The following is a 53,348-nucleotide window of genomic DNA, read 5'->3' on the forward strand; positions in this document are numbered from 1 at the left end:
CCCCGGGGGGCCGGGCCCGCCCCCCCCCGGGGGGGGCGCGGGCCTCGCCCCTCGGCCGGCGGTCAGAGCCGCCCGTGCAGCGCCCCTTCGGCACGCTGCGCGCTGTCCGGCCGCGGCGCGGCCGGGTGGCCGAACCGGAAGAGCGGGTCGGCGGTGTCGAACGGCATGTCCTCGCGCGACTCCTCGACCGCGCGCATGGAGGAGGGCAGGTCGAACGGCAGTCGGCCGCCTGGTTCGGCGCGTCCGAAGACTGCGTCGAGGACGATGTCGTCGGCGGCGCCGAAGTCGCCGAGCAGCAGGCGGGCCGCTTCGGGCAGTCCGGTGAGTACCGCCGGCCGGTCGAGGAAGACGCACAGCGCGAGCGGCACGGTCGCGGCGAGGGCGCGCAGCCGGGCGGTCTCGGCCTCGGGGAACTCCAGTGATCCGGCGTGGAAGGCCTGTTCGAGGAGGCCCTCGCGCTTTTCGTAGGGGGCGGCCAGCCGGACGACGGCCAGGTCGGCGTCCTCGGGGCGGGCGACGACAGTGCCGTACCGGGCCGCGACCTGGGGGTCGATGTTCTCGACGTACAGCGTGCGGACCGCCTGCGGCTCGGCCAGGGTGCCGGACAGGCCGACGAGCGAGCGGCGCTGCACGGTCCGGCCGAGGGCGACGGTGCCGGCCGCGCCGACGGTCTCCGCGGCGGCGTCCGGGTCGACGTACGGGTCGTCGAAGAGCCCGAGGCGGAACTTGTCGAGCAGGATGCGGCGTACCGAGGCGTCGACGCGGGCCTCGGTGGCGCGGCCCGAGCGCACCGCGTCGATGATCAGTTCGGGGCGGGTCTCGCCGCCGAACTGGTCGACGTCGGCGTCGAGCAGCATGCCGACCTGCTCCGCCAAGGGCAGGTGCTCGACGCCCCAGTTGCGGGCCGGGAGCTGCCCGCGGCCGGGGATGTCCATGCCGGCCAGCAGGTTGAAGTCGGTGCAGACCACGCCGTCGAAGCGGTAGCGGCCGCGCAGCAGGCCGACGATGACGTCCCGGTTGAAGCAGGCGCCGACCTCGGCCATGCCGGTGCCGACGGGGATGCCGTAGCCGGGCATGACCTGGGCGGCGCCCGCGTCGAGGGCCGCCTCGAAGGGGCGCAGGTGGTATTCGAGGTTGCTGCCCGGGTAGGCGCCGAAGCGGCCGTACGAGAAGTGCGGGTCCTCGCCCTTGGCGGTGGCGCCGCCGCCGGGGAAGTGCTTGACCATGGCGGCCACGCTGTCCGGGCCCAGCACGCCGTCCGGGCCGCCGGCCTGGCCCTGCAGGCCGCGGATGTAGGCGGCGAGCATGGCCGAGGCCAGGTCCGCGTCCTCGCCGAAGGTGCCGTGGATGCGGCCCCAGCGCGGCTCGGTGGCCAGGTCGGCCATCGGGTGGACGGCGACGCGGACCCCGACCGCGCGCAGTTCGCGGGCCATCGCCGCGGCGAATTCGGCGACCAGGCCGGGGTCGGCGGTGGCGGCCAGGCCGATCGGTTCGGGTCCGCGGCTGAATCCGCCGGACAGGTGCGCGGTCATCGGGTTCGAGGTGAAGCCGTGCCGCGGGTCGGACGACAGCGTGACCGGAATTCCCAGGCGGGTGGCGGCGGCGAGGTCCTGGAGGTGGTTGTTCCAGCGGGCCATGACGGCCGGGGCCGGCATCGACATCAGGAGGAAATGGGACACCCCGGCGTCGGTCAGCGCCGGGCATTGCTCTGGGAACGTGTCCGGCTGCGCGGTATACAAGCGGCCATGGCACATCAAAGCGGCCTTCTCGGCCAGGGTGAGGCGCGCCAGCAGGTCGGCGGCGCGGTCCTCGGCGGAAAGCCGCGGGTCCTCGTACGGCGCCATCGTGCCGTCGTGGTCGAGATCGCGGAACAGCGTCCCGTCGTGGTGGCGGAGCAGGTTCACCGGTCGTCCTTGTCAGGGTCGTGAGCAGGCCACGGAGGTGCCATCGGCCTCCGCCAGGTTTGCGGGTGGCAGCGCGTTTGTGACCGTGGATGCCGGAAGGCATCCGGAAAGGACCGGCACGTGCACGATTCGAAAGCGGGACGCGGCCCCGACGCGTTGGATGAACTCGACCTGGCGCTCGCGCATGCGCTGCAGATGGTCCCGCGGGCGTCGTGGGCCGAACTCGCGCCGATCCTGGGGGCCGACCCGGCCACGCTGGCGCGCCGCTGGCGCCGCCTGGAGTCGACCGGCTCGGCCTGGGTGACCTGCTTCCCGGGAATGGGGACCGGCAAGCACACGGTCACCACGTCGAACTGCGTCGCGCTGGTCGAGCTGACCGTGGCGCCGGGGCGGATCCCGGAGGCGATCGCCGCGGTGCGGCGGCACCGCATCGCGATCAACATCGAGTACATGACGGGCAACCGCGACCTGCTGATGTGCGCGGCGGCCCGGGACGCGGAATCGCTCGCCCACTACTTGCAGGTCACGCTGCCGTCGGTCCCGGGCATCACCGGCATCCGGGTGCAGTTGCCGCTGCGGCTGTACAAGGACTCGGGGGCGTGGCGGCTGCGCGCGCTCGACCACGGGCAGCGGCAGGCGCTGGCCGCGCTCCCCCGCCCGGCCGCCACCGGGTCGGTCCGGCCGCCGGACGCGGACGACCTCGCGCTGCTGGCGCACCTGGGGCCGAACGGGCGCCTGGGCACCGCGGAGCTGGCCCGGCGGCTGGGCGTCAGCGGGGTCACCGCGGCCCGGCGGCTGGCCCGGCTGACCGCGGCGGGCTTCGCGCGCTACCGCTGCGAGGTGGCGCGTTCGCTGACCGGGTGGCCGATCTGCGCGACGTGGTGGCTGCGCGTCCCGGCGGCCGACCTGGAAGATGTCGCGGCGAAGCTGACGACCTTGGGCGACGTGCATATGTGCGCGTCGATCACGGGGAGCGCGAATCTGCTGGTCGTGCTGTGGCTGCGGCACGCCTCGGACGCGCCGGTGGTCGAAGCCGACTGGTCGCGGCGGTTCCCGCGGATGGAGGTGGTCGATTCGTCGGTCACCATCCAGGTGGTGAAGCGCATGGGACGCCTGGTCGGTCCGGACGGCCGGAGCATCGGGTACGTCCCGCTGGGCTTTGCCGAAGACCTCCCGGCGGACCTCGTCCCCGAGGCCGCCCTGGTCCCCGCCCCGTCCTCGACCGAGCGCAACCTCGTCGCCGTCCCCTGACCGTCCCTTTCGAGGACACGCGGTAAATCCCGACAGAAGGTGTCGGGTATTCGATCGATCATCGTGCCCATGCGCGAATCCTCGGAAGAACTAGACCGTCTGCAGGGCCTTCTCGGCACATCCCTGTCCGGCGCGACAGCGCATCTGCGCTCGATCGTCGGCACCGCACCGCGGGCGTCCGCCGCGCAGGTGGCCGCAATGCTGCACGGCATGTGCACGCTCGCCGTGTCCACGGTGACCGCCCAGGGCGAGCCGCGCATCAGCGCGGTGGACGGGCATTTCCTGCACGGCATGTGGCATTTCGGCACGGCGCGCGGTGCCGCCAAGGCCCGGCATCTCGACGCCCGCCCGCAGGTCAGCGTCGCTCTGCTGCGCGGCGAGGAGCTCGGCGTCTTCGTGCACGGCACCGCCGAGACCCTCAATCCGGCGGGCCGCCCGGCGGACCCGGAGTGGCCGGAAGTTCTGGCGTACTTGCAGGAGTTCTACGGCGCGGACGCCTTCGACTGGGAGCACGACGTCGTGTACTTCCGGGTGCGTCCGCACTGGATGGCCGTCTACGCACCGGCCCTGGCCGAGCCCGCCCCGGAGAAGCAGTGACTGCCCGTCCGCGGGGCACCGCGGATGCGGGGTACGGGGTCATCGAGGTGGTCGGGGCCCGCACGAACAACCTGCGGGACGTGTCGGTCGCCATCCCGAAGGGGCGGCTGGTCGCGTTCACCGGGGTGAGCGGCAGCGGCAAGACGTCGCTGGCCGTCGACACGCTGCACAGCGAGGCCCAACTGCGTTATCTGGAGGGGCTGTCGCCGTTCGTGCGGCAGTACATCACGCAGCGGAACCGGCCGAAGGTCGACCGCATCACAGGCCTGGGGGCGACGCTTGCGGTCGACCAGCGGCGGCTGAACCGGAATCCGCGCTCCACGGTCGCGACGCTCACCGGGATCGACGGGCATCTCGGGCTGCTGTACTCGCGCCTGCCGGGTCTCCGCGAGGCGGACCCGGCGGGCGGCCCGCTGACCACGGCGCATTTCGACCGCAATACGCCGGAGGGCGGCTGCCCGGACTGCCACGGTGTCGGCGGGCGCTGGCAGGCGCAGCCGGATCTGATCGTCACGCGGCCCGGACTGCCGCTGTTCGAGGGTGCGTCGCCGTGGTTCGCGAAGTGGCGTTCGAACGAGCACATGTTCGTCCCGGCACTGGCCGCGAAGCAGGGCGTGGACCTGGGGCAGCCCTGGGAGTCGCTGCCCGAGGCGTTCCGGCAGGCGGTGCTGTACGGGACGGGCGACGAGGTGGTCGAGGCGAGCGTCGACGTCCCGAACAAGAACGAGAAGTCCCGTATGACGTTCAGTTCCAGCCAGCCGATGCGGGGCGCGCTCGCCGAGGTCGAGCGGGTGTTCGGCAACGCCAAGTCCGCGGAGGCCAGGCAGCGCTACCTCGCGTACATGCGCAAGGAGCCGTGCGGCACGTGCGGCGGCAGCGGGTACGACCGGGCCGCGCGGTCGGTGCGGCTCGGTGGGCTGGCCTACCCGGAGTTGCTGGCCGCGGATGTACGCGAGGTCCGCAGGTGGGCGCGGCGGGTCGCGGACGGCCTGGACGTCCGCGAGCGCGCGGTGGGCGATCCGCTGCTGCAGGATCTGGGCCGCCGCGTCGGCATCCTGGACCGGCTCGGGCTGGCGCATCTGCAGTTGTCCCGGAGTGCCGCGACGCTGTCCGGCGGCGAGTTGCAGCGGACCCGGCTGGCCGCGCAGTTGAGCACCGAGCTGAACGGCATCGTCTTCGTCCTGGACGAGCCGGGCACGGGGCTGCATCCGGCGGACAAGGCGCATCTGCTGGACATCGCGCTCGAACTGCGGGCGGCCGGCAACACCGTCCTGCTCGTCGAGCACGACCCGGAACTCGTGGCGCGGGCCGACTGGGTGGTCGACCTGGGGCCGGGTGCGGGGCGCCTGGGCGGGGAGGTCCTGGTGTCCGGTCCGCCTGCGGACGCGGTCGCGCATCCGGGGTCGCTGACCGGGCGTTACCTGGCCGGCGAGGGCCCGCGGCTGCGGCGCACCCGCCGCCCGGTCGGGGCCGGTACCGGCTGGGTCGAGCTGCACGGCCTGCGGGCCCACAACGTGGCGGCGGACCTGCTGCGCTTCCCCGCGGGGCGGCTCACCTGCCTGACGGGAGTGAGCGGCAGCGGCAAGAGCAGTGTGCTGGGTGCGCTCGGCGCGGAGGCCGAGGCGGCGCTGGCGGGCAGGCCGACCGACCGGGTACGGGCCGTTTCCGGCCTCGGGGAGTTCGGCTGGGTCGCGGTGGTGGACCAGGATCCGCTCGGCCGGACCCCGCGGTCGAACCCGGCCACGTACAGCAAGGCGTTCGACATCGTCCGCAGGCTGTTCGCCGGGACCGATGCGGCCCGGGAACGTGGCCGGGACGCCTCGTGGTTCAGCTTCAACACCGCGGGCGGCGGGCGCTGCGAGACGTGCGCGGGCCACGGCCGCAAGCTGGTGGACATGCACTTCCTGCCGGACGTGTGGGTGGTGTGCGATGCCTGCGACGGCCGCCGCTACAAGCCGGAGGCGCTGGCCGTCACCTACCGGGGCCTGGCGATCGACGAGGTGCTGGAACTGACCGTCGCGGACGCGGCGGAGCGCTTCGCCGGGCCGCCGCAGCTCGCGGACATCCTGGGGGCCCTGGTCCAGGTCGGGCTGGGGTACCTGCAGCTCGGCCAGAGCGCGACCGAGCTGTCCGGCGGCGAGGCGCAGCGGTTGAAGCTGGCCGCGGCGATCCGGCGCGGCGCGGGGAGCGGCAAGGCCGGGCTGGTGGTCCTGGACGAACCGGTCTCCGGGCTGCATCCGTCCGACGTCCAGCAGGTGGTGGACGCGCTGGAGGTGCTGCTCGACTCGGGGAACACGGTGGTGGTGGCCGAGCACGACATCCCGGTCGCGGCGTCGGCGGACTGGGTGATCGACCTCGGCCCGGGCGCCGGGCCGGACGGCGGCGCGGTGGTCGCGCAGGGCACGCCCGACACGGTCGCCGCGGCCGGCACGCCCACGGCCGGATACTTCCGCAGGTACGCGGCGGGCCTGCCGCTGCTCGGTCCCGCGCGGGCGGCGGCCGGGTGATCCGGGGCGTCGGCATCGGCCCTGCGCCGGTGCCGACGCCGGTCGCCACCGCGAGAATGGCCCTCCGAGGTGCGTGGTCGGGCGGTCCGGGAAGCGAACAGGAAGTGGGCACGGCATGCGAGCGAGTCGGGCGATTGCGCTGCTGCTGCTCCTCCAGTCCCGGCGCGAGATGACCGCGGCCGACCTCGCCGCCGAACTGGAGGTCTCCGAGCGCACGGTGCAGCGCGACATCGCGGCGCTCGCCGAGGCGGGGGTGCCGGTGTACGCGGAGCGCGGCCGGGCCGGGGGCTACCGGCTGGTCGACGGGTACCGCACCCGGCTCACCGGTCTGGAGCGCGCCGAGGCGGAGGTGCTGCTGCTGGCCGGACTGCCGGGGCCGCTGCGGGACATGGGCCTGGCCGGGCAGGCGCTCGCGGCGCGCCTGAAGGTGTCGGCGGCCCTGGGCGATGCGCCGGCCGCCGCGACGCAGCGCTTCCATCTGGACGCGCCCGCGTGGTTCCGGGAGGCCGAGACGCCTCCGCTGCTGGGCGAGGTGTCGCGGGCGGTCTGGGAGGACCGCGTCCTGCATGCCCGGTACGCGGCGCGCAGCGGCTCCCGGGACCGACGGCTGGAGCCCTACGGCCTGGTCCTGAAGGCCGGGCAGTGGTACGTCGCGGCCCGCGGGTCGTCCGGGCGGGTCGGCACGTACCGCGTGGACCGCTTCGAGACGGCCGAGGCCGGCGAGGAACGCTTCGACCGCGACCCGGAGTTCGACCTGGCCGCCTATTGGTCGGAGGCGTCCGGCGGGTTCGCCCGCTCGATGCTGCGCGAGCAGGTCCGGGTGCGGCTGAGCCCGCTCGCGGTCGAGCACCTCGCCGTCCTGTTCGAGCCGACCGCAGCGTCCGACGCGCTGGCCACTGCGGAGGCGCCGGACCGGGACGGATGGGTCGCGGTGACGCTCGGCATCGAGTCGTGGGACATCGGCTACTTCGAACTGCTGCGCCTGGGCCCTGAGGCGGAGGTGCTCGCCCCGCCGCACATGCGCGCCCGCATCGCCGAGGCCGCCCGCCGCGCCGCGGCGCTCTACGACTGACTGCGAGGATGTGCACGGCCGGCCGCCTCGCCCGGGTTCTTGATACTGCACATCCGCATATGGTTGATTGAGTCCACTAAATCGGCGGGCGAGAGGACGGTCGGCTCATGGGTGCCGAGCAGGAGCGCGGGACGCAGGAGGCGGCGGCGCGGCCGCGGACCTCGGACCGCGACGGAGTCCAGCTGCGCGCGGCGTTCCAGGACTGGCTGCGGAAGCGCGTCGGCGACCCGGAGGCGGCGGTCGTCGAGCTGCGCACCCCGTCCGCGAACGGCATGTCCAGCGAGACGCTGCTGGTCACCGCGCGCTGGGCGGCGGCGGGCGAGCGCCGGGTCGTGGTCCGGCTCGCGCCGCCGGAGTCCGTGGTGCCGGTATTCCCGGAGTACGACCTCGCCGCCCAGTTCGGGGTGATGCGGCAGGTGCGGGAGGCGACCGGCGTGCCGGTGCCCGAGGTGTTCTGGCACGAGCCGGACCCGGGCGCGCTCGGGGCGCCGTTCCTCGTGATGGCCCATGTGGACGGCCGGATACCGCCGGACGTCATGCCGTACGTCTACGGCTCCTGGGTCACCGAGCTGGATGCCGCGGCGCGCACCCGGATGCAGGAGGCGACCGTCGACGTGCTGGCCGAGCTGCACGGGATCCCGGACGCGGCCGAGCGGTTCGCGTTCCTGGAGCGCACTCCCGCCGACGGCCGCTCGGCGCTGCGGCGGCACGTGGACGCCACGCGCGCGTTCGCCGCGTGGGCCAAGGACGGCCTCGAAGTACCCCTGCTGGACGCCGGGTTCGCATGGCTGGAGGAGCACTGGCCGAGCACCGAGGGCCCGGCCGTGCTGTCCTGGGGCGACTCGCGGATCGGCAACATCATGTACAGCGGCACCGGGACCGAGGACGCACTGCCGGTCGCGGTGCTCGACTGGGAGATGGCCGGTGTCGGGGTCCCGGAGATCGACCTGGCGTGGCTGGTCTACCTGCACGGCTGGTTCCAGTCCGGTGCCGAGCGGCGCGGCGTCCCCGGGCTGCCGGACTTCCTGGGCTGGGACGACGTCGCGGCCCGCTACGAGGCACGGACCGGATACCGGGTCGCGGACCGGGAGTTCTACACGGTCTACACCGCGCTGCGCATGGCGGTCGTCTCGCTGCGCACCCAGTTGCGGGCCGTCGCGTTCGGCGAACTCGCCATGCCCGACGACCCGGACGACCTGATCCGGCCGCGCACCGACCTCGGGTCGCTGATCGGCGTCTAGAGATCCCACCACCAGGCTTCGAGCTCGGCGTGTTCGGCGTACTCGGGCGAGGCGGCGTACGGCGACTGCCGGGCGGCGTCCAGGGCGCCGGTGCGGCGGACGACGTCGCGCAGTTCCCGGAGCACCGGCATCTCGTCGAGTTCGCCGACGTCGTAGGGCACGACGCCGGAGGCGCCGCCGACGAGGACCTCGCAGCCGAATCCGTACCAGAGGCCGATGAGTTCCACGTCCCGCTCCTGCTCGGCGGCGGCCGCGACCCGGGCGACGGCGTCGATCAGCGGGGTGCGGCGCAGCGGTGCGGCGTCGGGTCCCTCGAGGTCGCCGGCCGCGACCATGCGCTGCCACAGGGCGGTGCCGGCGTCGCAGTAGAGGTGCGGCGGGTCGACGTAGCCGTCGTCGAGCCATGAGTCGTATCCGGCGAAGTCGGGCGCGTCCTCGTCGAAGGTGCGCAGTCCGGTGAACTCGGTCAGCCCGGCGAAGTAGGCGCTCCGGTCGGCATGGTCGGGGTGCCGGTCGAGCGGGAAGCGGTAGGCGTACCGGCGGCGCAGCAGGACGTCCATCACGCGGAAGTGGGTGAAGGAGCAGTCGAACTGCCCCTGGAACTCGTACAGGGCGGCGTACCAGTCCCGGACCCGGTCGTCGTCGGGCGCGCTGTGCGCGTCCAGCAGCCGCACCGAATCCGCGACCATGTCCTCGATCTCGTGCAGCGACATGGGTCCCCTCAGTCCGTGGTCGGGGGTCACCGTACAAGCGGGCTCTGCCACGAAGGCGGCCGGGCCGCCTACGAGGGCGCGGTCATCGTGCGGGTGACGGTGTCCGCCAAGCCCGCCGGGGTGACGCCTTGTTCGGCGAACATCACCGGGAGGGCGCCTTCGCCCGCGCGGACGACGCCGAGGAGCAGGTGGCCGGGCGCGATGATCCGGTGTTCGAGGGCGAGGGCGGCGCGCAGGGACTGGGCCAGGGCCTTCTTGGCGTCGCGGTCGAAGCGGATGATGCCGGTCCTGGAGCCGCCGCGGCGGCCGGCGCCGCTGAGGGCGCCGGAGCCGAACTCGGCCTCGACCTTGCGGCGCACCTCGGCGAAGTCGATGCCGATGCTCTCCAGCGCGGCGGCGTCGACACCGTCCGCGCGCTCGACCGCGCGGCGGGCGGTGGGCAGGTCGATCCCGGCGTCGGCGAGGGTGCGGACGACGGGGTCGCCGGTCACGCCGAGCACGCCGAGGACCAGGTGCTCGGGGGCAATGGTCGCCTGTTCGAGGCGCCGGGCCTCCTCGCGGGCGGCCACGACGGCCTGGCGGGCGTCGTCGGTGAAACGTTCGAACATGGTCAGTCCTCCTTGCTCCGGAACCGCCCCGTGGCGGCGTGCTTCTTGTGCACGGCTTGCCGGGTGACGCCGAGGCAGGCCGCGATCTCCTGCCAGGACCAGCCCTGTTCGCGGGCGCTGCGGACCTGCAGTGCCTCGAGCCGGTCGGCGAGGTCGCGCAGGGCCCGGACCGCGCGGAGTCCGACCGCGGGGTCGCGGCTGGCCGCGGCGTCGGCGAGCTGCTTGGTCTCACTCATGCTGTCAACATAAGTTGACGCCCGGGCTCGCGTCAATCAAAGTTGACACAAGCCCGGGCGTCCAGGTCCTGCGGTGCCGCCGGGAAGCGCTGCGGATCCCGCTACAGCTCGATGCGGTCGCCCGGCTTGGGCAGGTGCAGGCGCTCCGAGAGCCCGGCGGCCGCGAAGGCGGCGACGAGGGTGTCGGGGCCCTCGGTGAAGTGCCCCCAGTGCTCGAAGTGCAGCGGGACGACGTGTGCGGCGCCCAGGATCTCGGCTGCCTCGGCGGCGCGTTCGCTGGTCAGGGTGAGCGGTCCGTCGGCGACCGGGGTGCGGGCGGCGCCCGCGAACAGCAGGGCGACGTCGACCGGACCGACTCGCTCGGCGATGGCGCGGACGACGTCCAGCGAGGCGTTGTCGCCGCTCACGTACACCGTCGGCAGCCCGTCGCCGGCCAGCACGAAGCCGGTGACCTCGCCGGTGAGGTGCTCGGTGCCGTCCGGGCCGTGCTGCGCCGGGACGCCGGTGATCCGCAGGACTCCCCCGTCGGGGCGGGCGAGTTCGGCGGTCTCCCAGTTCGGCAGCACCCGGATGGCGGCACCGATCCGCTCGTGCGCCGAGCCGGTGCTGAAGGCGGCCGGCGCGGCGGCGAGGAAGTCGCGCCCGGCGTCGTCGAGGTTGTCGGGGTGCTGGTCGTGGGACAGCAGGACGGCGTCGACCGGCCCCACGTCGCCCGGAGTCAGGGCGGGTCCGGCGGTCTTGACCAGCACCCGGTTCCCGACCGGATGGTCGCCGGGCGGGTCGAACGTGGGGTCGGTCAGCAGCCGGAGGCCGCCGATCTCGACGAGTGCGGTGGGGCCTCCGACGTAGCGGACGGCGATGCTGCTCATGTTCTGCTCCTGGGGACGAGGACGGAACTCTCCAGCCGACAACCGCAGTCCGCGGACGATCATTCCGCCGCGGCCGCCCCGGCAAGTCGCCCGCTATGCCGGTTACCTCCACCCGGTTCCGGCCGCCGTCTCCGAAAGCGCACGTTTCGCCCCGGCCGAGTCGGCGCTAGTGTCTGCCCGGATAAGGCACCATGAATTGTCGGCAAACATACGAACGCACTGTGCAGATCGGGGTCCGCATGCTCGCCCACGTCACCGTCCTGGTCGTCGCGTCGGCGACCTTGCTGCCGATGGCCTGGGCTGTGGACACCGGCCGCGGACCGCGCTTCCTCGCCCCGCACGCACATCCGACGGCACGGCGGTTCCGGGCGCTGGGCTTCCTCGGTCTGTACGCAATGGCCCTGCTGATCACGCTGCCCCGGCTGCTGGACGCGTCGCCGCGCATCATCAGCGCTTGTTCGATCGCCAGCGGGTTCGCGGTGGTCGCGGCGTTCTCGTGCGCGGGCGCCGGCGGCCGCGCGGACCGCTCGTTCGGCCGCTACTGACCGGCCGCCGCGCCGGGCGCCACGCGCCGCGGCGCTCCGCGCACTCAGCCGAAGTGCCGTTCCAGCACCGCGGCGACGCCGTCCTCGTTGTTGGACGCGGTGTGCCGGGGCACGGCGGCGAGCACCTCCGGGTGCGCGTTCGCCATCGCCCAGCCGGAGCCCGCCCAGCCCAGGATGCCCAGGTCGTTGGGCATGTCGCCGAACGCCAGCACATCGGCCGCATCGATCCCGCGCGCCTGGCACAGCCCGGCGAGGACCGCGCCTTTGCTGACTTCCGACGCGCTGATCTCCAGGAGCCCCCGTCCGCCGGAGTGCGTGACCTGCAAAGCGGACCCGGAGCCGGCCGCGGTGGCCGCGGCGACCGCCGCGAGCATCGCGTCCGCGGTCCACGTACCCGACCAGGCCAGCAGTTTCACGATCGGCGTGGCGGCGGACCAGAGTTCCTCCAGCCCGCCGACCCCGAACTCGGCCGTGCCGCCGTCCGAGGAGAACCGCAGCTCGAAGCCGGGTGTGAACACCACGTGCAGGCCGGTCTCCACGGCGAATCCGACGCCGGGCACATGCCGGCCCAGCAGCGCCGCCGCCTCGCGCGCCGCGGTGACTTCGAGCGGGCTGGACGACAGGACGCGGCCGTCGGCCATGTCGTAGATCTGGGCGCCGTTGCTGCACACCGCGGTACCGGTGAGCCCGTACCGCCGGGCCAGTGCGTCGACATATCGCGGCGGCCGTGCGGTGACCAGCACGACGTCGGCTCCCGCCTCGGCGGCCAGGCGCAGCGCCCGCAGGGTCCGTGGGGACAGCCCGCCGTCGCTGCGCAGCAGGGTGCCGTCCAGGTCCGTGGCGACGAGTCGGATCACCCCGGAATCCTACGCAAGGGCACGGACACAGCGAGACGAGGAGAGGCCATGGGGATCGAGGTCGAGCGCAAGTTCGCGGTCGGGAAGCTGCCGGAGTTCGAGGTGCCGGGCGCCCGGCTGCGGCAGGGCTACGTGACGCGCGGTTCCGGCACCGAGGTACGGCTGCGGCAGGCCGACGCGGTGCACACCGTCACGGTGAAGACGGGCAGCGGCCTGGTCCGCGGCGAGACCGAGGTCGAGCTCACCGCGGCGCAGTTCGAGGCGCTGTGGCCCACCACCGAAGGAGCCCGGCTGGAGAAGACCCGGCACACGCTCGACCAGGACGGGCACACGTACTTCGTGGACGTCTACGACGGCGCACTGGCCGGCCTGCTGACCGTCGAGGTCGAATTCCCCGACGCCGGCGCCGCGGCCGCGTTCGTGCCGCCGGACTGGTTCGGTGCGGAGCTGACCGGCCGGTCCGAGTACGGCAACCGCAGCCTCGCGGTGGACGGCCTGCCCGCCGATGGGCCGAACGGCTGACCGGCAGCGGTCGGCTACTTGTGGCGGTGGAACCGCCAGTGCGTGCCGTGCTTGTGGTGCGGCATCTGGGCCAGGACCGCGGCCACCACCCCGGCCCGCAGGATCCGCGCCTTGCGCTCCCCGCAGTTGGGGCATTCCGCCATGAGCGGCGGCGGCACCCGCTTGCCGTCGGCGTAGTAGTAGCGGAACTCGCGGTTGTCGGCGTCGAGGTGGATCTCGACGTCGTACGTCTGCTCCCAGCCGTGGCCGCAGTGCAGGCAGGTGAACGCGAATGCCTCTTGGAGCCCGGCGTCCGCAGGGGTGTCGTCGGAGTCCGCGTCCCCAGGGGTGGTCGTCATGGCGGCGTCTCCTCGTCCGGCGTGCCGTCGGTCAAGCGGACCGGGCGTCCTCGCGGCGCGGCTCGGCCACTCCCCCGACCATGACACGCACCCCCCGCCCCGGCCACTCGGCAGCCGGCGCCGGATCGCGGGGGGCCGCCCGGGTGCCTCAAGGGCGCAGGGCGTCGCGTATGGCGGCCAGGGCGGGGTGGTTGATGGATGCTTCGCGGACCACGGTCAGGATGCGGCGGAACACGGGCGGGCCGTCGATGGCGGCCACGGCGACGCCGGGGTCGCGGTCGGCGCGGGCCAGTTCGGGCAGGAGGGTGACGGCCTGTCCGGCGCCGACCAGGAAGAGCAGCGACATCGCGTCCGAGGTGCGGTGCCGTACGTCGGGCTGGAAGCCGCCCTGGGTGCGGCAGACGTCCTCGATCCACCGGCCGTGGCTGGTGTCCGGGCGGCCGGCCGCCCAGGCGTCGTCGGCGAGTGCGGCGATCCGCACCGCCGGCGGGCCGGCCGCGGGGTGGTCGCGGGGCAGCACCACGCGGATCGGGTCGAGGCGCAGTTCGCGGAAGTCCAGGCCGGGCGTGGCGCGCCGGGTCCCGGTGCCGAACTCGTCGCAGATCGCCAGGTCGCAGGCCCGGTCCTCGAGCATGGCGAGGGCGTAGTCCGGCTCGGTCACCTGGGTCTCGATGCGCAGCCCGGGGTGTTCGGCGGCGAGCCGGGCCATGACCGGGGCGAGCAGGCCGATGGCGGTCTGGAACGCGGCGACCCGGACGAGTCCGCTGACCGCGCCGGCGCTGGCCGCCACGTCGGCCTCGGCTTCCTCCATGCGGGCCAGCAGCGCGTCGCCGTGCTCGGCCAGCACGAAGCCCGCGGCGGTCAGCCGGAGGCGGCGGCCGACGCGTTCGAAGAGCACCGCGCCCGCCTCGCGCTGCAGTTCGCCGAGCTGGTGGGAGACGGTGGACGGGCTGTACGAGAGCGCCTCGGCCACCGCGGCGACGGTGCCGCGGCGGCGCAGCTCGCAGAGCAGGCGCAGGCGGTGGAGGTCGATCACCGTTCGAATTCTTCCACGATTACCGATCGAAAAGATGCGCTGGTTTCGAAGGGTCGCGGTGCCCCAGCATCGAAGGGAACGCGGGTCGAGGGGCGGCCGCGGAGCGGCCGGGCCGACGGAGGGCCGCCGTGGAGAGGGGATTGCCGTGGATGCACGCGCCGAGCTGATGGTCCGCTACGCCGGGGAGTTCTGGCCCGAGGTGATCGCCCGGTCGTCCGGGTCGTGGCTGGAGACGACCGAGGGGCGCCGCATCCTCGACTTCACCTCGGGGCAGATCTGCGCCACCATCGGGCACAGCCATCCGCGCATCACCGAGGCCATCGAGCGGGCGCTGCGCGAGACCGTGCACCTAAACTCCCGGATGCTCGCTCCCCCGGTGCTCGACCTGGCCGAGGCGCTGGTCGGGATGACGCCGGAGGGCCTGGACCGGGTGCTGCTGCTGAGCACCGGCGGGGAGGCGAACGAGGCCGCGCTGCGGATGGCGAAGACGGTCACCGGCGGGTTCGAGGTCCTGGGGCTGACGCGCAGCTGGCACGGCATGACGGCGGGCAGCCAGGGGTCGACGTACAGCGCGGGGCGGCGCGGCCACGGTCCGACCGTGCCGGGGACGTACGCGCTGCCGGCGCCGTACGCGTACCGCTGCCCCGTCAAGCACTGCGAAGACGCGTGCGACATGACCTGCCTGGAGGTCGGGTTCGAGCAGTACGACGAGCAGAGCAACGGCGCTCCGGCCGCGGTGATCGCCGAGCCGGTGCTGTCCGCGGGCGGCGTGCTCGTGCCGCCGCCCGGCTACTTCGCCCGGCTGGCGGGGCTGGCGCACGAGCGCGGCATGCTGCTGATCCTGGACGAGGCGCAGACCGGGTTCGGGCGCCTCGGGGCGATGTTCGGGATGGACGTCTTCGACGTGCAGCCGGACCTGCTGACGGTCTCCAAGACGCTGGGCGGCGGCCTGCCGATCAGTGCGGTGATGACCAGTGCCGCGATCGAACAGGAGGCGTACGACCGGGGGTTGATGTACTACACCTCGCACATGTCGGACCCGCTGCCGGCCGCCGCCGCACTCGCCGTGCTGGACGTGGTGCGCGAGGAGGACCTGGCCGCGCGGGCCCTCGAGCGCGGCGAGCGCCTCGGCGCGCACCTGCGCGAGCTGCAGACGCGGCACGAGGCGATCGGCGAGGTGCGCGGCATGGGCCTGCTGTGGGGCGTCGAGCTGGTCGAGGACCGGGACACGCGCAAGCCGGCCGTGGCGTACGGGGACGCCGTGACCGAGGCGTGCGAGCGCGCCGGGCTGTGCATGAACATCGTGCGCGCCAAGTCGGGCGGCATCAGTTCGTGCCTGCGGATGGCCCCGCCGCTCACGGTCGAGGACGCCGAGATCGACACCGCCGTGGAGATCCTCGACAAGGCCCTCACGGACGCCCGGGGCTGACCGGAAACCGGCTCCGCCGCGCGGTGACGCCTTCCGGTTTGCCCGGTCATGCTGGCTCTCGTCCCCCGGAGCGGGTACAACTCGAATGTGGAACACGAGCCCGTCGGCAGCGCGCCCGGCGCCGACGATGCCGCACGCCTGCGGCGCCGGCTGGTCGACGAGCTGCGCTCCGCGGGCCGGCTGGACTCGCCCGAGGTCGCCCGGGCGATGGACACCGTGCCCCGCGACCGGTTCACGCCGCCCGGCACCGAGCTGCGCGATGCGTACGCGGACCGGGTGGTGGTGCTGGCCACCGACCGGTCCGGGGCGCCGATCAGCACGGTGAGCCAGCCCGCGATGGTGGCCCTGATGCTGGAGCAGCTCGACGTCCGGGCCGGACACCGGATCCTGGAGGTGGGCACCGGCAGCGGCTACAACACCGCGCTGCTGGCCGAGCTGACCGGGCCCGGCGGCCATGTGACCAGCATCGAGGTCGACGACGCGCTGCTCCTGGGCGCCGCGGCGCGGCTCGCCGAGCTGGCGCCGGGCGAGGGCACCCCGCTGGATCTGCGGCGCGGCGACGGCTGGCTCGGCGTCCCGGGCAATGCGCCGTACGACCGCCTCGAATCGACCATCGGCGTGGACGACATCCCGCCCGCGTGGCGCGAGCAACTGGCGGACGGCGGGCTGCTGGTGGCACCGGTGTGGCTGCGTCCGGGCCTCGAACTGTCGGTGGCGATGCGGCGCGCCGGGCCGGTGCTGCACAGCGTGTCGGTGACGCAGTGCGGCTTCCTCCAGCTCCGCGGGCCGCACGGCGCCGATCCGCACAGCCGGCGGCTGGGCTCCGGGCTGTCGGTGGTCGGCGACGGGCTGACCGGCAAGGACGTCGAGATCATCCGCGCGCTCGCGGAGACCGCGGGCGTGGACATCGGGCGGGTCCCGGGCCTGACCGAGCGGCGCTGGTGGGGGGTCAGCCTGTCGGACCCGCGTGCGGTCCTGTTCACCGGGCGGTACGGGACGCCGGTCGCGTGGGGGATCTACGAGCCGGACGGCCCGGAGGGCCCCGGTCTGGCGATCGGCAGCGACGGCACCGCGGTCGGGCACGGCGACCCGATCGCCGCCGAGATCCTGCGGCACCGCCTGGAGGACGCGCCGGAGGTCGACCCGTCCCGGCTGACCGTGACCGCGTTCCCGGCCGGCCATCCGGTGCCGCCGCCGCCCGCGGACGGGCACAGCTGGCGGATCACCCGCGCCCACCACCGCTACCGCATCCACGCTCCGGAGGAGTGACGGTCAGGCCGGGATGGCGAGCGGCAGGACGGCGGTGACGGTGGCGCCGTCCGGGGAGGTCTCGATGGTGAGCGTCCCGCCGATGCGCTCGGCGCGTTCGTGCATCGACCGGATGCCGACGCCGTGCCGCCAGGGGCCGGTGGACGGCCCGCGGTCCGCGACCGCGACGCGCAGCGCGGCGCCGCCGGGGAGGTCGAGGGTGAGCGTGGCGGCGGCCACCGCGGCGTGCCGGGCGATGTTGGTGACGGCCTCCACCGCGACCCGGTACGCGGCCACCTCGACGGCGGCGGGCAGCGGCGGGAGTACCGCGGGGGCGTCGATGACCACCGCGAGCGGGCGCCCGTCGGCGGCGCGCAGCGGGGCGATGCGCTGCCGGATGGCGTCCACCAGGCCGAGTTCGTCCAGGGCGCGGGGGCGCAGGCCGTACACGATGCGGCGGATCTCGGCGATGGCGTCGCCGACGTCGCCGCGCAGGCCGCGGAGCGTCTCGACGGCCCGGTCCGGGTCGGTGCGGACCAGGTTGGCGGCGGCGTCGGCGCTGTAGGCGATGCCGGTGAGGGTGGGGCCGAGGCCGTCGTGGAGGTCGCGGCGCATGCGGCGGCGCTCCTCTTCGAGTGCGGTGACGACCAGGCCGCGGGAGACCCGGAGTTGCTCGCCGAGCCGGGCGGCGTGCAGGGCCTGCGCGAGCGGTGCGGCGACCAGGCCGACGACGGCCGCGGCGCCCGGGGGCAGCCGCAGGTGGCCGGGTGGCAGGCCGACGACGAGGTCGCCGACCTCGTCCTGGCCGGCGCGGAGCGGGGTGACGGCGGTGTGCCGGGTGTCGACGGTCCCGGCGGTGGCGATCGTCTCGCCGTCCTGCCGCAGGGCGATGCCGGGGACGCCCAGGGTGGTGCGCAGTGTGTGCAGCCACAGCGGCGGCGGGGCGCCCGCGGTGAGGTCGGTGCCGAGGCGGGTCAGGGTCTCCACGGCGTCCGCCGAGCGGCCGAAGAGCATCTCGTCCATGCTCGCCTCGACCCTGAGGCGGACGCGCTGGTAGCCCGCGGCGATCGCGGCGGCGAGCAGTGCCGGGACGCCCTTGGCGGGCCGCTCCCCCGCGGCCATCTCCCATACCGAGGCGACACCTTCGTAGACCGCGGCGCTCAGGGTGAGCATCACCAGCAGGACACTCGCGCTGCGGATCACGGAGCGCACGTCCACGGCGTGCGGAGCGACGAGCGCGACGGTGAGTGCGGCGGGCAGGATCAGGCAGAGCAGACCGGAGACCACCATCTCGGTGCGGTGCCCGATGGCGGCCGAACCGAAGGCGGCGAAGTAGAGCATGCCGCCGAGCGTCGACACGGCCGCGCCGAAGACCAGCCACAGTACGCGGCGCCGGTCGTCCTGCGAGCCGGACTCGAACAGCGCCGTCAGCCCCGCGCCGACCGCGACGAAGGAGGCCAGGGTCGCGGCGATGCGGGCGGAATCGCCGCCCCAGGCGGACGTCGCGGCGCAGGCGAGCCCGGTGCCGACGGCGCCCGCGTCGGCCAGGCGGGCCAGTCGGCGCGATACGGGTTCCTCGACGGCGCGCAGCAGGGCGGGCGGGAACAGGACGCTGATCCCCAGGACGGCAAGTGCCTTGGCGGCCGGGACGCTTCCGGCCGCACGGACGAGGGGTGCAGCCGCCGTCGCGGCGGCCGCGGCGGCCAGCCAGCACGCTGCGGATGCCCGGCCGTGGAAGGCGACCGCGGCCGCGGAGCCGGCCAGGCCCGCGCCCACGATGAGCGACCAGATGACCCACTCGTCGGCGGTTTCGGGGGCCGCGAATCCGAGCGAGGCGGCGGCGGTGCCGACGAGCAGGGCCAGGCCTGCGCAGAGCGCGGCGGCGCGGGACCGTGCCATCACGGGCTGCCGTTTCGCGCGCGGAGGCTCGGAGAGAGGCCCGGGCGGAGGCCGGATCACGGGCGGGCGCCGGGTCCGGGGCCGCCCAGGCCGTGCTCCCGGGCGAGGATCACGGCTTCGGCCCGGCTGCCCACCTCCAGCTTGGCGAAGATGGCCGACAGGTGGTTGGCGACGGTCTTGGCGGCCAGGGCGAGTTCGGCGGCGACCCGGGCGTTGCTGTCGCCGCGCGCGACCCGGTCGAGCACTTCCCTTTCCCGTGCGGTGAGTTCGGGGAACGGGACGGGAGGCCCGGGGGCGGGGTCGAGGTGTCCGAGCAGCCGTGCCGCGACATGCGGCCCCATGACGACCTGCCCGGCCGCGACCGCCCGGATACTGGCCAGGATCTCTTCCTGCTCGGCGCCCTTGAGGACGTAACCGCGGGCCCCGGCGCGCATCGCGGACAGCACGGTCTCGTCGTCCTCGAACATGGTGACGACCAGCACCGCGACGCCCGGGGCGAGCGCGGCGAGCCTGCGGGTGGCCTCGATGCCGTCCATGGCCGGCATCTGGATGTCCATCACGACGACGTCCGGGCGACTCAACTGCACTTCCCGCAAAGCCTCTTCGCCGCTCGCGGCCTCGGCCACCACGGCGACGCCGTCCAGCGAGGCGAGCAGCGCGCTCATGCCGCGGCGCACGACCGGGTGGTCGTCGGCGATGAGCACCCGGATGGGGCGGGCAGCGGGAATCGCGGAGGCCATGTCCCGATGATGGCCGAGCGCGGTCCCGGCGGGGAGGGTCCGGTATTCCCGGCCGCCCGGGAGAACTTCCCGGTGCGCCGGGCGATTTCGCCGATGCGCCGGTCCGGGCTCGGGCCCGATGCTGGAGTCCGCGAGGCGGTGGCCGGCCGATCACGCTCAGGGTCGGCATCAGGATCAGGACCGGAATGGGACGGGATGGGGTGGGGACATGACCGAGGCACAGGCACGAGCGGTATCCCGGGTACGGGAACCGCTCACCCGCAAGAACAAGATCGGGCTCGGGCTCGCCGTGTTCCTCGGCCTGATCGGCGCCACGAGCTTCTTCGGGGCGCCGGGCGGCGAGGGCGACTCCGAAGGCCCGCCGCAGGGCGTGCTGATCGCGGACGGCGTGCTCGGCGTGATCACGTTGATCGCGGTCGTGTACGCGTGGCGCACGGCGGACCGCACCGGTTCGCGGATCGTCGCGGGGTCGCGGATCCTGGCGGCCGTCACGTCCCTTCCGGCGTTCTTCGTCGAGGGGGTGCCGGCCTTCGTGGTGGCGCTGGTCGCGGTGCTCGTCGTGGTCACCGCGGTCACCGTGGCATTGGTCCTGTCGCGGCCCGCCCCGGAGTCCGGGGCGCCGGCCGCGGCCGGGCCCGGAGGCTGGGGGGCCTACGGGCGCCGTCAGCGGGGGGTCTAGAGCGGGCGCGGTGGGTCCGGCCGGGACGTCCTTGGGGCGTCCCGGCCGGCCGCGTTGTCGGGGCGTCCCGGATTGCTGCGTATTCGGGGCGTCCCGGTTTGCCGAGTTTTCGGGTCGGGCGCGGCCGCGGTCAGGCGGCCGGGAGCCGTACGGTCACGACGAGGCCGCCCTCGGTGCGGGCCTCGGCGTCGATGCGTCCGCCGTGCGAGTCGACGACGGCCTGGACGATCGACAGGCCCAGGCCCACGCTGCCGCCGGTCCGCCCGACGCGTCCGGCCAGCCGGGCCTGCTTGCCGCGGTGGAACGGCTCGAACAGGTTCTCCACCTCGGCCGGGTCGACGTCGGGACCGGAGTTGAGCACCCGCAGTTCCACGCCGAAGTTCGAGCGTCCCGTGGTCACCTGGATGTGCCCGCGGCCGTCCGCACCGGGTTCGTTGTGCCGGACCGCGTTCTGCACCAGGTTCGCCGCCACTTGTTCGAGCAGCACCGGGTCCCCCGAGGTCGGCGCGCGGCCGAAGTCGGTGGTGACGACGATGCCGCGCTGCGCGGCCTCGTCCAGGTAGGTGTCGACCGCATGGGAAGCCAGCCCGGCCATGTCCGTCTCGGTGTAACTCGCGGGACCCTGCTGGCCCTTGGCGAGGAGCAGCAGGCTGTCGACGAGCTTCTCGCTGCGTTCGGTGGCGCGCAGGGCCTGTTCGATGGACGGCTTGAGGTCGTCCGGGACCCGGCCTTCCGCCAGCGGGATCTCCAGCGCGGTGCGCTGCAGGGCCAGGGGGGTGCGCAGTTCGTGCGAGGCGTTGGCGGCGAAGCGGCGGTTGGCGCCGAACGCCCGGTCCAGGCGTCCGAGCATGGCGTCGAACGTGTCGCCGAGTTCCTTGATCTCGTCGGCCGGTCCGACCAGCGCGAGGCGGTCGTGCAGGTTGCGTTCGGAGATGGTGCGGGCCGCGGCGGTCACGGTGTGCAGCCGGGCCAGGGAGCGGCCGGCCACCCACCAGCCGAGTGCGACGGCCACCAGGGCGAGCACGCCCAGGGTGATCAGGGACTGCCCGACCAGGGCGTCCAGCACGATCGACTTGAAGTCGACGAAGCGGGCCAGTGCGACCGCGGTCGCCTGCTGGGCGGGCATGCTCGGGCCGGTCGTGCTGCCGTCGGAGGGCAGTGCGGGCTGGGCAGGTACCAGGCCGCTCATCGGGGTCTGGTCCGTGGTCTCGATCGGCGCCGAGGTGACCACGCTGCTGTGGTCGCCCAGGATGCGGTTCACCGCGAGGTACTGCACGAAGAGCAGCACGGCGCCGCAGCCGAGGAAGAGCGCTCCGTACAGGACGGCGAGGCGGGTCCGGATGCGCAGCCCGACGGGCTTGCCGGACTTCATGCGCTTCACAGCCGGTACCCCACGCCCGGCACCGCTTCGACCAGCGGCGGGTCGCCGAGTTTGCGGCGCAGGCCGTGCATCGCGACCTTGACCACCGAGCTGCGCGGGTCCACGGCCTCTTCCCAGGCCTCGTCGAGCAGGTCGGCGTGCGTGACCACGCCGCCGTCCGCTTCCAGGAGCAGCTGCAGGATGACCATCTCCTTGGGGCTCAGCCGCAGCAGGCGCCCGTCGCGCTCGGCAATGTGCCGCTGCGGGTCGAGCACCACGCCTTTGCCGGCCAGCACGGAGCCGGCGTTCTGCACGCCGCCGCGCCGGGCCAGGGCGTGGATCCGGGCGATCAGTTCGGTGTACGCGAACGGCTTCGCGAGGTAGTCGTCGGCGCCGAGGTTGAGTCCGTCGACCCGGTCGGCCAGCGAGCCGGACGCGGTCAGCATCAGGATGCGGGCGCCGTTGCGGGTCGCGACCAGGGTCCGGCAGACCGCGTCGCCGTGCAGCACGGGGAGGTCGCGGTCCAGCACGACGACGTCGTACGCGGACGCTGCGGCGTGTTCGAGGGCGCGTGCGCCGTCGCGGGCGACGTCGACCGAGAAGCCCTGTCTGCGCAGGCCGTCCGCGAGCAGGTCGGCCATTTCTTCCTCGTCCTCGACGATGAGGATCTTCACGGGGCGTCGGCCTCCTTCCGGTCTCGTCTCCGATGGGTACGCGTCCTGCTCGATCGTGCAGGGCGCCGGGCGCGCAAGATCAATCGTCGCACCGGGGCCGGGCCGCACCGGGGAAGCGCGACGGATCCAGAGTCCGCCGCCGCCGGTTAGCGACCGGTTAGCGCGGTCCGAACCGCCTGCCAACCGCCTGCTCCCTAGAACTGGTGGCACGCCGGGCGGCAGCGGGCCGCCCCCTCCGAAGGGACCCCACGATGCGGAACCTCCCGTTGCTCCACCGCAGCCGTCTGCACCGTGCCTTCACCGGGACCGCCGCGCTCGCGCTCGGCTCGGTGCTGATGCTCTCGGCCTGCTCCTCCGGGGGCGGGGACAAGGACGACAAGGTCGCCTCGATCGACAAGAACGGCGGCGCCTCGTCCGATGCCAAGGGCGGCACCGGCGGCGGTGCCGCGGCCGGCGAGAAGGGCGACATGGTCAAGTACGCGCAGTGCATGCGGGAGAACGGCGTGGACATGCCCGACCCGAGCGCCGACGGGATGATGCAGGCGATGCCGGCCGGCGAAGCGGGCAGCGCCGAGATGGCCAAGGTCGAGAAGGCGTCCGAGGCGTGCCGCAAGTGGCTGCCGAACGGCGGCGAGGTGACCGAGAAGCAGAAGGCCGAGGACCGCGAGAAGCAGCTCAAGATGGCCAAGTGCCTCCGTGAGCATGGTCTCAACGTCAACGACCCGGAGCCGAACGGCGGCTTGGCCATCGGTATCGACGGCGACCAGGCGAAGGTCGACGAGGCCATGAAGGCCTGCGCCGGGGACGGTACCGGCCTCAACTCGGCGACGGTCACCCGATGACGGCCCCCCTCCCGGGCGGGTTCACCCCGGACGACCACGCGGACCTGTCCGAGCCTGCCGCGCACGGCCGGACGCGCAAGTCCGCGCGTACCCGCACGATCGCGGTCGCGGGCGTGGCGGCGGTCGTCGCGCTGGGCGTCGGCGGCGCCGTGGTCTTCGCGCCGAACGACAACGCCGGCAAGGCGGCCTCGGAGTCCCCCGACCAGGGCGCGACCGCCCCGGTCGTCCAGGGCGACCTGACGGTCAACGCCGAGGTCGACGGGACGCTTGGCTACGGCGGCACCGAATCGGTCTTCGCGCAGTCGCCCGACACGGGCAACGGCTCGGGCGGGGGCACGGGCGGCTCCGGCGGCAGCGGCGGTTCGGGCGGCGGTGCTCCGGGCGGTTCCGGAGGCACCGGCGGCGGCACCGGGGGTGGCGGCGCGCCCGACCCGCAGAAGACGCCCGGCAACCCGCCGGCCTCGAATCCGCCGAGCAGCCCGCCCGCGCTCACCCCGGAGCAGAAGGAGCGCAAGAAGGAAGAGGAACTGGCGTCCGTACCGCGGATCTTCACCGGCCTGCCCAAGGTCGGCGACGTGATCGAGCGCGGCGGCACCATGTTCTCCGTGAACGGCCGGCCCGTGCCGCTGTTCTACGGCGGCGCACCGCTGTGGCGCGCCCTCGAGAAGGGCGTCGCGGACGGCCCGGACGTGGAGGTCCTGGAGTCCAATCTGGCGGCGCTGGGGTTCGGCAAGGACCTCACGATCGACCGGAAGTTCACCGAGGGCACCGCGGCCGCGGTCAAGCGCTGGCAGAAGTCGCTCGGCATGCCGCAGACCGGCCGGGTCGACCCGTCGGCGGTCGCGGTGCAGTCCGGGCCGGTCCGGGTCACCCAGGTGAAGGCCGCGGTCGGCGGGCCCGCGCAGGGCGAGGTGGCCACCGTCTCGGGCACCGGGCGCCGCATCGACGTGAAGCTGCCGGTCGACAAGCAGGGCCTGGCGAAGAAGGGCGACAAGGTCACCGTGCGGCTGCCGGACGGCAAGACCACCGCGGGCACGGTCTCCGAGATCGGCACGGTCGCCGAGAAGGAGGAGGGCGGCGGCATGCCCGGCGCACCGGGCGGGGGCGGCAAGGCCACCATCAAGGTGACCGTCACGCTCGACAAGCCCGAGGACGCGGGCAGCCTGGACGGTGCCCCGGTGTCCGTCGGCTTCACGAGCCAGAGCCGCAAGGGCGTCCTCTCGGTCCCGGTCAACGCGCTCGTCGCGCTCGCCGAGGGCGGCTACGCGGTCGAGGTCGTGGACCCGGCGACCGGCGGCCGCAAGCTGGTCGGCGTCAAGACGGGGCTGTTCGCGAACGGCCGTGTCGAGGTGAGCGGCGAGGGGCTCGGCGCCGGCCAGAAGGTCCGGGTGCCGGCATGACCGCTCCCGACGCGTACCCCGGCGCCGCCGGGGACCGCCGACCGGGGCCGCCGGCGATCCCGGGCCAGGCCGCGGCGCCCGCCTCGACCGCGCCCGGTTTCCCGGGCGTCCCGGGCGGCCACGGCGGCCTCGAACCGCCCGGCGAGGTCATCACCCTGCAGGGTGCGGGCAAGACGTACCCGGGCGGGCTGACCGCGCTCGACAACGCCGACCTGACCATCCGCGAGGGCGAACTCGTGGCGATCGTCGGGCCGTCCGGGTCGGGCAAGTCCACGCTGCTGAACCTCATGGGCACCCTCGACCGGCCGTCGTCCGGCCGGGTCGAGGTGCTCGGCCACGACGTGGCGACCCTGTCGGACCGCCGGCTGTCGGCCGTACGGGCCCGCTGGATCGGCTTCGTCTTCCAGCAGTTCTTCCTCTCGCCGCACCTGAGCGCGCTCGACAACGTCGCGACCGGCCTGCTGTACCACGGCATCGGCCACTCCCGGCGGCGCGAGCGCGCCGCGGAGGCGCTGACCCGGGTGGGCCTCGGGCACCGGCTCGACCACAAGCCGCACGAACTGTCCGGCGGCGAGCGGCAGCGCACCGCGATAGCCCGCGCGGTGGTGTCGCGGCCGCGCATCGTGCTGGCCGACGAGCCGACCGGCGCGCTGGACTCGACGTCCGGCGCCGCGGTCGTGCAGCTGCTGCGCGACCTCAACGCCCAGGGCACCACCATCGCGGTGATCACCCACGACCGGCAGCTGGCCGATTCGCTGCCGCGCCGCGTCCGGATCCTCGACGGGCGCATCCAGGAGGACGACATGGCGGGAACCGCGGCATGACCGCCCGCTCCGAGAAGCTGCCCACCCCGGCCCGGCTGCGGCCCCGCGACGTCCTGGCCGTCGGCCTGTCCGGGCTGCGCGGGCGCAAGCTCCGCGCCGTACTGTCCGCACTCGGCATCGCGATCGGCGTCGCCGCGATGGTCGCGGTCGTCGGCATCGGCACGTCCAGCCAGGCCCGGCTGGCCGACCAGATCGCGAAGCTGGGCACCAACCTCCTGACCGTCGCCCCGGGCCAGAGCTTCGCCGGCACCGCGGCCCAACTGCCGTCCGATGCGGACGCCATGGTCGAACGCATCGGCCCGGTGGAATCCGCCACCGCGACCGGCAAGACCGACGCGACCGTACGCCGCAACGACCGCATCGAGCCGGGCATCACCGGCGGCATCCAGGTGCTGGCCTCGCGCGAGGACCTGCTCGGCACGGTCGGCGGCAAGCTGCGCGCCGGCCGCTTCCTGGACGCGGCGACCGGCAACTTCCCGACCGTGGTCCTCGGCGACACCGCGGCCAAACGCCTCGGCGTGACCGAGCCGGGCGGGCAAGTCTGGCTCGGCGGCCAGTGGTTCACCGTGATCGGCCTGCTCGACCCGGTACCGCTCGCCGACGACTTGGACGTCTCGGCCCTGGTCGGCTGGGAAGCCGCGATCAAGTACCTCGGGTTCTCCGGCAACCCCACCACCGTCTACACCCGTACCGCGGAGTCCGCGGTCGAGGCGGTCCGCGACGTCCTGGCCCCGACCGTGAACCCGAAGAACCCGAACGAGGTGAAGGTCTCCCGCCCGTCCGATGCCCTGGCCGCGCAACTGGCGGCCAAGGACACCTTCAACGCCCTCCTCCTCGGGCTGGGCGCCGTGGCCCTGCTGGTCGGCGGCGTCGGCGTGGCGAACACGATGGTGATCGCCGTCCTCGAACGCCGCCAGGAGATCGGCCTACGCCGGGCCCTGGGCGCCCACCGCGGCCAGATCCGCACGCAATTCCTCACCGAAGCAGTGACACTCGCGGGCCTGGGCGGCATCGCCGGCGCGGCGCTGGGCGGCGCCGCGACATACGCATACGCCACCGCCAAGGACTGGCCCTTCGCCATCCCGATCGCCGCACTCGCCGGCGCAGTGGCCGCATCCGCTCTGGTCGGCGCGGTCGCCGGCCTCTACCCGGCAGGCCGAGCCGCCCGCCTGACCCCCACCGAGGCCCTGGCCACCGGCTGAGCCTCCCCCGAACAGCCCCGTCCGGTACGCCCGCTGTGGGCCGCGCGCACCGGACGGGGCTCACTCTTGTCCGCCCCTCGAGTCATCCACCGCCAACCGGGCCCGGCCCACGAAGCCCGTCGTACGCCCCGCGCCCCCACCCCCTCACGCCCGCCACCATCCCGTCCCGCACCCACCCCACCCGAGGGCCCGCCACCGCTCAGCCCCACCAGCACGCCTGCCGCACCGCACGGACGGACGGACGGATCACACCGTCCCACCGCGCACCCTCGCCTCCGTTCGCACCCGCAACTCCCCCGCCACATAACTCTCTTCACCCCACTCGCCGGCTTTCCCCGCCTCCCCATCCCTCCCCGCCACACCCGTCTCCCCCTACGGCACCCCACCCACCTGTCCTCCACATCAATCTCTCTCCACGATCGATGAGCTGACAAGCATGTGTTGGACTCATCGACCGCTCCCGCCCGAGACTGCGGGCATGACAAGTCCGGCAATACCCGGCGGGTCCACTGGCGGCGGCGCCTCGCCCGGCAATCTCCGCCGCGTCGCCCTCACGGCGCTCGCTCCTGCTGTGTGGGGCTCGATCTACGTCGTCACGACCGAGCTTCTCCCGCCCGGGCACCCGATGTTCGCGGCCCTGCTGCGGTCGCTGCCCGCCGGGCTGATCGCCCTCGCCCTCACCCGCACGCTCCCGCACGGCCGCTGGTGGGGCAAGGCCGCCGTCCTCGGCGGCCTCAACATCGGCATCTTCCTGCCGCTGCTGTTCGTCGCCGCGGAGCGCCTGCCGGGCGGGGTCGCCGCGACGCTGGCCGCCGCCCAGCCGCTCATCGTCGCCTTCCTCGCCGTTGTGATCCTGCACGAACGCCTGTCCGCCTGGCGCCTGTTCTGGGGTGTGGCCGGGGCCGCCGGAGTCGGCCTGGTGGTCATCGCCCCCGACGCACAACTCGACGCGGTCGGCGTCGCGGCCGGCCTGGCCTGCGCGGCGACGATGGCCCTGGGCCTCACCCTGACACGCCGGTGGGGACGCCCCGAAGGCGTCGGCCCCACCGCGTTCGCGGGCTGGCAACTCACCGCAGGCGGCGTGTTCCTGCTGCCCGTCACCTTCCTCGCCGAAGGCGCACCGCCCGCAATCGACGGGCAGGCCGCGCTCGGCTACCTGTGGCTGGGCCTGGTCGGCGGCCTGCTCACGTACGCGCTGTGGTTCCGCGGCGTCACCAGCCTGCCCATCACCTCGGTCGCCGTTCTGAGCCTGCTGTCTCCCCTGGTCGCCGCGGTACTCGGCGCCGCGGTCCTGGACCAGACCCTCGGCCCGATCCAGCTCCTGGGCTTCGCTCTGGCCCTGGCCGCCATCGTCGCCGGCCAACTCCCCGCTCCCACCCGCAAGCCCCGGGCGCTCGAAAGCCCGCGAAGCCCCGCCGCGCCCGAGTCCCCCGCTCCCGACTTGATAGGCAAGTGACGACTTGCCTATGGTGGCGGGGTGACCGAGGATGTGTTCAAGGCGCTGGCCGACCCCACCCGTCGGTGCATCCTCGACGAACTGGTGGAACGCGACGGCCAGACCCTCTTCGAGATATGCACGCGGCTGGTGACCAGACACGGCCTCGGCCTGACCCGCCAGGCGGTGAGCCAGCACCTCGCCGTCCTGGAGGCGGCAGGCCTGGTCGTCACCCGGCGCCAAGGCCGCTACAAGTTCCACGATCTCGACACCGCACCGCTGCAGCTCATCGTCACCCGATGGCTCAGCCCCGAAGCACCGGAGAGCCGGCCATGAGGATCCACCTGACCAGCGTCTTCGTCGACGACCAGGACAAGGCCCTGCGCTTCTACACCGACGTGCTGGGCTTCGTGAAGAAGCACGAGATCCCGCTCGGCGCGGCCCGCTGGCTGACCGTAGTCTCCCCCGAGGCCCCTGACGGCACCGAACTCCTCCTGGAGCCCAACGGCCACCCCGCGGTAAAGCCGTACACGTCGGCACTCGTCGAGGACGGCATCCCCGCAGCCTCCTTCGCCGTCGACAACGTACAAGCGGAGTACGAACGCCTGACCGCCCGCGGCGTCACCTTCACCCAGGAACCACTGGCGATGGGCACGGTCACCACTGCAGTTTTCGACGACACCTGCGGCAACCTCATCCAGATCGTCCACACCGACTGAGCAGCTATGCGTTGCACTCGGGGGGAGCCTTCGGGTTGTAGTCGCCGTAGCAGGCCACCGGGTCCGACGCCGGTGACGGGGCCGGCTTCGGCCTGCCTGGGGGTTTGTCGCCTGAGTCGACGGCCACCTGCAACAGCAGCACCGCCGCGACGAGCACCGGCAGCAAGTGCGCGAGGCCGACCGCCGGATGGCGGAACACGAACAAGGCGATCCCGATCGCCACCAGCAGGACCAGCACCACGGTCATGATGAGCGCGCTGTTGACGAGCCGGTCGTGGTGCTCGGCATTCGTGAGGGCCTTGCCGTCCAGTCGGGAATTCGCCCTGAGCAGCGCCCAGATGCCGCCCGCGAGGATTCCCGCGTCCGCGACCGCCGTCAGCAGGAACACCACGAACTCCGGTGTCCGCCGCTCCCCTGGACGCTGCTCGGCGACCGCCTGCTCCAGCATCATGCGGCCAACCCTGGCGTTCACCGGCTCCCGCCCACCGGCGAAGAGACCCGATCGTTGCCGATGCGCACATTTCCTCCACGGCGACGGCGTCGCTTGCTTCGATGACGCGCCGGGATGCGACATTGGTGTCCGCGACGGTCAACAGTGCCTCGGTGATGCCGAGCGAGGCGGCAATCGGCAATGCCGCGGCGAGCATCGCCGTCGCACACGGCCTCGCGGTCGGATCGATCAGCTCGGGCATCTGCCCAGGACGACCGCTCCGCGCGGCGCGGCGATGAATCTGGGGCTGCGGTGCAGTCTTAAAAGAGCACGCAGCACCGCAGATCCGCGACGGGAGCACCTCATGGCCACCGTGATCGCAGCGATGACGATGTCGCTCGACGGCTTCATCGCCGACCCCGACGACCGGGTCGACGACCTGTTCGGCTGGTACGACAACGGCGACGTGGAGATCCCGACGACGCGCCCCGACCTCACCTTCAAAGTGACCCCGCCCAGCGCCGGCTACCTGCACAAGATGGTCGATTCCGTGGGCGCCGTGGTCACCGGTCGGCGCCTTTTCGACCTGACCGACGGCTGGGGCGGCAATCACCCGTTCGGCTGTCCGATCTTCCTCGTCTCGCACAGCGTTCCGCCGGGCTGGCCGCGCCCCGATCTGCCGGTCACGATCGTCACGGACGGCCTCGAGAGCGCCGTCGCGCAGGCCAAGAAGGCGGCAGGCGAGAAGGCCGTCGGCATCGGCGGTGCAAACGTGATCCAGCAGTGCCTGAGCCTGGGCCTGATCGACGAGGTACGCGTGGAGCTGGTGCCGGTGCTCATGGGCCGCGGGATCCGCTACTTCGACCACCTGTCCGGCACTCCCGTACGCCTGTCCGACCCCGAGGTCATCGAAGGCAAGAACGTCACCCATCTGCGCTATACCGTGCTCTGAACGGAAGGCAGCGCATGCACGAGCCCCCGACCCCGTTCCGCCCCGAAGCGGGCATCACCGGCTTCCACGGCCCGCGGGACCCCGCGCCGGCCGTCACCGACGCGGCGACCTGCCGCACCGCCTTGTACGCCGCGGCGCGCGACGCGGCCGGGCGGGTCGAGGGCTTCACCGCGCAGGCCTATCCGCGTACCTTCCACTCTGCCACGGTCCGGGTCCACGACGCCGCGCACATCGTGCTGTTCCACGTCCACCAGCCGCTCGTCGCCTTCGCCGCCGACCAACTCGACTGGTACGCGGACGAATTCGTGGATCCCCCGAAGTGGTCGGACACCCTGGCCCGCCACGGCTTCACCATCCTCACCGCACCGCAGCTGTGCGCGCCGTTCACGGAGGCGGACGCGTCCGCGCTGAGCGCCGCGGAACGCGCCCAAGTCGCCTATTGGCACCCGAAGACCGTCGGTGCGGTGCTCTTCAACTCCTGGGACTGACCCTCCCGCGCCGCGCGCCGATACGTTCCGGGAGCCGTCCCGCGGGTGCGCTTGAAGGTGCCGGCGAAGGCGTACTCGGACGCGTAGCCCACCTGTGCGGCAATCGTCCGCAACGGCGCGTCCGTCGTGCGCAGCAGCCGCGCCGCAGTGGTCATGCGCCACCACGTCAGGTAGCCCAGCGGCGGCTGTCCGACCAGTGCGGCGAAGCGCCGGGCGAACGCCGCGCGCGACAGGCCCGCTTCGGCGGCGAGCTTCGCGACCGTCCAAGGCTCGCCCGGGGCCCGGTGGATGGCGTCCAGCGCAACCGACACGGGCGCGTCGGCCAAAGCCGCCGACCAACTTGGACGTGATTCGCCCGCCGCCGGCTCGGCGAACCAGATGCGCAGGATGTACAGAAGCAGCGTGTCGAGCAAAGCCGGTACGGCCGCGTCCGTGCCCGGCCGCGGATTCTCCAGTTCGGCGGCGAGCAGCGCTACGGCGAACCCGAGTTCGCGATGCCGCTCGGCGTCCGCACGCAGGTGGATGCGGTCCGGCAAACCCCGCAGCAGCGGGTGCGCGGCGCGCGGGTCCAGTTGGTAAGCCCCGCAGAGCAGGACGGTCGCGGGGCCACCGCGCCCGGTCGGATCGACCTGGTCCGCCGCGAAAGGCGCGGCACCAGGGCGGTCGTCCGGCCCACACGCTTCGCCAGGTACGACCAGTGCACCAGCCGCCGGCAGCTCGCCCGCCCCGTCCGCGAGCACATGACCGCTGCCATGCGGCAGGAAGAGCACGTCCCCTTCCCCGAGTTCGACAGGCTCGGCGCCCGGCGCCGAGATGCGGCACGAGCCCGACAGGACGACCTGGAACCCGGCCGACCCCGGCACCGCCGCGAACTCCTGCGCCCACGGCGCGTGCCAGCGCACATGCGCGGCACGCGGCCGCCCGGTCCTGGCCACCGCCACCACGTCGCTCAGTACGTCCACGTCCCGAGCCTAGTCAAGCAAGACGAACACGTATCGACCGGGCAGTTTCACGCATGGATCGTCTCGCTCGCGGCCCCTAGCGTTCCCGGCATGAACATGATGGCTGCCCGCATCCACTCGTACGGCGACCCCTCGGTGATCCGCCACGAGCCCGTCCCTCGCCCGCGCCCGGCCCGCGGCGAGGTGCTGCTCCGCGTCGCCGCGACGTCTTTCAATCCCACCGAGGCCGCGCTGCGCGCCGGACTTCTGCAGGCCTTCATGCCGCTGCCCCTCCCCCACACCCTGGGCTGGGACGTCTCCGGCACCGTCGTCGAACTCGGCCCGGACGTAAGCACCTTCCGCGTCGGCGACCAGGTAGTGGGACGCCTCGACCACGCCGGTGCCGCCGCCGAGTACGTGTGCGCACCCGCGGCCACCCTCACCTCGGCACCAGCCTCGCTCCCCCTCGCCCACGCGGCCGCACTGCCGATCGCCGGGCTCAGCGCCTGGCAGGCCGTGTTCGAGCACGGCCGCATCGCCGCCGGCGAGCGCGTGCTGATCAACGGCGCCGGCGGCGGCGTCGGGGGCTTCGCCACGCAGCTCGTCAAGTACGCGGGTGCCGAGGTCACCGCCACCGCGAGCCCGCGCAGTGCGGACGCGGTACGCGGGCAGGGCGCCGACCACGTCCTCGACTACACCACCACCCCGCTGCACACCGTCACGGCCGAAGCGTTCGACACCGTCCTCAACCTGGTCCCTCTCGCCCCCGGCGATGCGGCAGGACTCGCCCCGCTCGCCCGCCCCGGCGGCCGCATCATCTCCATCGCCACGCCCATCGAACCGCTGCCCGGGTCCGGCACGTTCTCGACGCACATGGTCGCCCGCAACGACGTCGCCCAGTTGGCCGCCCTGGTCGCACTCGTCGATGCCGGAAAGGTCCGCCCCGACATCAGCGAGACGGCACCCCTGCACAGGCTGGCCGACGTACACCGGCGCAGCGAAGCAGGCCGGATCCGCGGCAAGATCATCGTCACACCGTGACCGGCCCGATTGCCCGGGTGATCACCGTCCGGACAGGATGGCCGCATGCAGGAACCGGACGGCACGCACGACAGCACGGACTCCCCCGGCGGAACGCCCGAGCTCCCCGCGAACGAGCCCGCCACGAACGAACTGCGCCTCGACCCCGCGACCGAGGCCATGCTGCGGGCCGCCGCACCCCAGATCCTCGCCGCGCTGCTGCGCCGCTACGGGCACTTCGACGCGGCCGAGGACGCCGTCCAGGAATCCCTGCTCGCCGCCGCCCGGCAATGGCCGCACGAAGGCCTCCCGGACAACCCGCTCGCCTGGCTGATCACCGTGGCGTCCCGGCGCCTGATCGACCACCTGCGCAGCGAGTCGGCGCGGGCGCGGCGCGAGGCGGCCGCGTTCGCGATGACGCCGGACGACGCATGGCAGTCGGCGGCCGCGGACGCCGAGCAGTCCGCCGAACGCGACGACACCCTCACCCTGCTCTTCCTGTGCTGCCACCCGGATCTGTCGGCGCCGTCGCAACTCGCCCTGACGCTGCGGGCCGTGGGCGGCCTGACCACGCTGGAGATCGCCCGGGCGTTCCTCGTCCCCGAGGCCACGATGGCCCAGCGCATCAGCCGCGCCAAGCAGAAGGTCAAGCAGTCCGGCGCGCACTTCGCGCCCCCGCCCCGGGCGGAGCGCGCCGCCCGCATGCGCGTCGTCCAGCACGTCCTGTACCTGATGTTCAACGAGGGCTACACCGCCTCGGCCGGCGACGCACTGCAGCGCACCGACCTGACCGCCGAGGCGATCCGCCTTACTCGCGAGGTCCACGACCTCCTCCCGGACGACGCCGAGACCGCGGGCCTCCTGGCCCTGATGCTGCTCACCGACGCCCGCCGCGCCGCCCGCACGGATGCCGCGGGCGACCTGGTCGCGCTCCCCCTCCAAGACCGCGCACTGTGGGACCGCCCGGCCATCGCCGAAGGCACCGCACTGATCACCGAGGCGCTGGCCGCAGGCGAGGTAGGCCCGTACCAACTGCAAGCCGCGATCGCTGCGGTACACGACGAAGCCCCATCGGACGCCGCGACCGATTGGCCGCAGATCCTGGGCCTGTACGACCTGCTCGAACGCATCTCCCCGGGCCCGATGGTCGCCCTCAACCGGGCCGTCGCCCTCGGCCGCGTCCTGGGCCCGGACGCGGGCCTCGCGGCGCTGGACGCCTTGGCGGCCGAAGGCACCCTCGCCGACCACCACCGCCTGGTCGCGGTCCGCGCCCACCTCCTCGAAGCCGCCGGCGCCCACGCCCCCGCAGCCGCCGCCTACCGCGAGGCCGCCGCCCTGACCCCCAACGCCCCCGAACGCCGCTACCTCCAGGCCCAAGCCGCACGCCTCACCGCCGACCACCCGGAACCGTAGGGTTCGGCCATGCGCTACTTGGCAGAGTCCTTCATCCTGTCGGCCCTCGGCCGCGGCAAGAGCGTCGAACAGTTCCTCGGGCCGGTCGGCACGCTCGACCGCCCTGGTGTCGGCTACGTCGAAGTGCGCCCCGCAGGCCACGGCTACGAGGCATGGCTCCACAGGGCAATCGACGCCGACGGCGCCACTTGGGACTTGACCTCCCTGCCCCCGCTGGCCGCCGAAGGCAACGCCGGCGAGGAGGATTTCGGGCTGCACCTGCTCACCGCCACCGACCCCCTCGACGCGGTCGCGGCCGCTGAAGCCCGCACCGGCGCAGTCCGAGCACGCTGGGTGAACGAGACCAAGGCCGGCGACGAGTACCGCGACTACGTCCTTGCCGGCCGCCCGGCCACCGCCCCGGACGGCGCGCCCTGGCCCTCTCCATCCACGCCCGGCTACCAGGCATCCACCGCGTAGTACGCCAGTTCCTCGAACGAACCCGCCGGGGCGGCTATCCGGCCCGTGTCCATCACGTCGCCGAAGTTGTCCAGCAGCGTGCGCATCGAGTCGCCGTCTTGCCGGAAGCCCGGCACCACGCCCAGTACCACCCGCGCCACCCGACCCGCCCCCGCCGTGAACAACTCGCCGCTGCACGGCGCGAGTTCATGAGCCAGCAATCCCACGCACGCAGCCACGTCCTCCGGCCGGAACGTCTCGCGGAAGGGCGCTGCGCCGCCCGGCCCGAACTGCGCGTCGTAGATCTGCTCGAAGCCGGACGCGGTCATGCGCGTCCAGGCCACCGGCAGGACCGCGTTGGCCTTGATGCCGTCCGGCTCGCCCTCGCTCGCCAGCACGCGCGTCATGCCGATCATCGCGGACTTGGCCGTGGCGTACGGCAGCACGAAGGGCATTCCGAACACCGAGCCGGAGCACGTGTTGACCACCCGGCCGTACTTGACCGTCCGCATATAGCGCCACGCAGGCCCGGTCACATGGAACGCGCCGTCCAGGTGCGTGCCGAGCACGCGCCGGTACTCCTCCTCGGTCAGCGTGTCGACCCCGGCCCCGGATGGGGCGACCCCAGCGTTGTTCACGACGATGTCGACACGACCCCAGGTGTCCAACGCCGCGGCCACGATCGCCTCGCCGCCGTCCCGGGTGGCCACCGAGTCGGCGTTGGCGACCGCCTCGCCGCCCGCTGCGACGATCTCCGCCACCACGGCGTCGGCCGGTTCGGCCGAGCCTTCGTCGCCGCCGCGGATGCCGCCGCCGAAGTCGTTCACCACGACCCGGGCGCCGTGCCGTGCCAGGTGCAGCGCGTACGCGCGGCCCAGCCCTGCACCCGCCCCGGTGACGATCGCCACGCGGCCTTCGAAGTCGAGTTCGCTCATCGCAGTCCCCCTCGCCGGTCCCGCACGGCGGTCGCCGATGCGGTTGCCCGGAAGGTAGAACGGACGCGCTGGGACCTCAATGGATCATGCGCGCAAAGTTCGCCCGCACGTCCCTCGAGGCGCACCCGGCACCGCGGCGCCGGAACAGCGGTCAGCGCTGCGGGATCGAGCTCATCACCTGGTTGAAGCGCGGCGAGCCGGAGATCTGCCCGGCCTGGCCGTGCCACTGGACGTCGAGGGGTTCCACGATGCCCTCGTGCCACCAGAGCGGGCGGCTGCTCATGGGCTGCTGGCCGCGGGTGAGTTCGTGGCCGGTGGCGTACATCTGGCCGAGCTGGTCGAGGACGCGGGGGTTGCGGATGGGGATGACCAGCAGGGTGTTCTCGTCCGGCAGGGTGGCGAGCGCGCCGTACGGCAGGTCCTCGCCGAGGGCCTCGCCGAGGCGGCCGAGGTGTGCGGTGCCGGGCCAGCCCTGGCCGGTGAACATGGTCATCGGGACGCCCGCGGCGGTGTCGAACTCGCTGCGCGCGAAGTGCTCGGACCGGAGGTTGGTGGCGGACTGGAGCCACACGTCCTCGGCGGCCATGCCCCACGCCTGGGCCATCGGCACCTCGGCGGTGACGATGGCGCCGTCCGGCAGCCGGACGCACGCGACCGCGGCCAGTTCGTCGGTGAGCGGCCAGGCGAGCGCGGGCGGCGCGATGTGCGGGCCGCCGCGCGTGACGGTGAGGCGCAGGTCGAGGCGGATCCGCTCGACCGGGGCGCCGACCAGCATCTGCCGTACGTCGCCCCCGGCGCCGGGTGCTCCGCCCGGCCCGCTCTGCATCGGCTGCCCGGGGGCGGACTGGCCGTAGGGGGCGGGCTGACCGGCGGCAGGCCGGTTGCGGCGGAACATCGCCATGCGTCGGATCCTCGGAGGCTGAGGGCGCGCCCGCGGGCGCGGCAGTCGAACAGTGCTGACATGCGGAATTGCTGACCTTGTGTCTACCTGGCGGTAGTCCCGCGGTGCAACCGGCCTGGCCGTGGCGCGCCGACCGTGTCGCCCGGCAGACCGCACAAGATCGGGTAAGTCCGGGCGAGGCCGGGCGAGGTCCGGCGAGATCGGGCGGCTCGGCCGACCGGGCGGCCCGAGCAATCCGGGAGACCTAGGAGAGCCGGGAGACCCGGGAGACCCGGGAGAGCCGCCAAGGACGGGCCCGGACGACACCCCGGCCGCATGTCAGGCCGACGCCGGAACCGGCTTTCCGACCGCATCGAAGAGGCGGCGCAGCTCGGCGAGGGCTTCGCCGCGGGCCAGGACGGGGTCCTCCGCGCGGCCGATGTTCTTGGCGGCCTCGCTGAGCGCGCCGAAGAGCATGCGGGCCAGCGGCTCGACGGGCCGCTCCTCGAGGCGCCCGGCCTGGATGGCGCGCTTGACGCCGATGTACATCTGCTTGACGCACAGGGCGGTGACCTCGTCGACCGCCTCGACGCCGAGGGCGCCGGGCGCATCGAGCAGCGTGATGCGCTGCACGCCGGGGTCGAGGCACATCATGAGGTACGCCTTGCAGCCCTCGAAGACGGCGTCCCAGCGGTCCCGGTCCGCCTCGGCGAGGTAGGCCTTGGCGACGGCTTCGGCGATGGCCTGCTCTTCCGCGACGTACACCGCGTGGAAGAGGGCTTCCTTGTTGCGGAAGTGGTGGTAGAGCGCGCCCTTGCTGACGCCGGCGCGCACGCAGACGGCGTCCAGCGAGGTGCCCGCGTATCCCTCGGCGGCGAACAGCCCGCGCGCGGCCGCCAGCAGTTCGGCGGTGGTCGCCCCGGAGCGTTCCTGCTGCGTACGGCGGGTGCGGGTGGTCGTCGAGGTGCCCATCGGTCTATTGAACCCCACTCCCCCGCGATGCCCTAGAGCCGCCGCCGATGCGGTTGCGGCCACCGGGCCAGGTGTGTGGCCGGCCCCAGGGGCGCTCCCGGGGACGCTCCTGCCCCCGGGGCTGCCCCCGTGCCCAAGGTTGCGGACGGCAGTGGAGGGAACAGTCCGCGCAGCGCCGTACCCCGCCGGTCGTGCGTCCGGGTACGGGTACGGCGCTGCCATGGGTGGACCTCTCTCTGCCGTGGGCTCAGTGCCGAGCGCTCGTGCCGTTGCCGAGCCGCGCCCCGAGGGTGCGGATCGCGACACCGGCGGTGAAGGAGTGCCCGCGGCGGTTGCCGTGCAGGCCGTCGCTGCCGTAGATGGCCGGGTCGGCTGCCCCCGGGTGGTTCGTGCAGTCGACGTGCACGGCGCCGTGGGCGAGCGCGATCTCCCACGTGCGGTCGTTGAGTTCGTGGATGCGGTCGCGCATGACGCCGCGGAACTCCTCGGGCATGTACGGGCTTCCCGAGGCATCGAACAGCCCGACCGTGACGACGTCCGCCCCAGTGGCCCGGAATGCGGTCACCATCGCCTCGATGTGCTCGGCGACCGGCTCGATCTCGAAGCGGCTGCGCAGCAGATCGTTCCCGCCCGCGACGACCACCGCGAGGTCGGGGTCGAACGCCAGCGCCGGGGCGAGCTGCGTGGCCCTGATCGCGTCCGCGCGCAGGTCCCGCTTGCCGAGGTTGAGGTACGCCAGCCCGGGCCGGGCCCGGTCGAGCGCCTCCGCGACCGAGTCCGCCCACCCCTGGTCGGGGAAGCCTTCCGTCGCTTCGCCGATGCCCTCGGCGATGCTGTCGCCGATCACCGCCATCCGGGTCCAGTGCGCCCCGGCCAGCAGCGCGGCCTCCTCGGCGCGGTCCAGGCGGTACGCCGAGTCGTCCATCGGCGTCGCGACACCCGTCCCGCCGCCGATCCCCGTGCCCATGCCCGTGCCCGTGCCCGTCATGATGCGACCCCTTCACGCGCCGCGGCAGTGCCCGCCGCCGAATCCGTTCCCGAGTCCGTTCCCGAGTCCGCTACCGAGCCCGCCGGCGCCGCCTGCGCCCCGCTCCCGGCCGGCGGCCCCGCCGCAAGGCCGAGTCCGGCCAGCCCGGTGAGCACCGACAGCACCGCGAACATGAAGAACAGCTGCGCGAACCCGTCGGTCCCCTGCCCGGCTTCGCCTTCCAGGACGGTGGCCAGCACCGCGATACCGAGGGCGCCGCCGATCTGTCGGGCCGTCAGGTTGAGGCCGGTGGCCCCGGCGAACTTCTGCGGCGGCACCGACAGGGCGCCGGCGCTGGACACGCCGGTGCTGACCGCACCCACGCCGAAGCCGAGCAGGACACCGGTAGGCAGCCACAGGGACACGAACGCGGGCTCCGTCGGCACCGCAAGGCCCAGCCACAGCGCAGTGATTGCCAGCAGCACGGAACCGCCGATGACCGCCGCCCGCGGGTTGATGCGGTGCGCGAGCTTGCCGACGGTCAGTCCGGCGACGGCCGAGACGACCGCGCCGATGGTCATCGCGAAGCCGGCGCGCAGTTCGGAGTAGTGCCAGATCTGGGTGAGGTACAGGACGCCGAGCAGCATCCACGGGTAGAGCAGCATCCCGAAGAAGAAGGACACGAGGTTGGCGTACGCGTACGGGCGGCTGCGCCACAGTCCGACCTCCAGGCCGGGCCGCGGGTGCCGGGCCGAGCGGACGACCGAGCCGGCCAGCAGCAGCGCGCCGCCCGCGATGCACGCGAGGGTGCGCGGGTCGGTCCATCCCCACGAGGTGCCCTGGGTGACGCCGAGGACGAGGGCGCCGATGCCGACCGCGAGCATGGCCGACCCGACCAGGTCGGGGACGGGCTCGCCGCTGCGCGAGTCGCCGGCCACCCGGGTGAGCCAGGTGAGCGCGATGCCGAGGGGCACGGTGATCAGGAAGACCGAGCGCCAGCCGAACAGGTCGACGAGTACGCCGCCGAGGCTGGGGCCGAGCGCGGCGGCCAGCGAGGCCGAGGCCGCCCACGCGCCGATCGCCGCGGCGCGCCGGGCCGGCGGTATCTGGGCGAGCACGATGGCGAGCGATGCCGGGACGAGGGCCGCGGCGCCGAGGCCTTGCACCACCCGTGCGGCGAGCAGGACTTCGAGGTTCGGCGCGGCCGCGCAGACCGCGGACGCGAGCGTGAAGACGACGATGCCGACCCGGTAGAGGCGCCGGCGGCCGACCACGTCGGCCATGCGGCCCGCGGGGGCCAGCAGGGCGGCGAACGCGATCGCGTACAGCGACATGACCCAGGTCAGGTCGGCGACCGAGGCGCCGGTGAAGTCCCGGTGCAGGTCCGGGACCGCGAGGTTCGCGATGGTGACGTCGAGCAGCGAGACGAAGGATCCCCCGCAGGCGAGCAGCAGCACGAGGCCGGCTCCGGCGGTGGGGGCGGCGGCCGGGGAGGCGGCCGCGGGCGGGTGTGCGTCGTGCATGAGCGTGCGTGAGCTCATCAGGTCTCCTTTTACATACCGACGGTCGGAATGTTAGGCAGAGAGCTGACAAGCCGTCAACGCGGGTCTCCGGAAAGCGCGCCGGCGTTGAGTGGTTGGTGAGTGGGCGCCCCTACGGTGATCGCTCAAGGGGTACGCGGGGGATACGGGGGAACGGCGGCGCGAACCGCCGACGGGAGGGGGAGGCCCGGCGCAAGGCCGAGTTCGGCGCGGGAGACCGCACGGAGCGACGCCCCAGGCCGGGCCGCCGCCCGTTCCGGCCTGGTCAGGCCGGTCTCGGCCGGCCCCGACCGTGCCATGGGGCACGGGAACGGGTCGGACGCCGGACGCCGTGCAGGACGGCCGGCGGCTACCTGACGAGTGCCGCGAGCCGGGCCCGGGCGTCGGCCGCGGCCTCGGACCAGCGCTCGCGCGCGTCCAGGATCCACTCCTCCGGGCCGGTCTCCGGCAGGAGCATCGCGTCGGCCACCGCCAGGAGTTCGCGCAGGGTGGCGGTCTCCCCCGCAGCGTCGCCGCGCATCGCGGCCTGCCGCGCGCGGGCCAGTGCGTCCTCGGCCGCGGCGATGTCGAGGTAGGACCCCTCGGGCAGCCGCAGGCGGTACGCACCGTCCTCGAACGGCACGAACTCCGAGGCCCCGCGCCGCCCCCGGGCCGGCTCCAGGAACCGGCGGAGCTTGTAGACCGCGGTCTGCAGCCGGTGGAATGCGGCATCCGCGGGGGCGTCCGGCCACAATGCTGCGGCCAGCACCTCGCGGTGCACCGGGCGTCCCGCGTGCAGCGCCAGCAGCCGGAACAGGACCCGGCTTTGCGGAGCCAGCCGGAGCAGGTCCACGGGCTTGCCGGCGAGCCGGACCGTGAACCCGCCGAAGCACCGGATGTCGACGGGGGTGGCGGGCGCGTCGTCGGCTTCGCGCCGCACGCGCAGGAACGTGTCGATGCGGATGCCCAGGCGTTCGGCGTCCGCCGCGAGCGCCGCGCGGTCGGCGTCGGCGGATGCGGGGGCGGCGAGCAGGCGGGCGCAGCGGGCGAGGACGGCCGCGCCCGGGAGTTGCAGGTGTGCCGCCTCGGCTTCGGCCTGGACGGCCAGGTCGAGGGCGTCCGGTTCGGCGAGTTGCGCGCGGGCGATCGCCTCGAAGGCGAGGGACCACGGCACGGCGGCGATCATGCCCGCGTCGCGCAGGCGCCGTGCGGAAGCGGCCAGGACGGCCGGGTCGGGCTCGCCGCGCAGCACGCCCGCGCAGGCTTCGAGGTGGCCGGCGACGGCGCTCCCCCACGCGTCGCCCAGCCGGTCGCAGGCGGCGCGCACCGCGGCGGCCTCGCCGCGGTGTTCGGGGGCACCGGTCAGGGTGAGTCCGGCGCGGGCGACCCGGCCCAGCCATGCGGGTCCGTGGCCGGCCACGCGCTGGGCGGCGGCCTCGGCTTCGCGGACGTCGCAGCCGTGTCCGGACAGCATGGCGCCCAGGAGGACGAGCAGGCCGGCGAATGCGGCCGGGGGGCCGTCGTGTTCGCGGGCGAAGTCGGTCAGGACTTCGATGGCGGTCCGGTAATCGCCGGTGCCGAAGAGGGTGATGCCGCGGACCAGCACCCCTTCGGCGTCCAGCGGGAGTTCGGGCATGTCCCAGATCTGGGTGGGCGCGCCGGCCAGTGAGGTCAGGACGACCGCGGAGGTCGGCTGCTCGGCGGCGCCCGCCGGGTCGCCGAGCAGCCCGAGGTCGCCGCTCGCGATGCGGGACGCCGGGCGGTCCCCGGGGCGTTCGGGCCCTTCCGGTCCCGCCGGTCCCGCCGGCCCTGCGAAGGCGCGCAGCAGGCCGTGCCAGTGCTCGGGCACCGCGGCGGCGATGGCCACCGGGCTGCCGTCCATGAGTTCGCGCAGGGCGGCGCGGTCGCGAGCGAGGTACGCGGCCCAGGCCGCACCGACCGGGTCCCCGGCTTTGCGCATGCGGCCCGCGGCGGCGGCGAAGACCGCGGGGGCGTCCGGGTCGGTGGTCGCGAGGCGGTGCACGAGCAGGTGGCGCAGGAGCGTCTCCCCCGCGTAGCCCGCGCCGCGGCGCATCATGACGCCGGCTTGTTCGGCGCGACGCAGCATCGCGGCGGATGCGGCCCGGGCGGCGGGGGTGGGCGCGTCGGCGCAGTCCGCGGCGGTCGGCGCGGTGTGGATCGCGCAGCGGGTGAGGAAGGCGCAGAGGTCGGGGTCGAGGGCGCCGAGGATCTGCCGGTCGAGGTATCCGGCGGCGAAGGGGACGCCGGGAGCGGTGAGCGTGCGGCGTACCTGACGGTGGCTCAAGTCGCGGGTACAGAGCAGGAATTCGTTGAGCGGCGCGGCCCAGCCGCCGGTGAGCCAGGTGGCGTCCCAGGCGAGTACGGGGTCGGCGGGGCGGCCGTGCACCTCGGCGAACAGGCGGTCGACTTCCCACCAGCGCAGCCGCAGGTCGTCGGGGCCTGCCACGACCACGTCGGCGAGTTCGGCGCGCGAGAGGTTCAGGTCGGGCAGCGGCCGGGTGGCGGCGAGGAGGTGGACGGAGGGCAGGCCGGCATGGGGAAGTTCCGCGAGGAGGAGTTCGAGGGCCGCGGCCGGGTGCGGGAGGTGGTGGAGGTCGTCGAGCACGAGCAGGACGCCCGGTTCGCGGGCCTGTTCGCGTACCGCCGCGAATACCTCGTGGGGTGCGGCGGTCGCTCCGGGTGCGTACCGCACGCGCCGCACGGGTCCGGGCCAGGTGGCCGCGTACTGGTCGAGGAGCGTGGTCTTGCCGTGTCCGGCCGGGGCGGCGAGCAGGACGGGACGCTGGTCGCGGACCGCGTCCAGCAGGGCGACGAGGCGGGGGCGGGCGAGGGTGGCGGACGCGGCGCGCTGCGGCCCCTGGGCGGCAGGCCGGGCAGGGGCGTTCGGGGTCGTGCGGGCGGACCCGGGAGCAGTCCCGGGCTCCGGCGCAGAGTCCGCCGGCGGGCGCGGCGCAGCCGAAGACGGCTGCTGTGCCGCCCGTTCCGGCCGTCCGGCAGGCGTTGCCGATCCCCCGGCCGCGGCCGGACCCCGTTCCGCCACGTCGGCGTCTCCCAGCTCCCCGAGGGCGTCCATCCGCGCGTCCCGTCCCGCGCGGCGGATCAGGATTGTGGCACGCCTGGTGGATCTTGAGGAGGGGGTAGGCCGGTCGGCGCGGCGGGCGGACCGCCGGGTCAGCGGTCGCCGCGGGTCTGCTGGGCCATTTCCTCGCGCGAGAGATACGCGTGCGCGCCCTCGAAGTCCGAGAGGGAGCCGGTGCGTCCGGCCAGGAAGCCGAGGCGGATGAAGTCGTCGCCGGCGACCGCGTGCATCGCCCAGCCGGCGCCGACGCGGGCCCGGGCTCGGAAGGACGGGAGGGCCATCAGGTGGTACCCGCGGGTGATGGCCTGCGCCGGGAGTCCGCGCAGTTCGCGGCCCAGCGGGCGGGCGACGGCCTCGGTGCCGCCGAGGTCGACGACCAGGCCGAGGTCCTTGTGCTGGAACTCCTTGTACGGCTTGCCCTTGATGGCGGCCACCACGTTGTGCGCGGCGATCTTCGCCTGGCGCATCGCGTACTGGGCGGTGGGCGGGCAGACCGCGCCGTCGCCCTTGTCGAGGTCGGGGACCGCGGCGGCGTCGCCGAGGCCGAAGACCTCCGGGCGGCCGGGGACGGCGAGGTCGGCGCCGACCGCGAGGCGGCCGCGTACCGTCTCGGCGCCGAGCGTCGCGATGAGCGGGCTGGCCGCGACACCCGCGGTCCACACGAGCGTCCGGCACGGCAGTACTTCGCCGGTGGTCAGCGTGACGGTGTCCTCGGTGACTTCGCTGACGCTGGTCTCCAGGCGCACGTCGACGCCGCGGCGCGCGAGTATCTCGAGGGCCGCGCGGCCGAGGTTCTCGCCGAGTTCGGGCATCAGGCGGGGTGCGACGTCGACGACGGTCCAGCGGACCTGCGAGGGGTCCAGGCGCGGGAAGTGGTCCAAGGCCGAACTGGTGACCATCTCCAGGCAGGCGGCGGTCTCGACACCCGCGTACCCGCCGCCGACCACGACGAACTGGCAGCGGGAGCGGCGCTCGCTCTCGTCGGAGCTGGAGTTGGCGAGTTCGAGCTGGGCGATGACGTGGTCGCGCAGCGAGACCGCTTCGGCGAGGTTCTTCATGCCGCGGCCGTACTTGTCCAGGCCGGGGATGTCGAACGTGCGGGTCACGCTGCCCGGGGACAGCACGATGTGGTCGTAGCCGATGTTGACGACTTCGCCGGTGATCTTGCGGACCACGCAGACCTTGGCGTCCAAGTCCACCCCGATCGCGCCGCCGGGCACGATGTGGGTGCGCTTGAGCATGCGGTACAGCGGCACCGCGATGGAGCGGGACGAGATGACGCCCGCGGCCACGTGCGGCAGCAGCGGCAGGTAGAGCATGTAGCCGCCGGGGCTGATCAGCGTGATATCGGCGTCCTGCGGGGAGAGCGACTTCTCCAGATGCCGCACGGTTTCGAATCCGGCGAACCCAGCGCCGACCACGACCACCCGGGACTGCTGCATCGATCGCCCCTCGTCGCTAGACAGTCCGGGCGGTAGGCCCGGATTGCTCAAACATAGGGCGATATGTCGGCTTGCACATCTTGAGCGGACCGCGGCAACGGCCGTGCGCGGACGCGAAGTCGCAGGTCGGCGCGGCGTGTCGGGGGCGGGGCCCGGGGTGGTCAGCCGGCGGCGGTGCGGGAGCGGCCCAGGGTGTGGCCGGCCACCACGGCGAGGACCGGGAGGACGACCAGGCCTGCCGCGGCGTTGAGGCCGCCGTAGCCGCCCGCGGCCAGCAGCGAGCCGGACAGTGCGCCGCCCGCCGCGCCCGCGAGGTTCATCAACAGGTCCGAGGTGCCCTGCACGCTGGGCCGGTCGTGCGGGGGGACGGACTCGGCGAGCAGCGCGGAGCCGGCCACCATCGAGCACGACCAGCCGAGCCCGAGCAGCACGAGGCCGACGACGGTCATCGGCACGGTGTGCCCGGACAGGCCGGCGACGACGACCGCGCCGAGCAGGATGAGCTGGCCCGCGATGATCACCGGGATCCGGCCGAGCTTGTCGGCGGCCCAGCCGACCAGCGGCGAGAAGGCGTACATGCCGGCGATGTGCAGGCTGATGGTCAGGCCGACCACGGTGAGGTCGGCGCCGTTGTCCTTCATGTGCACCGGGGTCATGGACATGACCCCGACCATCACGGCGTGCCCGAGGACGACGGCGGCCATCGCGAGGGTGGCGGTGCGGGACGCCCGGATGGCGGCGAAGGAGGAGCGCATCGAGGCGCGGGGCGGCTTGGCCGGAGCGTTGGTGGCGGGGGCCTTGACGGGAGCGGTCTTGGCGGGAGCGGTCTTGGCGGGAGCGGCCTTGGCGGGAGCGGCCTTGGCGGCAGTGGCTGCGTCGGCGCCGGGGGCTGCGTCGGTGGCGGCCGCCAGGCGGCGGGCGATCAGCAGTGGGTCCGGGCGCAGCAGCAGCCACATCGTGAGGCCGCCGGCGGCGAAGGACAGCGCGGAGAAGACGTACGGTCCGGCGAGTTCCGGGAGGCCGAGGAAGCGGCCGACCGCGGCGCCGGGGGTGTTGAGGTTGGGGCCGACGACCGCGCCGACCGTGGTCGACCAGACCACGATGGCGAGGGACCGGGCCCGGGTGGCGTCGTCGGCGAGGTCGGCGGCGGCGTACCGGGACTGCAGGTTGGCCGCGGAGCCCGCGCCGAAGACGACCAGGGTGGCGAGCAGGAGGGGGAACCAGCCGAGGACCGCGGCCCCGATGACGCCGACCGCGCCGAGCGTCGCGACGGCCCAGCCGCAGGCGAGGGCGGTCCGGCGGCCGCGGGCGTCGGCTATCCGGGCCAGCGGTATCGCGGTGAGCGCGGCGCCCAGGGTGATCGCGGTGACCGCGAAGCCGGACCAGGTCTTGGAGCCGGAGAGTTCCTCGGCCAGCAGGCCGCTGACCGCGAGCGAGGAGCCGACGCCGATGCCGCCCACGACCTGGGCGAGCACGAGTACCCGGACGGTCCGCTTCTGGATCGCGGCCACGGCGGCCGGGTCGAGGGACGCACCGCTGTCGCCGCGTCCCTCGCCGACCGCGGCCGGGGCGGGGAGCGGCGGTCCGGCAACGCTCGACGCCGGAAGCTGCGGTCCGGCGGCGGGCGTGTCGGACTCGGGACCGGTGGCGGGAGGTATCAGGGACACGTCGGAAGCTGTGCTTTCCTGGGCCGCCGGGCGCGGGCGGGCTGGTGGTCGGGACGGGTGATCGGCCGGGCCGACCGGGAGGCCGGGGCGGCGGAAGCCGGGACGGCCGGGGCAGGGTGCGCCTGCCCCGGGTCCCGCGGCGTCAGCGCAGGGCGGGTTCGCCGGTGCGTACCGCCGCCATCACGCGTTCGACGGTGGCGAGCTTCTCCCCCACCGGCGCGGCGTACTCGATCGCGTCGCGGGCCGCGGCCTCGCCGACCGTGCGGACCATCGCCCAGGCGGCGAGGTACTGCGAGGCCAGGCAGCCGCCCGCGGTGGCGATGTTGCCGTCGGCGTGGAACGGCGCGTCCAGCACGGTGACGCCGCAGGCCTCGACCCAGGGGCGCGTGATGGTGTCGGTGCACGCGGGCATCGAGCCGAGCAGCCCGAGCTTGGCGAGCACCAGGGCGCCGGAGCACTGCGAGCCGATCAGCTGCCGGGCGGGGTCCAGCGGGAGGGCCGCGAGCAGCGAGTCGTCGGCCACGACGTCGCGGGTCTTGATGCCGCTGCCGATGAGCACGACGTCCGCCTCGGCGACGAACTCGAGCGGGCGCTGCCCGGTGACCTCGACGCCGTTCATCGAGGTGACGACCGGGGTCGGCGTGGTGATGTAGGCGGTGAGTCCGTGCGCCCGGCTGCGGTTGATCAGCCCCGAGGCGATGAAGCTGTCGAGCTCGTTGAACCCGTCGAAGGTGACGACCGCAACCTGCATGGACACTCCTCGCTGATAACCAGTGCGTTGGTGCATACGCGTTTCAGGGCGTACGACCGGGTCGCCAGTGTCACATGGTGCTGACGCGGAGTCAGCGGCCAATTCCGGACGGGTGGCCCTTGATCCCGGCCACATGGGCGGCCGGGTCGCGGTCGTACGTGTGCGGCGGGCGGTCAGCCCTTGGCGGCCAGGCTGGTTTCGGCCACCCGGCGCAGGGCCGCCTGGATGCGCGCGGGGTCCTTCTCGGGGCCGTAGTAGGCGATGGTCACGACCTGGCGGCCGTCGCGGACCGCGAGGCGGGCCTCGGTCCGGCCGGAGCCGACCCCGGGCTTGACGCAGACGACTGCGGCGCTGCCGAACTTGTCGATCACCGGGGCCGCGCCGTTGCAGATCCGGTTCGCCGCGTTGCGGCCGGACTCGAAGCGGGTCTTGGCGCTCCGCTCGGCGCGCGAGGACTTCTTGCGGTCGCCGTGGCTGGACCACTCGACGTCGAGGGTGCCGCTGTCGGCCGAGGTGTCGCCCTGGACCGCGACGATTTCGCACTCGGCGGACGAGGAGTAGGAGGCGGTCTGCGAGGACGGAAGGGTGTCCTTGCCCAGCTTCAGCTGCGCCAACTCCGGGGCGGGCAGCGCGGCGCAGAGATTCTGCGGGGCCTTCTTGGCCTTCGTACCCGACGAACTGCAGCCCGAGACGCCCAGCATCAGCGCGCCCACCAGACCGCACGTGACCGTCGCCGTCGCGGCACGTGACCAGTTGCCCATCGTGTTCCCCATGTCCCCGCCCTGTCGCGTTCCCCGTCCGGTTCCTGTCCGGAATCGGCCGCCGCACAGCATGGCAGGTGCCGCAGGCGGGGGCGCGGGGTGGGGCGCGACCGGGACGTCCGGACGGCCCGTCAGATGTTGTGCCAGACCATCGCGTGCGCGAAGCCGAGGTCGGTGAACTCCGCGCCGGGGAAGGCCGCGCCGTAGTGGCGTTCGAACTGGGTGCGGGTCAGGTAGCGGTCGCTGAGCAGGTGGGCGAGCCAGGGTCTGCTGGTCCGGAACCGGTAGAGCCACCAGGCGTCGCGGCGGCCCAGGCGGGCGATGTCGCGCGGGAGTTCGTACGCGGCACCGGTGACGTACGCCCAGCGCGGCGGGGTCGGCCGGGCGGCGACGTTGTCGACCAGGATCGCGGTGCCGCCGGGCCGGACCAGGCCGCGCAGGTGCTCCAGCGCCTTGTCGAGGTCGGGGACGTGGTGCAGGGCCGCCAGGCTCACCACGAGGTCGAATCCCGTGTCGTCCGCGACGTGGTGCAGGTCGAGCGCCTCGTAGCGGACCCGGGCGTGCGGGCGGCGCAGCCGCGCGGTCTCGATGAGGGAGCGGCTCAGGTCGGCGGCGAGGACCTCGTCGTACGTGTCGGCCAGGGCCTGGGCGTGCCGGCCCGAACCGCAGCCGGCGTCGAGTGCGCGGCCGCCCGCGGGCGCGAGTTCGGCGACCCTGCCGGACAGCCACTCGCCGAGCGGATCGTGCAGGTCGGAGTAGCGGTCGTAGTCGCCGGCGAAGGCGTCGAACGACTGCGGATCCGCATATCCCCCGCGCATATCGCCGTGCCCCTCCGTGCGCCTGCCTCTTGACATCGCGTCCCCGTACCGGTGCGCTTGACCGTGATCATTGACACGATCAAGAACACCTGACCCGCCCTCAGTTCTTCCCGACCGCCCGAGGATGCCGCCCCATGTCGTTCGTGCTCATCGACAAGCCGCGCCCGCACGTCACGCTGATCACGCTCAACCGCCCGGAGCGGATGAACGCGATGGCCTTCGACGTGATGGTCCCGTTCCGCGAGGCCCTCGAGGAGGTCAGTGCGGACAACGATACGCGGGTCGTGGTGATCACCGGAGCCGGGCGCGGCTTCTGCTCGGGCGCCGACCTGGAGAGCTCCGGGCGCATCCCCGGGATCAAGGGGCTGACCCGCACCAGCATCGCGCGGCGGTCGATGGAGATCCTCGACGACGTGATCCTGGGCCTGCGCAAGATGCACCAGCCGGTGATCGGGGCGATCAACGGCCCGGCGATCGGCGGCGGCTTCTGCCTGTCGGTGGCCACCGACATCCGGCTCGCCTCCGAGACCGCGTACTTCCGGGCGGCCGGCATCAACAACGGCCTCACCGCGAGCGAACTGGGCATCAGCTACCTGCTGCCGCGGGCGATCGGCTCGTCGCGTGCCTTCGAGATCATGCTCTCCGGCCGCGACGTGGACGCCGCCGAGGCCGAGCGCATCGGCCTGGTCTCGCGCACGGTCCCCGGCGAGAAGCTCCTCGACGAGTGCTTCGACCTGGCCGAGCGCATCATCGGGTTCAGCCGGGTCGGGGTCGAGGTCACCAAGCGCATGCTGTGGTCCGGGCTGGAGGCGGGCAGCATGCACTCGCACATGGAGGCCGAGGGCGCGGCGCAGCTGTACGTGCGGCTGACCACGCAGAACTTCGAGGAAGCGATCATTGCGCGGCGGGAGAAGCGGGTTCCGGAGTACCGGGACTGACCGGGCCGTCGCCGGGCCGGCCGGCGGGTCCGTCCGCGGGCGTGCGGGCGGACGCCGGCCGGGTGGCCATCCACGACCCGGCCAGGATGAGTGCGGTGCCGGCCGCGATCGACGCGCTCAGCTTCTCGTCCAGGACCAGCACGCCGAGGGCCACCGCGACGACCGGGTTGATGTAGGTGATGAGCGCCGCCCGGCCCGCACCCGCGTCCGCGATGAGCTGGTAGAAGGCCAGGAACGCGAGTGCGGTGCAGACGAGGCCGAGGGCGAGCAGCGAGCCGGTCGCCTCGGCGCTGGGCATCGCGTCCGGCGCGGTGGCGACGGCGAGCGGCAGCAGGACGACCGTGGTGATGCTCATGGTCGACGCGACCAGGCCGAGCGGCGGGACGTCGGACAGGTGGCGCTTCACGATCAGCGTGGCGCAGGCGTACCCGAACGTGGCCAGCAGGACCATTCCGGCGCCGAGCAGCCCGAGCCGGTCGCCGGTCAGGTCGAAGCCGACCAGCGTGCCGACGCCGCCGAGGCCCACCGCGAGGCCGACGGCCCGCGGGCCGGTGACGCGCTCCGAGGCGTCCACCTTGAGCGCGATGAGGGCGATCATGATCGGCTGGGCGGCGATCAGGAGTGCGGTGAGCGACGACGAGATGTGCACCTCGCCGTACGTGATGAGCAGGAACGGCCCGGTCACGTGCGTGAAGGACAGCAGGACGACGATCTTCACGCGTCCGCGCAGCGCGTCGAAGGCCCGCCGGCGCAGCGCCAGCGGGACCAGCACGGCCGCGGCTATCGCGGTGCGGGCCACCACGACGACGGGTGCCGACACTTCCTCGACGGCGACCTTGATGAAGAGGTAGCTGATGCCCCAGACGACGGACATGGAGGCGAAAAGCGCCCAGGCTCTGCGTGTCATGCGGCAATTCTGGCCGGGTCCTGCCGACAGCAGAAGTGACCAGTTTCTGTATGGTCGTTAAGTAGGACTACACACTGGAGTGGCCTCGTGATCGATGTGCACCGGCTCCGGATCCTGCGCGAGGTGGCCGCCCAGGGCAGCTTCGCCAAGGCCGCGGCAGCCCTGCTCATGACGCCGTCCGCGGTCTCGCAGCACATCGCCGCCCTCGAACGCGCGCTGGGCCGGCCGGTCGTGGAACGCGGCCCCCGCGGGGTCACGCTCACCGAGCCGGGCCGCGTCCTCGTCGAGACTGCCGACACCGTGGCCGCCGAACTCGACGCCGCGCAGGAGCGCATCGACCGCCTCGCCGCGGGCCGCACCGGGCGCCTCGACGTCGCCACGTTCACCAGCGCGGGCCAGGGACTGCTGCCCGCCGCGATCGTCGCACTGAACGCCGGGCACCCCGACGTCGAGCTCACCGTCACCGAGGCCGAGCCCGAGGACGCCGCCGAACTGGTCCGCTCCGGACGCGCGGACCTGGCCCTCACCTACCACTTCGGCCACGCCCCGGCCACACCCCGGCTGACCCTCACCCCGCTGATGGACGAGCAGATCTGGCTGGTCCTCCCCCGCACCCACCGCCTCGCCCGGCGCCGCGCGGTCGGCATCGCCGAACTGGCCGGAGAACGCTGGATCGACGGCTGCGGCGCAGCCGGTGCCCCACTGGCCCGCGCCTCGGGCATGGCCGGCTTCCAGCCCGACGTGGTCTGCACCAGCACCGACTACCTCTTCACCCAGGCACTGGTCGAAGCAGGCGTCGGCGTCGCCCTGATCCCCCGGATCGCCCTGGCCACCCACAAGCCCGACCTGGCCTTCTGCGCCCTGGAACACCCGCGCCCCACCCGCCACATCGGCATCCTGACCGCCCGCCGCCGCTGGCCCCAACCCCTCGTCGAAGCCATGCAGAAGACGCTGCACACCGCGGTCGCCACGATCCCCGCGGACCCGCGGACGTAGCGGCGTCAACCCTCGTGGCCGGTGCGGGCGTCGTAGGCGTCCTGAGCAGCGTCGATGCCGGCGATGTTGGCTTCCGCCCACCGCGCGACGGTGTCGAGCACCGGGAGCAGGTCAAGGCCCACCTCGGTGAGCCCGTACGCGACGCGTACCGGAACGCCCGCCTCCACTGCGCGGGCGAGCAGGCCGTCGCGTTCCAACCGGCGCAGCGTCTCGGTGAGCACCTTCGGGCTGGCGCCCGGCAGGGCCCGGGCCAGGTCGCCGCGCCGCAACGGGCCGTCCGCGAGCGCCCGGAACACCAGCGCGACCCACTTGTCGCTGATCCGCTCCATGACCCGGTTGGCCGGACAGGAATCGAAACGGGCCCGCTGCTCCGCGGCAGCGTCCGCGCGGCGTTGGGCGGCGGTACGAATGGTCATGGTCCCTCGGCTGACGTCCGGACATCGGTCACAAGAAGCGGGCGGGGGTGCTCGGGTGCCCTGGGCACCTTGAAGTACCTTCTGCCGGCTGCGGGTTATTCCCGCCTAGCGTCCTGGGTGCCCCGATCGTGATCACCCAGCGCAAGGAGCATGCCCATGAAGACCGTCGCGATCCTCGGTGCCGGAAACGTCGCCCGTACCCTGGCGGACGCCCTGGCCCGCGCCGGCCACCACCCGGTGGTCGGCGCCCGCAACCCGGGACGATCAGCCGCCGCGTGGTCCGACTCGGCCGCGAAGCCGACCACCCTCACCTCGGCCGCCGAGGCCGGTGACCTCGTGGTGAATGCCCTCCCGGGACCGGTCGCCGTCGACGTACTCTCCGGCCTGGCCCGCGAGTTGGCCGGCACAGTGCTCGTCGACGTGGCGAACGCGACCATCCCGGACGCCCGCGGCTTCGCCGCGGAACTGCTCTACCCCGGCAGCAGCCTCGCCGAAGAACTCCAGCGCGCACTCCCGCGGACCCGTGTGGTCAAGGCCCTCAACACCGTCCACGTCTCCGCAATGGCCGCCCCCGCCTCACTCGCGATCCCGCCGACCGCCTTCCTGAGCGGCAACGACACAACCGCAAAGGCCGACACCCGCACCCTGCTGACCACCCTCGGCTGGGACCAGCACCACGTAGTCGACCTCGGCCCCATCACCACGGCCCGCGTCCCCGAGTCCTTCCTCCTCCTCGTGGGCCCCCTGATCAACGCCCTGGGCCCCATCCCCTTCGCCCTCTCCATCGCGCGCTAGGCCCCGCCCGTCAACTCTTCCTTGCCTTGGCGGAGTTCACCGGCAACCTGCGCGGGCCCGATAGGACTATCCGACCATCCGGCGTCGACGGCGACATCTGGGTGGTGTTGTTGGGCCGGGTGGGTGACTTGGTGGTCTCTGTGTGCGTGGCGGGAGCGTTGCGGATGGCAGACGTCTGCAGGAGGTCTGCCCCATGCGCGCTGCTTCGCCCGGTATCGGTTGCCGTGTCGGCGGCTGCCGTGTGGGCGGTGGTGTCCTGGCGGGGGTGTTGCTGGCCCTGGTGATGGTGGTGTGCGGGGCGGGGGCGGCGGTCTGTGGGGAGGGGCGCGTCGGGGGGCCCGTTTCGGGGGCGGGGCAGGTGCCGGGGCAGGGGGCCGGGCACGGGTCCCAACAGGGGTCCGGGCACGGGGCGCCTGCTGATGGGAACGAGGTCGGGCCCGGGGCGTCGGATCTGGAGGTTCGGGCGCCCAGTCGCCGCGTGGTCGCGGTGCCGTCGTGGGTGGTACGTCCGCGGGGTGGATCCGGTGAGGCCGGGGCGGGGGTGTCGGCGGGGGTCGGGGAAGGGTGGCCCGCGGGGGCGGGGCCGCCCCCGGGTGTACCTGCGTCGGTGGTGGTCTCGCGTTGCATGGTGTTGCGCTGCTGATCGGCGGTGGCTGTAGCGCGCCGTCCGTCGACCATCGAGCAACGCAAGGAATCACCATGCCCATTGACCCGTTCGCCGCGCTCAACGCCATGTTGCGTGCCGAGGCTGCCCGCAATGCTCCTGCCCGTGCCGAGGCCCTACGGGCTGCCGGCGATGCCGTGACCGGGGCGTCCGAACCCGGGTCGGGGGGGGGGGGCGGGGCCCCGGCGGGGGGGGGGGGGGGGGGGGGCGGGGCGGGGGGGGGGCGGGGGGGCCCGGGGGGGGGGGGGGGGGCCGGGGGCGGGGGCCGGGGGCCGGGCACGGGTCCCAACAGGGGTCCGGGCACGGGGCGCCTGCTGATGGGAACGAGGTCGGGCCCGGGGCGTCGGATCTGGAGGTTCGGGCGCCCAGTCGCCGCGTGGTCGCGGTGCC

General features: G+C 73.7%; 52 protein-coding genes. 25 read left to right on the forward strand and 27 right to left on the reverse strand.

The features are described 5' to 3' along the window. Positions 1-62: 62 nt before the first annotated feature. Positions 63-1,904, reverse strand: coding sequence for a glycoside hydrolase family 3 protein (locus LZ495_RS31025; protein WP_308268669.1), 1,842 nt, complete (start codon positions 1,902-1,904; stop codon positions 63-65). A gap of 120 nt (positions 1,905-2,024) precedes the next feature. Here LZ495_RS31025 and LZ495_RS31030 point away from each other — a divergent pair, with 120 nt between their 5' ends. From LZ495_RS31030 to LZ495_RS31050, 5 genes are all read left to right on the forward strand, one after another. Next, positions 2,025-3,155, forward strand: a complete 1,131-nt coding sequence (locus LZ495_RS31030) for an Lrp/AsnC family transcriptional regulator (RefSeq protein WP_235056273.1) — start codon at positions 2,025-2,027, stop codon at positions 3,153-3,155. A gap of 69 nt (positions 3,156-3,224) precedes the next feature. After that, complete coding sequence (locus LZ495_RS31035) at positions 3,225-3,752, forward strand: pyridoxamine 5'-phosphate oxidase family protein (protein ID WP_235056274.1); 528 nt, start codon at positions 3,225-3,227, stop codon at positions 3,750-3,752. Then, the gene (locus tag LZ495_RS31040; protein WP_235056275.1) at positions 3,749-6,259 is read left to right on the forward strand and encodes an excinuclease ABC subunit UvrA; all 2,511 of its coding nucleotides are present in this window, start codon (positions 3,749-3,751) and stop codon (positions 6,257-6,259) included. Before LZ495_RS31035 ends, LZ495_RS31040 begins: the two co-directional genes overlap by 4 nt. A gap of 115 nt (positions 6,260-6,374) precedes the next feature. Beyond that, entirely contained in the window at positions 6,375-7,331 is a 957-nt protein-coding gene (locus LZ495_RS31045) for a helix-turn-helix transcriptional regulator (RefSeq protein WP_235056276.1), read from the forward strand. 107 nt (positions 7,332-7,438) lie between these two features. Continuing rightward, complete coding sequence (locus LZ495_RS31050; RefSeq protein ID WP_235056277.1) at positions 7,439-8,572, forward strand: phosphotransferase family protein; 1,134 nt, start codon at positions 7,439-7,441, stop codon at positions 8,570-8,572. Here LZ495_RS31050 and LZ495_RS31055 read toward each other — a convergent pair. From LZ495_RS31055 to LZ495_RS31070, 4 genes are all read right to left on the reverse strand, one after another. Then, positions 8,569-9,285: a hypothetical protein gene (locus LZ495_RS31055; protein WP_235056278.1), complete on the reverse strand. Its 717-nt coding sequence runs from the start codon at positions 9,283-9,285 to the stop codon at positions 8,569-8,571. The two genes, LZ495_RS31050 and LZ495_RS31055, sit on opposite strands and share 4 nt — an antisense overlap. Before the next feature lie 68 nt (positions 9,286-9,353). Next, positions 9,354-9,893, reverse strand: a complete 540-nt coding sequence (locus LZ495_RS31060) for a Clp protease N-terminal domain-containing protein (RefSeq protein WP_235056279.1) — start codon at positions 9,891-9,893, stop codon at positions 9,354-9,356. A 2-nt stretch (positions 9,894-9,895) separates the two neighbouring features. Next, positions 9,896-10,129, reverse strand: coding sequence for a helix-turn-helix domain-containing protein (locus tag LZ495_RS31065; RefSeq protein WP_235056280.1), 234 nt, complete (start codon positions 10,127-10,129; stop codon positions 9,896-9,898). Positions 10,130-10,230: 101 nt separating this feature from the next. Further along, complete coding sequence (locus tag LZ495_RS31070) at positions 10,231-10,998, reverse strand: MBL fold metallo-hydrolase (RefSeq protein WP_235056281.1); 768 nt, start codon at positions 10,996-10,998, stop codon at positions 10,231-10,233. 221 nt (positions 10,999-11,219) lie between these two features. Here LZ495_RS31070 and LZ495_RS31075 point away from each other — a divergent pair, with 221 nt between their 5' ends. Then, positions 11,220-11,543 carry a hypothetical protein gene (locus LZ495_RS31075; RefSeq protein ID WP_235056282.1) on the forward strand — a complete coding sequence of 108 codons (324 nt, stop codon included), beginning with the start codon at positions 11,220-11,222 and terminating at the stop codon, positions 11,541-11,543. Between the two features lie 44 nt (positions 11,544-11,587). On the opposite strand, the gene LZ495_RS31080 is transcribed toward LZ495_RS31075, so the two are convergent. Next, positions 11,588-12,400, reverse strand: a complete 813-nt coding sequence (locus LZ495_RS31080; RefSeq protein ID WP_235056283.1) for an HAD family hydrolase — start codon at positions 12,398-12,400, stop codon at positions 11,588-11,590. Between the two features lie 48 nt (positions 12,401-12,448). Between LZ495_RS31080 and LZ495_RS31085 the strand changes: the two genes are divergently transcribed. Continuing rightward, on the forward strand, positions 12,449-12,922 hold the full coding sequence (locus LZ495_RS31085) for a CYTH domain-containing protein (protein ID WP_235056284.1): 474 nt from the start codon (positions 12,449-12,451) through the stop codon (positions 12,920-12,922). 14 nt (positions 12,923-12,936) lie between these two features. On the opposite strand, the gene LZ495_RS31090 is transcribed toward LZ495_RS31085, so the two are convergent. Further along, complete coding sequence (locus tag LZ495_RS31090; RefSeq protein WP_235056285.1) at positions 12,937-13,260, reverse strand: hypothetical protein; 324 nt, start codon at positions 13,258-13,260, stop codon at positions 12,937-12,939. 148 nt (positions 13,261-13,408) lie between these two features. After that, entirely contained in the window at positions 13,409-14,296 is an 888-nt protein-coding gene (locus LZ495_RS31095) for a LysR family transcriptional regulator (protein WP_235056286.1), read from the reverse strand. A gap of 145 nt (positions 14,297-14,441) precedes the next feature. Between LZ495_RS31095 and LZ495_RS31100 the strand changes: the two genes are divergently transcribed. Further along, the gene (locus LZ495_RS31100; RefSeq protein ID WP_235056287.1) at positions 14,442-15,725 is read left to right on the forward strand and encodes an aspartate aminotransferase family protein; all 1,284 of its coding nucleotides are present in this window, start codon (positions 14,442-14,444) and stop codon (positions 15,723-15,725) included. 87 nt (positions 15,726-15,812) lie between these two features. Beyond that, positions 15,813-16,994 (forward strand): class I SAM-dependent methyltransferase, encoded by a 1,182-nt coding sequence (locus LZ495_RS31105; RefSeq protein ID WP_235056288.1) that lies wholly within the window; start codon positions 15,813-15,815, stop codon positions 16,992-16,994. A gap of 3 nt (positions 16,995-16,997) precedes the next feature. Here the strand turns inward: LZ495_RS31105 and LZ495_RS31110 are convergent, their stop codons facing one another. Together LZ495_RS31110 and LZ495_RS31115 are read right to left on the reverse strand one after the other, a co-directional pair. Next, positions 16,998-18,872, reverse strand: coding sequence for a sensor histidine kinase (locus LZ495_RS31110; RefSeq protein WP_235056289.1), 1,875 nt, complete (start codon positions 18,870-18,872; stop codon positions 16,998-17,000). A 56-nt stretch (positions 18,873-18,928) separates the two neighbouring features. Continuing rightward, positions 18,929-19,612, reverse strand: coding sequence for a response regulator transcription factor (locus LZ495_RS31115; RefSeq protein ID WP_235056290.1), 684 nt, complete (start codon positions 19,610-19,612; stop codon positions 18,929-18,931). A gap of 208 nt (positions 19,613-19,820) precedes the next feature. Here LZ495_RS31115 and LZ495_RS31120 point away from each other — a divergent pair, with 208 nt between their 5' ends. Beyond that, complete coding sequence (locus LZ495_RS31120; RefSeq protein WP_235056291.1) at positions 19,821-20,291, forward strand: hypothetical protein; 471 nt, start codon at positions 19,821-19,823, stop codon at positions 20,289-20,291. A gap of 130 nt (positions 20,292-20,421) precedes the next feature. Here the strand turns inward: LZ495_RS31120 and LZ495_RS31125 are convergent, their stop codons facing one another. Further along, on the reverse strand, positions 20,422-21,663 hold the full coding sequence (locus LZ495_RS31125) for a sensor histidine kinase (protein WP_235056327.1): 1,242 nt from the start codon (positions 21,661-21,663) through the stop codon (positions 20,422-20,424). A gap of 5 nt (positions 21,664-21,668) precedes the next feature. Further along, a complete protein-coding gene (locus LZ495_RS31130) occupies positions 21,669-22,325 on the reverse strand; it encodes a response regulator transcription factor (protein ID WP_235056292.1) in 657 nt (218 codons plus the stop codon). A gap of 251 nt (positions 22,326-22,576) precedes the next feature. Here LZ495_RS31130 and LZ495_RS31135 point away from each other — a divergent pair, with 251 nt between their 5' ends. The 7 genes from LZ495_RS31135 (at position 22,577) to LZ495_RS31165 (ending at position 28,747) form a co-directional block, all read left to right on the forward strand. Beyond that, positions 22,577-23,167 carry a hypothetical protein gene (locus LZ495_RS31135; RefSeq protein WP_235056293.1) on the forward strand — a complete coding sequence of 197 codons (591 nt, stop codon included), beginning with the start codon at positions 22,577-22,579 and terminating at the stop codon, positions 23,165-23,167. Beyond that, positions 23,164-24,567, forward strand: coding sequence for a peptidoglycan-binding protein (locus LZ495_RS31140; protein ID WP_235056294.1), 1,404 nt, complete (start codon positions 23,164-23,166; stop codon positions 24,565-24,567). Before LZ495_RS31135 ends, LZ495_RS31140 begins: the two co-directional genes overlap by 4 nt. Continuing rightward, positions 24,564-25,391 (forward strand): ABC transporter ATP-binding protein, encoded by an 828-nt coding sequence (locus LZ495_RS31145; RefSeq protein ID WP_235056295.1) that lies wholly within the window; start codon positions 24,564-24,566, stop codon positions 25,389-25,391. The genes LZ495_RS31140 and LZ495_RS31145 overlap by 4 nt, the downstream gene beginning before the upstream one ends. Then, positions 25,388-26,593, forward strand: a complete 1,206-nt coding sequence (locus LZ495_RS31150; RefSeq protein WP_235056296.1) for an ABC transporter permease — start codon at positions 25,388-25,390, stop codon at positions 26,591-26,593. The genes LZ495_RS31145 and LZ495_RS31150 overlap by 4 nt, the downstream gene beginning before the upstream one ends. 478 nt (positions 26,594-27,071) lie before the next feature. Next, entirely contained in the window at positions 27,072-28,049 is a 978-nt protein-coding gene (locus LZ495_RS31155) for an EamA family transporter (protein WP_235056297.1), read from the forward strand. Between the two features lie 21 nt (positions 28,050-28,070). Beyond that, the gene (locus LZ495_RS31160) at positions 28,071-28,364 is read left to right on the forward strand and encodes an ArsR/SmtB family transcription factor (protein ID WP_235056298.1); all 294 of its coding nucleotides are present in this window, start codon (positions 28,071-28,073) and stop codon (positions 28,362-28,364) included. After that, the gene (locus LZ495_RS31165; RefSeq protein WP_235056299.1) at positions 28,361-28,747 is read left to right on the forward strand and encodes a VOC family protein; all 387 of its coding nucleotides are present in this window, start codon (positions 28,361-28,363) and stop codon (positions 28,745-28,747) included. The genes LZ495_RS31160 and LZ495_RS31165 overlap by 4 nt, the downstream gene beginning before the upstream one ends. A 4-nt stretch (positions 28,748-28,751) precedes the next feature. Here LZ495_RS31165 and LZ495_RS31170 read toward each other — a convergent pair whose 3' ends face one another. Beyond that, positions 28,752-29,198, reverse strand: a complete 447-nt coding sequence (locus tag LZ495_RS31170) for a DUF6234 family protein (RefSeq protein ID WP_235056300.1) — start codon at positions 29,196-29,198, stop codon at positions 28,752-28,754. Positions 29,199-29,541: 343 nt separating this feature from the next. Here LZ495_RS31170 and LZ495_RS31175 point away from each other — a divergent pair, with 343 nt between their 5' ends. Further along, the gene (locus LZ495_RS31175) at positions 29,542-30,129 is read left to right on the forward strand and encodes a dihydrofolate reductase family protein (protein ID WP_235056301.1); all 588 of its coding nucleotides are present in this window, start codon (positions 29,542-29,544) and stop codon (positions 30,127-30,129) included. Between the two features lie 14 nt (positions 30,130-30,143). After that, positions 30,144-30,617, forward strand: a complete 474-nt coding sequence (locus LZ495_RS31180; RefSeq protein ID WP_235056302.1) for a hypothetical protein — start codon at positions 30,144-30,146, stop codon at positions 30,615-30,617. Here LZ495_RS31180 and LZ495_RS31185 read toward each other — a convergent pair. Next, on the reverse strand, positions 30,566-31,579 hold the full coding sequence (locus LZ495_RS31185; protein WP_235056303.1) for an AraC family transcriptional regulator: 1,014 nt from the start codon (positions 31,577-31,579) through the stop codon (positions 30,566-30,568). The two genes, LZ495_RS31180 and LZ495_RS31185, sit on opposite strands and share 52 nt — an antisense overlap. Before the next feature lie 90 nt (positions 31,580-31,669). On the opposite strand from LZ495_RS31185, the gene LZ495_RS31190 reads away from it, so the two are divergent. From LZ495_RS31190 to LZ495_RS31200, 3 genes are all read left to right on the forward strand, one after another. Then, the gene (locus tag LZ495_RS31190; protein WP_235056304.1) at positions 31,670-32,599 is read left to right on the forward strand and encodes an NADP-dependent oxidoreductase; all 930 of its coding nucleotides are present in this window, start codon (positions 31,670-31,672) and stop codon (positions 32,597-32,599) included. A 159-nt stretch (positions 32,600-32,758) separates the two neighbouring features. Then, positions 32,759-33,991, forward strand: coding sequence for an RNA polymerase sigma factor (locus LZ495_RS31195; protein WP_235056328.1), 1,233 nt, complete (start codon positions 32,759-32,761; stop codon positions 33,989-33,991). Between the two features lie 9 nt (positions 33,992-34,000). After that, complete coding sequence (locus tag LZ495_RS31200) at positions 34,001-34,450, forward strand: hypothetical protein (RefSeq protein ID WP_235056305.1); 450 nt, start codon at positions 34,001-34,003, stop codon at positions 34,448-34,450. On the opposite strand, the gene LZ495_RS31205 is transcribed toward LZ495_RS31200, so the two are convergent. The 11 genes from LZ495_RS31205 to LZ495_RS31255 form a co-directional block, all read right to left on the reverse strand. Next, a complete protein-coding gene (locus LZ495_RS31205; RefSeq protein WP_235056306.1) occupies positions 34,429-35,364 on the reverse strand; it encodes an SDR family NAD(P)-dependent oxidoreductase in 936 nt (311 codons plus the stop codon). The two genes, LZ495_RS31200 and LZ495_RS31205, sit on opposite strands and share 22 nt — an antisense overlap. Positions 35,365-35,515: 151 nt before the next feature. Next, a complete protein-coding gene (locus LZ495_RS31210) occupies positions 35,516-36,265 on the reverse strand; it encodes a DUF1444 domain-containing protein (RefSeq protein ID WP_235056307.1) in 750 nt (249 codons plus the stop codon). A gap of 318 nt (positions 36,266-36,583) precedes the next feature. Beyond that, positions 36,584-37,216 carry a TetR/AcrR family transcriptional regulator gene (locus LZ495_RS31215; RefSeq protein WP_235056308.1) on the reverse strand — a complete coding sequence of 211 codons (633 nt, stop codon included), beginning with the start codon at positions 37,214-37,216 and terminating at the stop codon, positions 36,584-36,586. Between the two features lie 247 nt (positions 37,217-37,463). Continuing rightward, positions 37,464-38,204: an SGNH/GDSL hydrolase family protein gene (locus LZ495_RS31220; protein WP_235056309.1), complete on the reverse strand. Its 741-nt coding sequence runs from the start codon at positions 38,202-38,204 to the stop codon at positions 37,464-37,466. After that, positions 38,201-39,724 carry a DHA2 family efflux MFS transporter permease subunit gene (locus LZ495_RS31225; protein ID WP_235056310.1) on the reverse strand — a complete coding sequence of 508 codons (1,524 nt, stop codon included), beginning with the start codon at positions 39,722-39,724 and terminating at the stop codon, positions 38,201-38,203. The genes LZ495_RS31220 and LZ495_RS31225 overlap by 4 nt, the downstream gene beginning before the upstream one ends. Before the next feature lie 349 nt (positions 39,725-40,073). Continuing rightward, a complete protein-coding gene (locus LZ495_RS31230; RefSeq protein ID WP_235056311.1) occupies positions 40,074-42,797 on the reverse strand; it encodes an AfsR/SARP family transcriptional regulator in 2,724 nt (907 codons plus the stop codon). A gap of 98 nt (positions 42,798-42,895) precedes the next feature. After that, positions 42,896-44,245: an NAD(P)/FAD-dependent oxidoreductase gene (locus LZ495_RS31235; protein ID WP_235056312.1), complete on the reverse strand. Its 1,350-nt coding sequence runs from the start codon at positions 44,243-44,245 to the stop codon at positions 42,896-42,898. A 161-nt stretch (positions 44,246-44,406) separates the two neighbouring features. Continuing rightward, the gene (locus LZ495_RS31240) at positions 44,407-45,912 is read right to left on the reverse strand and encodes an MFS transporter (protein WP_235056313.1); all 1,506 of its coding nucleotides are present in this window, start codon (positions 45,910-45,912) and stop codon (positions 44,407-44,409) included. A gap of 142 nt (positions 45,913-46,054) precedes the next feature. After that, entirely contained in the window at positions 46,055-46,663 is a 609-nt protein-coding gene (locus tag LZ495_RS31245) for a DJ-1/PfpI family protein (RefSeq protein WP_235056314.1), read from the reverse strand. A gap of 173 nt (positions 46,664-46,836) precedes the next feature. Continuing rightward, complete coding sequence (locus LZ495_RS31250; protein ID WP_235056315.1) at positions 46,837-47,436, reverse strand: hypothetical protein; 600 nt, start codon at positions 47,434-47,436, stop codon at positions 46,837-46,839. 119 nt (positions 47,437-47,555) lie between these two features. After that, on the reverse strand, positions 47,556-48,242 hold the full coding sequence (locus LZ495_RS31255) for a class I SAM-dependent methyltransferase (protein ID WP_235056316.1): 687 nt from the start codon (positions 48,240-48,242) through the stop codon (positions 47,556-47,558). Positions 48,243-48,376: 134 nt separating this feature from the next. On the opposite strand from LZ495_RS31255, the gene LZ495_RS31260 reads away from it, so the two are divergent. Continuing rightward, the gene (locus LZ495_RS31260) at positions 48,377-49,180 is read left to right on the forward strand and encodes an enoyl-CoA hydratase (protein WP_235056317.1); all 804 of its coding nucleotides are present in this window, start codon (positions 48,377-48,379) and stop codon (positions 49,178-49,180) included. Here LZ495_RS31260 and LZ495_RS31265 read toward each other — a convergent pair. Continuing rightward, entirely contained in the window at positions 49,137-50,087 is a 951-nt protein-coding gene (locus LZ495_RS31265; protein ID WP_235056318.1) for a DMT family transporter, read from the reverse strand. The two genes, LZ495_RS31260 and LZ495_RS31265, sit on opposite strands and share 44 nt — an antisense overlap. 87 nt (positions 50,088-50,174) lie before the next feature. Between LZ495_RS31265 and LZ495_RS31270 the strand changes: the two genes are divergently transcribed. Then, positions 50,175-51,083, forward strand: coding sequence for a LysR family transcriptional regulator (locus tag LZ495_RS31270; protein ID WP_235056319.1), 909 nt, complete (start codon positions 50,175-50,177; stop codon positions 51,081-51,083). A gap of 5 nt (positions 51,084-51,088) precedes the next feature. Here LZ495_RS31270 and LZ495_RS31275 read toward each other — a convergent pair whose 3' ends face one another. Next, on the reverse strand, positions 51,089-51,499 hold the full coding sequence (locus tag LZ495_RS31275) for a winged helix-turn-helix transcriptional regulator (protein WP_235056320.1): 411 nt from the start codon (positions 51,497-51,499) through the stop codon (positions 51,089-51,091). A gap of 156 nt (positions 51,500-51,655) precedes the next feature. Here LZ495_RS31275 and LZ495_RS31280 point away from each other — a divergent pair, with 156 nt between their 5' ends. Continuing rightward, positions 51,656-52,294, forward strand: coding sequence for an NADPH-dependent F420 reductase (locus tag LZ495_RS31280; RefSeq protein ID WP_235056321.1), 639 nt, complete (start codon positions 51,656-51,658; stop codon positions 52,292-52,294). Positions 52,295-53,348: the final 1,054 nt, after the last annotated feature.

Origin of the sequence: Yinghuangia soli (genome assembly GCF_021502675.1) — a bacterium.
Classification (GTDB): Bacteria; Actinomycetota; Actinomycetes; order Streptomycetales; family Streptomycetaceae; genus Yinghuangia; species Yinghuangia soli.

Bases quoted from the DNA above. Each gene is read 5' to 3' on its own strand.
- LZ495_RS31035 (WP_235056274.1), top strand. From the start codon at position 3,225: ATGCGCGAATCCTCGGAAGAACTAGACCGTCTGCAGGGCCTTCTCGGC.
- LZ495_RS31045 (WP_235056276.1), top strand. From the start codon at position 6,375: ATGCGAGCGAGTCGGGCGATTGCGCTGCTGCTGCTCCTCCAGTCCCGG.
- LZ495_RS31050 (WP_235056277.1), top strand. From the start codon at position 7,439: ATGGGTGCCGAGCAGGAGCGCGGGACGCAGGAGGCGGCGGCGCGGCCG.
- LZ495_RS31055 (WP_235056278.1), bottom strand. From the start codon at position 9,285: ATGTCGCTGCACGAGATCGAGGACATGGTCGCGGATTCGGTGCGGCTG.
- LZ495_RS31060 (WP_235056279.1), bottom strand. From the start codon at position 9,893: ATGTTCGAACGTTTCACCGACGACGCCCGCCAGGCCGTCGTGGCCGCC.
- LZ495_RS31065 (WP_235056280.1), bottom strand. From the start codon at position 10,129: ATGAGTGAGACCAAGCAGCTCGCCGACGCCGCGGCCAGCCGCGACCCC.
- LZ495_RS31070 (WP_235056281.1), bottom strand. From the start codon at position 10,998: ATGAGCAGCATCGCCGTCCGCTACGTCGGAGGCCCCACCGCACTCGTC.
- LZ495_RS31085 (WP_235056284.1), top strand. From the start codon at position 12,449: ATGGGGATCGAGGTCGAGCGCAAGTTCGCGGTCGGGAAGCTGCCGGAG.
- LZ495_RS31090 (WP_235056285.1), bottom strand. From the start codon at position 13,260: ATGACGACCACCCCTGGGGACGCGGACTCCGACGACACCCCTGCGGAC.
- LZ495_RS31110 (WP_235056289.1), bottom strand. From the start codon at position 18,872: ATGGCACGGTCCCGCGCCGCCGCGCTCTGCGCAGGCCTGGCCCTGCTC.
- LZ495_RS31115 (WP_235056290.1), bottom strand. From the start codon at position 19,612: ATGGCCTCCGCGATTCCCGCTGCCCGCCCCATCCGGGTGCTCATCGCC.
- LZ495_RS31120 (WP_235056291.1), top strand. From the start codon at position 19,821: ATGACCGAGGCACAGGCACGAGCGGTATCCCGGGTACGGGAACCGCTC.
- LZ495_RS31125 (WP_235056327.1), bottom strand. From the start codon at position 21,663: ATGAAGTCCGGCAAGCCCGTCGGGCTGCGCATCCGGACCCGCCTCGCC.
- LZ495_RS31135 (WP_235056293.1), top strand. From the start codon at position 22,577: ATGCGGAACCTCCCGTTGCTCCACCGCAGCCGTCTGCACCGTGCCTTC.
- LZ495_RS31140 (WP_235056294.1), top strand. From the start codon at position 23,164: ATGACGGCCCCCCTCCCGGGCGGGTTCACCCCGGACGACCACGCGGAC.
- LZ495_RS31145 (WP_235056295.1), top strand. From the start codon at position 24,564: ATGACCGCTCCCGACGCGTACCCCGGCGCCGCCGGGGACCGCCGACCG.
- LZ495_RS31150 (WP_235056296.1), top strand. From the start codon at position 25,388: ATGACCGCCCGCTCCGAGAAGCTGCCCACCCCGGCCCGGCTGCGGCCC.
- LZ495_RS31155 (WP_235056297.1), top strand. From the start codon at position 27,072: ATGACAAGTCCGGCAATACCCGGCGGGTCCACTGGCGGCGGCGCCTCG.
- LZ495_RS31165 (WP_235056299.1), top strand. From the start codon at position 28,361: ATGAGGATCCACCTGACCAGCGTCTTCGTCGACGACCAGGACAAGGCC.
- LZ495_RS31170 (WP_235056300.1), bottom strand. From the start codon at position 29,198: ATGATGCTGGAGCAGGCGGTCGCCGAGCAGCGTCCAGGGGAGCGGCGG.
- LZ495_RS31175 (WP_235056301.1), top strand. From the start codon at position 29,542: ATGGCCACCGTGATCGCAGCGATGACGATGTCGCTCGACGGCTTCATC.
- LZ495_RS31180 (WP_235056302.1), top strand. From the start codon at position 30,144: ATGCACGAGCCCCCGACCCCGTTCCGCCCCGAAGCGGGCATCACCGGC.
- LZ495_RS31190 (WP_235056304.1), top strand. From the start codon at position 31,670: ATGAACATGATGGCTGCCCGCATCCACTCGTACGGCGACCCCTCGGTG.
- LZ495_RS31195 (WP_235056328.1), top strand. From the start codon at position 32,759: ATGCTGCGGGCCGCCGCACCCCAGATCCTCGCCGCGCTGCTGCGCCGC.
- LZ495_RS31200 (WP_235056305.1), top strand. From the start codon at position 34,001: ATGCGCTACTTGGCAGAGTCCTTCATCCTGTCGGCCCTCGGCCGCGGC.
- LZ495_RS31205 (WP_235056306.1), bottom strand. From the start codon at position 35,364: ATGAGCGAACTCGACTTCGAAGGCCGCGTGGCGATCGTCACCGGGGCG.
- LZ495_RS31210 (WP_235056307.1), bottom strand. From the start codon at position 36,265: ATGGCGATGTTCCGCCGCAACCGGCCTGCCGCCGGTCAGCCCGCCCCC.
- LZ495_RS31215 (WP_235056308.1), bottom strand. From the start codon at position 37,216: ATGGGCACCTCGACGACCACCCGCACCCGCCGTACGCAGCAGGAACGC.
- LZ495_RS31220 (WP_235056309.1), bottom strand. From the start codon at position 38,204: ATGACGGGCACGGGCACGGGCATGGGCACGGGGATCGGCGGCGGGACG.
- LZ495_RS31225 (WP_235056310.1), bottom strand. From the start codon at position 39,724: ATGAGCTCACGCACGCTCATGCACGACGCACACCCGCCCGCGGCCGCC.
- LZ495_RS31230 (WP_235056311.1), bottom strand. From the start codon at position 42,797: ATGGACGCCCTCGGGGAGCTGGGAGACGCCGACGTGGCGGAACGGGGT.
- LZ495_RS31235 (WP_235056312.1), bottom strand. From the start codon at position 44,245: ATGCAGCAGTCCCGGGTGGTCGTGGTCGGCGCTGGGTTCGCCGGATTC.
- LZ495_RS31245 (WP_235056314.1), bottom strand. From the start codon at position 46,663: ATGCAGGTTGCGGTCGTCACCTTCGACGGGTTCAACGAGCTCGACAGC.
- LZ495_RS31250 (WP_235056315.1), bottom strand. From the start codon at position 47,436: ATGGGGAACACGATGGGCAACTGGTCACGTGCCGCGACGGCGACGGTC.
- LZ495_RS31255 (WP_235056316.1), bottom strand. From the start codon at position 48,242: ATGCGCGGGGGATATGCGGATCCGCAGTCGTTCGACGCCTTCGCCGGC.
- LZ495_RS31260 (WP_235056317.1), top strand. From the start codon at position 48,377: ATGTCGTTCGTGCTCATCGACAAGCCGCGCCCGCACGTCACGCTGATC.
- LZ495_RS31265 (WP_235056318.1), bottom strand. From the start codon at position 50,087: ATGACACGCAGAGCCTGGGCGCTTTTCGCCTCCATGTCCGTCGTCTGG.
- LZ495_RS31275 (WP_235056320.1), bottom strand. From the start codon at position 51,499: ATGACCATTCGTACCGCCGCCCAACGCCGCGCGGACGCTGCCGCGGAG.
- LZ495_RS31280 (WP_235056321.1), top strand. From the start codon at position 51,656: ATGAAGACCGTCGCGATCCTCGGTGCCGGAAACGTCGCCCGTACCCTG.